Annotated in this window: 57 protein-coding genes and 1 riboswitch (1 of these 58 running past the window's edge); of the genes, 42 read left to right on the top strand and 15 right to left on the bottom strand. The window is 45.7% G+C overall.

The genetic code is table 11. The annotated features are described in order from the left end of the window. Positions 1–859: the 3' portion of a DctP family TRAP transporter solute-binding subunit gene (locus E4663_RS10965; protein ID WP_135327649.1), read on the top strand. It extends 227 nt beyond the left edge of the window; only the last 859 of its 1086 coding nucleotides appear in the window; the start codon falls outside the window, past its left edge; its stop codon occupies positions 857–859. Between the two features lie 59 nt (positions 860–918). On the opposite strand, the gene E4663_RS10960 is transcribed toward E4663_RS10965, so the two are convergent. Beyond that, the gene (locus E4663_RS10960) at positions 919–2112 is read right to left on the bottom strand and encodes an MFS transporter (protein WP_135327648.1); all 1194 of its coding nucleotides are present in this window, start codon (positions 2110–2112) and stop codon (positions 919–921) included. 77 nt (positions 2113–2189) lie between these two features. Then, the gene (locus tag E4663_RS10955) at positions 2190–3266 is read right to left on the bottom strand and encodes an AI-2E family transporter (RefSeq protein ID WP_338323629.1); all 1077 of its coding nucleotides are present in this window, start codon (positions 3264–3266) and stop codon (positions 2190–2192) included. Between the two features lie 122 nt (positions 3267–3388). Here E4663_RS10955 and pepT point away from each other — a divergent pair, with 122 nt between their 5' ends. The 7 genes from pepT to E4663_RS10925 all read left to right on the top strand — a co-directional run bounded on the left by pepT (position 3389) and on the right by E4663_RS10925 (position 7464). After that, entirely contained in the window at positions 3389–4615 is a 1227-nt protein-coding gene (pepT, locus tag E4663_RS10950) for a peptidase T (RefSeq protein ID WP_135327646.1), read from the top strand. After that, entirely contained in the window at positions 4596–4808 is a 213-nt protein-coding gene (locus E4663_RS20075; protein ID WP_206663484.1) for a YciI family protein, read from the top strand. Before pepT ends, E4663_RS20075 begins: the two co-directional genes overlap by 20 nt. After that, a complete protein-coding gene (locus tag E4663_RS19790) occupies positions 4786–4926 on the top strand; it encodes a YciI family protein (protein WP_206663483.1) in 141 nt (46 codons plus the stop codon). The genes E4663_RS20075 and E4663_RS19790 overlap by 23 nt, the downstream gene beginning before the upstream one ends. Before the next feature lie 270 nt (positions 4927–5196). Continuing rightward, positions 5197–5991, top strand: a complete 795-nt coding sequence (locus E4663_RS10940) for a TerC family protein (protein WP_135327644.1) — start codon at positions 5197–5199, stop codon at positions 5989–5991. Positions 5992–6212: 221 nt separating this feature from the next. Then, positions 6213–6404 carry an SE1561 family protein gene (locus E4663_RS10935; protein WP_079477868.1) on the top strand — a complete coding sequence of 64 codons (192 nt, stop codon included), beginning with the start codon at positions 6213–6215 and terminating at the stop codon, positions 6402–6404. Further along, positions 6401–7018 (top strand): hypothetical protein, encoded by a 618-nt coding sequence (locus tag E4663_RS10930; RefSeq protein WP_135327643.1) that lies wholly within the window; start codon positions 6401–6403, stop codon positions 7016–7018. Before E4663_RS10935 ends, E4663_RS10930 begins: the two co-directional genes overlap by 4 nt. 32 nt (positions 7019–7050) lie before the next feature. Further along, on the top strand, positions 7051–7464 hold the full coding sequence (locus E4663_RS10925; protein WP_241657194.1) for a GNAT family N-acetyltransferase: 414 nt from the start codon (positions 7051–7053) through the stop codon (positions 7462–7464). 11 nt (positions 7465–7475) lie between these two features. On the opposite strand, the gene E4663_RS10920 is transcribed toward E4663_RS10925, so the two are convergent. Beyond that, positions 7476–8381, bottom strand: a complete 906-nt coding sequence (locus tag E4663_RS10920; protein WP_135327641.1) for a hypothetical protein — start codon at positions 8379–8381, stop codon at positions 7476–7478. A 119-nt stretch (positions 8382–8500) separates the two neighbouring features. On the opposite strand from E4663_RS10920, the gene E4663_RS10915 reads away from it, so the two are divergent. Continuing rightward, positions 8501–8950 carry an OsmC family protein gene (locus E4663_RS10915; RefSeq protein ID WP_135327640.1) on the top strand — a complete coding sequence of 150 codons (450 nt, stop codon included), beginning with the start codon at positions 8501–8503 and terminating at the stop codon, positions 8948–8950. A gap of 164 nt (positions 8951–9114) precedes the next feature. Here the strand turns inward: E4663_RS10915 and E4663_RS10910 are convergent, their stop codons facing one another. After that, the gene (locus tag E4663_RS10910) at positions 9115–10776 is read right to left on the bottom strand and encodes a glycoside hydrolase family 13 protein (protein ID WP_135327639.1); all 1662 of its coding nucleotides are present in this window, start codon (positions 10774–10776) and stop codon (positions 9115–9117) included. Positions 10777–11339: 563 nt separating this feature from the next. Here E4663_RS10910 and E4663_RS10905 point away from each other — a divergent pair. The 9 genes from E4663_RS10905 (at position 11340) to E4663_RS10865 (ending at position 20723) form a co-directional block, all read left to right on the top strand. Then, entirely contained in the window at positions 11340–11591 is a 252-nt protein-coding gene (locus tag E4663_RS10905) for a hypothetical protein (RefSeq protein ID WP_079477873.1), read from the top strand. Between the two features lie 132 nt (positions 11592–11723). Further along, positions 11724–11875: riboswitch (FMN riboswitch) on the top strand. Between the two features lie 129 nt (positions 11876–12004). Beyond that, a complete protein-coding gene (ribD, locus tag E4663_RS10900) occupies positions 12005–13096 on the top strand; it encodes a bifunctional diaminohydroxyphosphoribosylaminopyrimidine deaminase/5-amino-6-(5-phosphoribosylamino)uracil reductase RibD (RefSeq protein ID WP_135327638.1) in 1092 nt (363 codons plus the stop codon). Positions 13097–13102: 6 nt separating this feature from the next. After that, entirely contained in the window at positions 13103–13753 is a 651-nt protein-coding gene (gene ribE, locus E4663_RS10895) for a riboflavin synthase (protein WP_135327637.1), read from the top strand. A 15-nt stretch (positions 13754–13768) separates the two neighbouring features. Further along, positions 13769–14962, top strand: a complete 1194-nt coding sequence (locus E4663_RS10890) for a bifunctional 3,4-dihydroxy-2-butanone-4-phosphate synthase/GTP cyclohydrolase II (protein WP_135327636.1) — start codon at positions 13769–13771, stop codon at positions 14960–14962. Positions 14963–14979: 17 nt separating this feature from the next. Beyond that, on the top strand, positions 14980–15447 hold the full coding sequence (gene ribH, locus E4663_RS10885; protein WP_135327635.1) for a 6,7-dimethyl-8-ribityllumazine synthase: 468 nt from the start codon (positions 14980–14982) through the stop codon (positions 15445–15447). A gap of 109 nt (positions 15448–15556) precedes the next feature. Beyond that, complete coding sequence (locus E4663_RS10880; RefSeq protein WP_135327634.1) at positions 15557–16984, top strand: cryptochrome/photolyase family protein; 1428 nt, start codon at positions 15557–15559, stop codon at positions 16982–16984. A gap of 58 nt (positions 16985–17042) precedes the next feature. After that, the gene (locus E4663_RS10875; RefSeq protein ID WP_135327633.1) at positions 17043–18293 is read left to right on the top strand and encodes an aminopeptidase; all 1251 of its coding nucleotides are present in this window, start codon (positions 17043–17045) and stop codon (positions 18291–18293) included. A 566-nt stretch (positions 18294–18859) separates the two neighbouring features. Beyond that, positions 18860–19873: an acyltransferase family protein gene (locus E4663_RS10870; protein ID WP_079477880.1), complete on the top strand. Its 1014-nt coding sequence runs from the start codon at positions 18860–18862 to the stop codon at positions 19871–19873. 190 nt (positions 19874–20063) lie between these two features. Beyond that, a complete protein-coding gene (locus E4663_RS10865; RefSeq protein WP_135327632.1) occupies positions 20064–20723 on the top strand; it encodes a type 1 glutamine amidotransferase domain-containing protein in 660 nt (219 codons plus the stop codon). A 39-nt stretch (positions 20724–20762) separates the two neighbouring features. On the opposite strand, the gene E4663_RS10860 is transcribed toward E4663_RS10865, so the two are convergent. Further along, positions 20763–22118, bottom strand: coding sequence for a YjiH family protein (locus E4663_RS10860; protein ID WP_135327631.1), 1356 nt, complete (start codon positions 22116–22118; stop codon positions 20763–20765). Positions 22119–22309: 191 nt separating this feature from the next. Between E4663_RS10860 and E4663_RS10855 the strand changes: the two genes are divergently transcribed. Then, positions 22310–23278: a YbgA family protein gene (locus tag E4663_RS10855; protein WP_135327630.1), complete on the top strand. Its 969-nt coding sequence runs from the start codon at positions 22310–22312 to the stop codon at positions 23276–23278. Here E4663_RS10855 and E4663_RS10850 read toward each other — a convergent pair. Next, positions 23275–24144, bottom strand: coding sequence for a fructosamine kinase family protein (locus E4663_RS10850; RefSeq protein WP_135327629.1), 870 nt, complete (start codon positions 24142–24144; stop codon positions 23275–23277). The genes E4663_RS10855 and E4663_RS10850 overlap by 4 nt on opposite strands. Positions 24145–24206: 62 nt before the next feature. Further along, on the bottom strand, positions 24207–25106 hold the full coding sequence (locus E4663_RS10845) for a GNAT family N-acetyltransferase (RefSeq protein ID WP_135327628.1): 900 nt from the start codon (positions 25104–25106) through the stop codon (positions 24207–24209). A 153-nt stretch (positions 25107–25259) separates the two neighbouring features. On the opposite strand from E4663_RS10845, the gene E4663_RS10840 reads away from it, so the two are divergent. Further along, the gene (locus E4663_RS10840) at positions 25260–26921 is read left to right on the top strand and encodes an ABC1 kinase family protein (protein ID WP_135327627.1); all 1662 of its coding nucleotides are present in this window, start codon (positions 25260–25262) and stop codon (positions 26919–26921) included. Next, positions 26921–27220, top strand: coding sequence for a phasin family protein (locus tag E4663_RS10835; RefSeq protein WP_079477887.1), 300 nt, complete (start codon positions 26921–26923; stop codon positions 27218–27220). Before E4663_RS10840 ends, E4663_RS10835 begins: the two co-directional genes overlap by 1 nt. A 425-nt stretch (positions 27221–27645) precedes the next feature. Here E4663_RS10835 and E4663_RS10830 read toward each other — a convergent pair whose 3' ends face one another. Then, complete coding sequence (locus E4663_RS10830) at positions 27646–29346, bottom strand: methyl-accepting chemotaxis protein (protein ID WP_135327626.1); 1701 nt, start codon at positions 29344–29346, stop codon at positions 27646–27648. Positions 29347–29753: 407 nt separating this feature from the next. Continuing rightward, complete coding sequence (locus E4663_RS10825) at positions 29754–30482, bottom strand: YwaF family protein (RefSeq protein ID WP_158290481.1); 729 nt, start codon at positions 30480–30482, stop codon at positions 29754–29756. Between the two features lie 388 nt (positions 30483–30870). Here E4663_RS10825 and E4663_RS10815 point away from each other — a divergent pair, with 388 nt between their 5' ends. The 3 genes from E4663_RS10815 to E4663_RS10805 all read left to right on the top strand — a co-directional run bounded on the left by E4663_RS10815 (position 30871) and on the right by E4663_RS10805 (position 33253). Then, entirely contained in the window at positions 30871–32229 is a 1359-nt protein-coding gene (locus E4663_RS10815; RefSeq protein WP_135327624.1) for a sodium-dependent transporter, read from the top strand. A 293-nt stretch (positions 32230–32522) separates the two neighbouring features. Beyond that, positions 32523–32873: a YwdI family protein gene (locus E4663_RS10810; protein WP_135327623.1), complete on the top strand. Its 351-nt coding sequence runs from the start codon at positions 32523–32525 to the stop codon at positions 32871–32873. Between the two features lie 11 nt (positions 32874–32884). Beyond that, a complete protein-coding gene (locus E4663_RS10805; RefSeq protein WP_079477893.1) occupies positions 32885–33253 on the top strand; it encodes a DUF423 domain-containing protein in 369 nt (122 codons plus the stop codon). Here E4663_RS10805 and E4663_RS10800 read toward each other — a convergent pair. The 3 genes from E4663_RS10800 to E4663_RS10790 form a co-directional block, all read right to left on the bottom strand. Continuing rightward, a complete protein-coding gene (locus tag E4663_RS10800) occupies positions 33250–33498 on the bottom strand; it encodes a hypothetical protein (protein WP_079477894.1) in 249 nt (82 codons plus the stop codon). The two genes, E4663_RS10805 and E4663_RS10800, sit on opposite strands and share 4 nt — an antisense overlap. A 248-nt stretch (positions 33499–33746) precedes the next feature. Continuing rightward, positions 33747–34229: a spore coat protein GerQ gene (gene gerQ / locus E4663_RS10795; RefSeq protein WP_421803758.1), complete on the bottom strand. Its 483-nt coding sequence runs from the start codon at positions 34227–34229 to the stop codon at positions 33747–33749. A gap of 42 nt (positions 34230–34271) precedes the next feature. Continuing rightward, complete coding sequence (locus E4663_RS10790; protein WP_079477895.1) at positions 34272–34694, bottom strand: cell wall hydrolase; 423 nt, start codon at positions 34692–34694, stop codon at positions 34272–34274. A gap of 135 nt (positions 34695–34829) precedes the next feature. Here E4663_RS10790 and E4663_RS10785 point away from each other — a divergent pair, with 135 nt between their 5' ends. The 6 genes from E4663_RS10785 (at position 34830) to E4663_RS19785 (ending at position 39520) form a co-directional block, all read left to right on the top strand. Further along, positions 34830–35498 carry a response regulator transcription factor gene (locus tag E4663_RS10785; protein ID WP_135327622.1) on the top strand — a complete coding sequence of 223 codons (669 nt, stop codon included), beginning with the start codon at positions 34830–34832 and terminating at the stop codon, positions 35496–35498. After that, complete coding sequence (locus E4663_RS10780; RefSeq protein WP_135327621.1) at positions 35495–36877, top strand: sensor histidine kinase; 1383 nt, start codon at positions 35495–35497, stop codon at positions 36875–36877. The genes E4663_RS10785 and E4663_RS10780 overlap by 4 nt, the downstream gene beginning before the upstream one ends. 103 nt (positions 36878–36980) lie before the next feature. Next, complete coding sequence (locus E4663_RS10775; RefSeq protein WP_135327620.1) at positions 36981–37913, top strand: ABC transporter ATP-binding protein; 933 nt, start codon at positions 36981–36983, stop codon at positions 37911–37913. Further along, entirely contained in the window at positions 37891–38595 is a 705-nt protein-coding gene (locus tag E4663_RS10770) for an ABC transporter permease (protein WP_135327619.1), read from the top strand. The genes E4663_RS10775 and E4663_RS10770 overlap by 23 nt, the downstream gene beginning before the upstream one ends. Beyond that, positions 38592–39314, top strand: coding sequence for an ABC transporter permease (locus tag E4663_RS10765; protein ID WP_135327618.1), 723 nt, complete (start codon positions 38592–38594; stop codon positions 39312–39314). Before E4663_RS10770 ends, E4663_RS10765 begins: the two co-directional genes overlap by 4 nt. 56 nt (positions 39315–39370) lie before the next feature. Next, a complete protein-coding gene (locus E4663_RS19785; RefSeq protein WP_158290480.1) occupies positions 39371–39520 on the top strand; it encodes a hypothetical protein in 150 nt (49 codons plus the stop codon). 82 nt (positions 39521–39602) lie between these two features. Here E4663_RS19785 and hemQ read toward each other — a convergent pair whose 3' ends face one another. Beyond that, a complete protein-coding gene (gene hemQ, locus E4663_RS10760) occupies positions 39603–40340 on the bottom strand; it encodes a hydrogen peroxide-dependent heme synthase (protein WP_079477900.1) in 738 nt (245 codons plus the stop codon). Positions 40341–40699: 359 nt separating this feature from the next. Here hemQ and pta point away from each other — a divergent pair, with 359 nt between their 5' ends. Then, on the top strand, positions 40700–41674 hold the full coding sequence (gene pta, locus E4663_RS10755; protein ID WP_135327617.1) for a phosphate acetyltransferase: 975 nt from the start codon (positions 40700–40702) through the stop codon (positions 41672–41674). Positions 41675–41741: 67 nt separating this feature from the next. On the opposite strand, the gene lipL is transcribed toward pta, so the two are convergent. Next, positions 41742–42584 carry an octanoyl-[GcvH]:protein N-octanoyltransferase gene (gene lipL, locus E4663_RS10750; RefSeq protein WP_135327616.1) on the bottom strand — a complete coding sequence of 281 codons (843 nt, stop codon included), beginning with the start codon at positions 42582–42584 and terminating at the stop codon, positions 41742–41744. 239 nt (positions 42585–42823) lie between these two features. On the opposite strand from lipL, the gene E4663_RS10745 reads away from it, so the two are divergent. The 6 genes from E4663_RS10745 to E4663_RS10720 all read left to right on the top strand — a co-directional run bounded on the left by E4663_RS10745 (position 42824) and on the right by E4663_RS10720 (position 50329). Then, positions 42824–44119: an HD domain-containing protein gene (locus E4663_RS10745; protein ID WP_079477903.1), complete on the top strand. Its 1296-nt coding sequence runs from the start codon at positions 42824–42826 to the stop codon at positions 44117–44119. Between the two features lie 12 nt (positions 44120–44131). Beyond that, positions 44132–44632 carry a YwgA family protein gene (locus E4663_RS10740; protein WP_135327615.1) on the top strand — a complete coding sequence of 167 codons (501 nt, stop codon included), beginning with the start codon at positions 44132–44134 and terminating at the stop codon, positions 44630–44632. 88 nt (positions 44633–44720) lie between these two features. Continuing rightward, positions 44721–46721, top strand: coding sequence for an ABC transporter permease subunit (locus E4663_RS10735; RefSeq protein ID WP_135327614.1), 2001 nt, complete (start codon positions 44721–44723; stop codon positions 46719–46721). Positions 46722–46736: 15 nt separating this feature from the next. Continuing rightward, complete coding sequence (locus E4663_RS10730) at positions 46737–48719, top strand: ABC transporter permease subunit (protein WP_135327613.1); 1983 nt, start codon at positions 46737–46739, stop codon at positions 48717–48719. A 251-nt stretch (positions 48720–48970) separates the two neighbouring features. Continuing rightward, on the top strand, positions 48971–49510 hold the full coding sequence (locus E4663_RS10725) for a YwhD family protein (protein WP_079477907.1): 540 nt from the start codon (positions 48971–48973) through the stop codon (positions 49508–49510). Between the two features lie 477 nt (positions 49511–49987). Then, positions 49988–50329 (top strand): YolD-like family protein, encoded by a 342-nt coding sequence (locus E4663_RS10720; RefSeq protein ID WP_079477908.1) that lies wholly within the window; start codon positions 49988–49990, stop codon positions 50327–50329. A 174-nt stretch (positions 50330–50503) separates the two neighbouring features. Here E4663_RS10720 and E4663_RS10715 read toward each other — a convergent pair whose 3' ends face one another. Then, the gene (locus E4663_RS10715; protein ID WP_135327612.1) at positions 50504–52564 is read right to left on the bottom strand and encodes a transglycosylase domain-containing protein; all 2061 of its coding nucleotides are present in this window, start codon (positions 52562–52564) and stop codon (positions 50504–50506) included. Between the two features lie 95 nt (positions 52565–52659). Between E4663_RS10715 and speE the strand changes: the two genes are divergently transcribed. The 5 genes from speE (at position 52660) to argS (ending at position 57279) form a co-directional block, all read left to right on the top strand. Continuing rightward, positions 52660–53490, top strand: coding sequence for a spermidine synthase (gene speE, locus E4663_RS10710; protein ID WP_079477910.1), 831 nt, complete (start codon positions 52660–52662; stop codon positions 53488–53490). Between the two features lie 5 nt (positions 53491–53495). Next, on the top strand, positions 53496–54368 hold the full coding sequence (gene speB / locus E4663_RS10705) for an agmatinase (RefSeq protein WP_079477912.1): 873 nt from the start codon (positions 53496–53498) through the stop codon (positions 54366–54368). A gap of 66 nt (positions 54369–54434) precedes the next feature. Continuing rightward, on the top strand, positions 54435–54878 hold the full coding sequence (locus E4663_RS10700; RefSeq protein WP_135327611.1) for a hypothetical protein: 444 nt from the start codon (positions 54435–54437) through the stop codon (positions 54876–54878). A gap of 295 nt (positions 54879–55173) precedes the next feature. Continuing rightward, positions 55174–55608 carry a YwiB family protein gene (locus tag E4663_RS10695; RefSeq protein ID WP_079477914.1) on the top strand — a complete coding sequence of 145 codons (435 nt, stop codon included), beginning with the start codon at positions 55174–55176 and terminating at the stop codon, positions 55606–55608. Positions 55609–55611: 3 nt separating this feature from the next. Continuing rightward, positions 55612–57279 carry an arginine--tRNA ligase gene (gene argS / locus E4663_RS10690; RefSeq protein WP_135327610.1) on the top strand — a complete coding sequence of 556 codons (1668 nt, stop codon included), beginning with the start codon at positions 55612–55614 and terminating at the stop codon, positions 57277–57279. Positions 57280–57671: the final 392 nt, after the last annotated feature.

The raw sequence follows: 57671 nt of genomic DNA, 5'->3' as shown, positions 1-57671 counted from the left end.
TGGAGCTGTAAACATCGATGTATATGAATTCGGTGGGCTTGGAAGTGAAACAGACCAAGTAGAGCAGCTTCAAAACGGAGCTGTTGAGTTAGCTGTAATGTCTCCTGGTTTTACTGGAAACATGGTTAAAGAAGGACAAATCTTTGCTTTGCATTTTCTATTCCCTGACGATGTAGAAAAGACGCAAGAAATTTTGAATACGAGTGAAGCACTGAATACAGATCTTCGTGAACGCTATGAGGAATATAGCATTTCTCCACTTTCTTACTGGACAGAAGGAGCGATGCAGTGGACTTCTTCAGGTACAGCATTGGAAGAGCCATCTGACTTCCAGAACTTCAAGATGCGTACGCAAACGTCACCACTGATCTTGGAATCTTATAAAGCGTACGATGCAGACCCGACACCAATGAGCTGGTCTGAACTATATACGGCGCTTGACCGTGGTACAGTAGAAGGTCAAGAGAACCCGATTTTCTTCATCGGAGATGCTTCGTTCTATGAAGTACAAGATTACATGACGGTCTCCAACCACAACAACTACGTTGCGATGACAACGGTAAATACGGAGTGGTATGAAGGCTTGAACGATGATATGAAAGCTATGGTAGATGAGACAGTAGAAGAAATGCAAGAATGGGTCTTCGAAGAACAGAAATCTCAGAACGAAGAATGGTTAGAGACAATCAAGAATGATGAAGAAAATCCGACAGAAGTCATTGAATTGACAAAGGAACAACGCGAAATGTTCAAAGACAAAGCAATGCCTGTACGTGATTTCTACCGTGAGAATGTATCAACAGTAGACGGAGAAATCCTGGATAAACTTCAAGAAGAAATCAGCTCAGCTGGTGAATAACGACAGAGAAAAGCCCGGAGCATTTGCTCCGGGCTTTTACTTATGAGGTGAATGCTTTTTTACTGGACTGATTGCCATGGTTCTACTTGTTTTCTCGAGTCTAAGAAAGTTAGGATCAATACGGCAATGAACAGGAAGCTGGATAGTTTGAACAGTGTAGCCGTCTCGACGAATTGATAGATGAATCCTAGGATAAGGGCGCTTGAACCGATACCCAAGTCAATCGAGGAATAATACATCCCGTTCGCAATACCACTACGCTCCGTTGTCGTTTTGGAAATCACCCATGCCTGTAGGGCAGGCATCATCGAACCGAATCCGATACCGAACAACGCACCTGCGATGATGAGGTGGAGGTTACTGCTGGCAAAGGATAGAACCCACATCGCAGCAAAGGAGATGACCGAGCAGATCATAATCAACTTCCAAGGTCCCTTTCTATCGAAATACCTCCCGGTGATCGGCCTTGTAACGGTCGCGAGTACGGCATTGAAGAAGTAGAATAAGAACGTTCCGGAAAGGCCTTGCTCGTTTCCGAAAATAACGATATAGGTCACGACAGAACCGTAACCGAATGTATTAAGCAGTGTCACTAAAGCCGGGTAGCGGCTGTTCTTTTCAATGAGCGATCCGAAGAAGGAGAACTTCTGAGGGTTCTTCTGATTTTCATACACGCTCTTTGGAGTGACGAAGCTTGTGACAGAGAAAAGGGCGACTGCGATGATTCCGAGTCCGACAGAAATCCAAACAAGTAAGTCGAACGTGTAATTCTGATACAAATAGATACCGAGGCTCGGGGCCATGATCATCCCGATCGTCACCGACAGTCCGAAATATCCCATTCCTTCGCCGACCCTTCTGCGTGGCACCAAGTCAACAGCTGCGGTACCGTTGACGGTCGTCGACCATCCCCAGGCAATTCCGTGGATGAAGCGGATCACGAGCAGAACGGTAACGATTTGAGTGATAGGGTAAAGTGCGGTCATAATTAGTAAAGCAATCGACCCGATCAGCACAAGAACCTTTCGTGGTCTGGTAGATAGAAGGTGACCGATAAATGGTCGGATCAGTATGGCTGCGAAAGCAAAGGTCGTTGTAATCAAGCCGATTTGAACATTGCTTCCTCCAATCGATTCTATGTAAGGAGGGAGGTTCGGCAAAAGCATTTGGAAACTCATGAATGTAAAAAGGTTCGCAAGTACAAGAAATATAAAAGGCCATGTCCAAAGCTTTGGGACAGATGATGAGGGCATGAGTTGTTCCTCCTTTTCGACAAAAATAAACCCGCTATGTGATTAAGCATAGCGGGTTTCTGTCGTATTCACAATGTTTATGTCTGTTCTCGCTGATCGATCCATTCTTGGTAGAAATGGCTGATTGTCGCTTTGATGACAGCATAGGCAGGAATAGCGAAAATTAAGCCGAGAAATCCTGCTAGACCACCCGCAGCCAATATAAGCGTAATGATTGTCAGTGGGTGGATGCTTAATGCTTTACCCATCACGTTCGGAGAAACGAAGTTCCCTTCAATTTGCTGAGCGACAATCATGATGACAGCTACCCAAACGACCAGGATCGGGTCTTGGAAGAACGCCACCAAGGCAGCTGGAATGACAGCAAGGAACGGACCGACAAATGGTATGACGTTCATAAGCATCGCAAATAACGCAAGAGTCAAGGAGTACGGTAGACCTATGATCAGGTAGCCGACAAGGAGCAGGAGTCCAACTACTACACTGACTGTCATTTGCCCGATAATGAAAGCTTGTAACGTCTGGTCTACAGAATGTGCCCACTTCCTAAAACTGTTTCCTGCTCGCTTGCTGAGAAACTGTGAAATGAAAGGCGTCAGTTTCTCCCCGTCCTTCAGCATGAAGAATAAGAAAAACGGGATCAATACAAGGGCGAAGACGAACCCGATCAGTTGACTGATGACGTTGATGACAATCTTTGAAGCGTCTTGAAGGTACGTTTGCAAGTTATTAATCACATTCTCGATTGTCCCATCAAACTCACTAGGGATGATTCCCTGGTTCTGCTGCCAGTACGTAATCGTCTCGCCCAGCATTTCAATCATGCGAGGCAAATTATTCGCAAGTCTTGTGAACTGCTCCTGTGCAATAGGAGCGATGAATTGTACAATCAAGAAACCGAGTAGGATATACAGAAGGAATATGATCACAATTGAACCGATTCTTGATATGCGGTACTTTTCTAGTAAGTGCAGCACCGGCCTTGATAGATAGAACAGGATTCCTCCTCCTATAAGTGGAACGGCGATTGCTCCGATATAGGTGACAAAGGGTTGAAAGAAGAAGGAAATTTTGTTCAAAAGCAAAATGAGTAAGGAGACCAATATTGCTGCAACGAGCGTTTGAAACCATCGTTTATGAATCAAGTTCGACACACCTTTATGTAATAGTATCTTTAATTAGTTCGTGGAGTAGGTCTATTTTTCCTTTGTTGTATAAAGACGTATAATGTAAGCATACCAAAATTTTGTTGGAAACAGTATAAGGAGCTGACGAAATGAAACAAGAACTACTAGATCGTTTTACATCCTACGTGAAAATCGATACGCAATCCGATGAATCAAGTACTTCCACCCCTTCAACGGAAAAACAATGGACACTAGCGAATCAGTTGGTAGAGGAACTGAAGGAGATCGGCATGAGTGATGTAGAAGTAGATGAGAACGCTTATGTTATGGCGACTCTTCCTTCTAATACAGACAAACAAGTGCCGGTTATTGGTTTCCTTGCCCATATTGATACTGCAACGGATTTTACCGGGAAAAATGTGCGCCCGCAGGTTATCGACCGTTACGACGGGCAGGATATTCAGTTGAATGAAGATACCGTTCTTTCTGTCAAAGACTTCCCTGAACTGTCTACATATGAGGGGCATACCCTTGTCACGACCGACGGAACCACGTTACTTGGGGCAGACAATAAAGCAGGGATCACGGAGATCATGACGGCGCTCCACTATTTAATCGATCATCAGGAAGTGAAACATGGAGATATCCGTGTAGCCTTCACACCAGATGAGGAAATCGGGCGAGGACCTCACAAATTTGATGTAGAGCGGTTCGGAGCCTCTTATGCTTATACGATAGATGGTGGCCCTCTCGGTGAGTTACAATATGAAAGCTTCAACGCGGCAATGGCAAAAGTTCATTTTTACGGAAACAGCGTTCATCCCGGAACAGCTAAAAATAAAATGGTGAATGCCGTGAAACTTGCGATTGAATTCCAAAATCAACTTCCGGAAGATGCACCTGAAAACACGGAAGAGTATGAAGGCTTTTACCACCTTAATTCCTTCCGAGGCGATGTGGAAGAGGCGAGCCTTGTTTACTTGATTCGTGATCACGATAAGGAGAAGTTCGCCCATAAGAAAGAAAATATGATGCGAATCGCCTCTCAGTTGAAAGAGAAATACGGGGAGGAGCGCATCTCGATTGAAGTGGAGGATCAGTATTACAACATGGGTGACAAGATCCGTCCGGTTAAACACATTGTGGACATAGCTTATGAAGCGATGGAAAACTTGGATATTGAACCACTAGTAAAACCGATCCGTGGAGGAACGGATGGTTCTCAACTATCCTATATGGGACTGCCGACGCCGAATATTTTCACAGGCGGGGAGAACTTCCATGGTAAATACGAATATATTTCTGTAGACAACATGGAAAAAGCTGCGAGAACGATTGTAGAGATTGCCCGCCTGTTTGAGGAAATGGAGAAATAAGGTGGATTTCCTATATAAATTGCAGCTGGTCGAACGTTTATGGAATGATGATAATTGGACCGAAGCAGATGAAAAGGTCGTAGGTACCCACTTCCAGCATTTGAAAAGATGGACGGAAGAAGGTAGGGTTCTGATGGCGGGCAGAACGACGAATGAAGCGGCGTCCTCTTTTGGTATCACTGATTCGTGCTGATGACGAAGTACAAGCGAAAGAGATGATGGAACAAGACCCAGCCATTAAAAACGGCATCATGAAAGGGGAAGTGTTCCCCTTTCACTTAGCGTTAAGCTCTGACAACAGGCCTGAATAATGTCGAGAAATTGCTTAATAATAAGGTTGTGAATTATGTTAGAAAGCAATCATTGACAAAATAGGGACCCATGCTATGATGGATATAGAATTTAGCAATTCCTAAAGGGGAGTAGCTGCTACAGTAAAGTCGTCACTTCGGGATAATACCCCGGCTTTACTGGCAACGTACGTTGTTAGCGAGACCTTTACCCTCAAGCGGTAAAGGTCTGTCTTATTGGTCCTTACCGTCTTGGTAGGGACCAATTTTTTTTATAAAGGAGAGTTACATTTGGATGCGCAATTATTAATCGAGTATGGTTGGGTATTAATTGTACTAGTTGGTTTGGAAGGGATTCTCGCTGCCGATAACGCTCTTGTCTTGGCCATCATGGTTAAACACCTGCCGCCGAAAAAACGTAAAAAGGCTCTATTTTATGGACTATTCGGTGCGTTTGTACTTAGATTCGGTTCTCTGTTCATCATCTCGTTCCTAGTGGACGTATGGCAAGTCCAAGCGATAGGTGCCGCCTATCTATTGTTCATCTCTATTAAGCATTTAGTCGATAAATGGAGGGAACGAGGCAAAGAAGAGGAAGAGGAAGAAGATGATGAGGAAGTACCGGAAGATGCAGAGTTTGAGCGTGGCAAAGGATTCTGGGCAACAGTTCTTAAGGTTGAACTAGCAGACCTTGCTTTTGCTGTAGATTCGATTCTTGCCGCAGTAGCCTTGGCTGTAGCATTGCCTGAAACACCACTTCCTGATGTAGGGAGCCTTGATGGTGGTCAATTCGCCGTCATTCTTGCCGGTGGTATGATCGGGATCATCATCATGCGATATGCAGCGACCGTTTTCGTCAACCTGTTGAAGTCCCGACCAGGGCTTGAAGTCGCAGCCTTCGTCATTGTGGGCTGGGTAGGTGTGAAGCTCGTCGTATCGACATTGGCACACCCGAACATCCAAGTTATTGATGAGCATTTCGCTCATTCCGCGTTGTGGAAAGTATTCTTCTATTCCGTGCTCGTTGTCATCGCCGCACTAGGATGGTTCTTATCTCCGAAGAAGGAAACAAAAGCTGCAGAATAACTCTGCAGCTTTTTTTGCTCTATTTAGGTTTAGATGTTTCACGCTTATTATGATAAAGATGTCGGAGAAAGAACGAAAGGGAGGGAGGAGGCTCGCGGGCCTGGGGCAAGAGAATCGTTTCTCCAACACCGCCTCACAATATATAAGTGAAACCAAAAGGCTTTTCTGTTTTTGGTTTTCATGAACAAGGGTAAAGTATAGAAAAAAGGAGGTCATGACACATGGGAAAAGCAGCACAAAATCCAAGTGATCAATTTCATTACATTAAGAACCGTATTCAAATGTTGAACCAGGTCGTCTCGACTATGGATGCAGACTCCGTTGATATGGAAGACTTCAACCGCGTGCTGGATATGATTCAACAGCTGCAAATGAAGATGGAGCGATTCCAGAAGGATTGGGACCAGTCATGACAAGTCGGCGGGCATTATTCTTTATATGCTGGGTTGCATTTATCATCTATGCTGTTTTCCTAGCTCCTGATGGAAATGAAGGGTATTTGCAGCAATTGATGACAATGGATGATCCTGACCCCTTGCTGCTTACGGTCTTCAGCCTATTGGGGATTTACCCAGCTGCCTTCGCCGTCGTTTTACTGAGTGAAGATGACAGTCGAGTTCCGGCCTGGCCGTTTGTTATAGGGTCATTCATGCTGGGAGCCTTTGCTCTGATTCCGTATTTCTTTATCTCTTCCGGAAATTCGGTGAGGAAGGTGCGAACTCCACGCGTGTTCCTGAAGTTTTTACAATCCATTGGTCTGAAGTCCCTTCTATTTGCTGGGACGATAGCGTTGATGATTTACGGCATGATCCAGGGGAGCGCCGCGCTATACACCCAAGCTTTCCAAGTGTCTCAATTCGTCCATATCATGACGGTTGATTTTGTCGTTCTGACCTTGCTATCCATATATGTGATATTCTGGAGAGAGAGCAAGCAAAACCGATCTAATAATCGTCATTGGCTCGGCCTGATTCCGGTTATTGGATTACTATCCTACATTCTAATGAAGAAGGAGGAAGCGGATTGAAGCTTCAGCCCATTACTCAAGAAGAAGCAGAAATGATCGCACAATGGTCTTACCCGGAGCCATACAGCTTTTATGATATAACGGCGGACGCAGAAGATTATGAAGAATTCATTTCAGAAGAAGACCGGAATCCTCATACATACAGCGTTTATCAAGAGGATGAGTTGATTGGGTTCTTCACTTTTACTCCTACTGGAGAGGGGATTGACGTCGGACTTGGTATGCACCCCGAATGGACTGGTAAAGGACGGGGGAGGGAGTTCATCGAACGAGGATTGCAGTTTGCTGAGAAGGAATATGCTCCGTCTATGTTCACGTTGTCCGTGGCCCAGTTTAATGAACGAGCGATAAAGGTTTACGAAAAAGTCGGATTTGTATATGTCGAAGAATTCATGCAGCCGACGAATGGAAGTATCTTTCCGTTTATCAGAATGAAAAAGTCGTGATGCCTTGGGCATCACGACTGGATTCGATGGAAGTTGCGTAAATACGTAAGAACTTCTAAGGTGAGAACGCCTTGCCATTCTTCTTTGGCCTTAGGCCAGGCATCTTCGTCTCTTTGCCATGTCCAAGGAGGCGTGATATGAGTTTCTTTCTCTAATGCATCAACAAAGTAATCGAGGTTCTGTTGCACATCTTGATCAGTAAGACCGACATCGAGGCTTTGTGGAGCCGGCTTGAACTTCAACGGAAAGGGCACGTAATTCTTCCACTGTTCCTCGTTGCGAACTATGACCTGTTCTACAGCGCGTTTCATTTGGTTTCGGCAAGGTTCTGAGTATAATTCCGGGTGCATCGTGAATAACCTGCGGTAGCAATACAGCTCATGTTCCGATTCAAAAGCTTCCAACGAAAGGAAGTGGCCAATTGCTTGATCAATCAGCTGGTCGACAGGAAGGGATTCCGTATAAGTACGGTACCGGAGTAAATACCCGATCAACTCCGCAGAGGGGTTACCCCAGTTTGCATCGATCCAGGACTGGCCGTTTTCATGGACAGACCACCAGAATGCATGTGGATAATCATTCACCTCGGGTGGAACAGCAAACCATCCTTGTCGCTGTTGGTCGAATGTTCTCTCAAGATACACGACGGCTTTTTGAATCATCGTATCTGCCTGGTCGTATGTATCGATCTCTTTCAAGTGTTGCAAGGCAACAGAAGTCGCTATAGCGGAAGAGTGGGGGAGTCTGATATCTGATTCAAGTCCGTTCCCGAATCCACCGTCCTCATTCTGATAGGGGGCAAGTGCTTGAATGATCCCATATGCATCTTCCGTGAGTACAGCTGCTTCTAAATCCCGCCCGTGGGATTGGATGAAACGTCTTGCTTCTTGATATCTCTCTCGTGACAATACCTTCATTACCTTCACTCCTTTTCCTCGTACTTATTCGTCTTCTTCCATCTAATCTCCTTTTTTCAGCAGAATACTTCCTTCTCTTCCTATGAGAGATTACAATGAAAAATAGAGGAGTGATAATCATGACTTTGCACCACTTTCATTTAAAAGCTGATTGGCCGGGCGGAAGAAATAACGTCGGCTATATCGAATCGGATAAACTTAAAACGAAGGTCTCCATTCCGAAAGAGATGGATGGGCCGGATGTCGGCACCAATCCAGACGAAATGCTTCTCGGAGCAGCGGCTACGTGTTACATCATCAGTCTTGCTGCTATGATTGAACGAGCGGATCTGCCGCTTCACGAGATGGATATGGACTCCGAAGGCGTTGTCGACGTGACGGATGGTGTCATCACTTATAAGAAGATCATTCACAAACCACGTGTCGTGCTGAAAGCAGGCGCAACAGAAAGACACCTTCGTCAGCTGAACCGTCTTGTTGAAAAAGCGGAAAAGAGCTGCATGATCTCAAGGGCTATAGAAGGAAACGTAGAATTAGAACTGCAGCCAGACACATCAGTTACATCCTAACGAAAAAAGCTCCCCACTTATGTGAGGAGCTTTTTATATAAGGTTGATTGTGTCCTGATGCCCGGCGAAAGTGCCGCAACTTGATTGGATAGTACCCTAACGTGACTGCAAAGTGTCCTAACTCCAATCGAAAGTGCCCTAACGCCTGAACAAAGTGCCCTAACCTACTTTTCTATCAAATAAACACGTGCTTCGAACGGCTTCAGTGGAAGAGAAGAAACAACATCATGCTCTTCCGCGGTATAGTTGCTCAAAATCAGTTGTTCACTCGAAAACATAAGCCCTGATTGGAAGTCAGCTTCTTCTCCTGTTAAGTTCGTCACTACAAGCGCGACTTGATCACCGAGGGTGCGCGTATAAGCGTAGATTTGCATGTCATCTTCTAACAACAAATCATAAGTGCCATAAGTGAAGATGTCGTTCTCTTTCTTCAAACGGATCATCTCACGATAAAAGCTGAGAATCGAGTCGTCTTCTTCCCATTGGTCGGCAACATTCACCTGAGGGAAATTCGGGTTCACTTTCATCCACGGAGAACCGGTCGTGAAGCCAGCATTCTCTTCACTGCTCCACTGCATCGGTGTGCGGCTGTTATCACGGGAAGTGTTCCAAAGGATCTCCATGATCTCATCATGTTCCATACCTTGTGCTTTTTTATTCTTATAAAGGTTTTTCGCCGCTACATCGTCATAATCTTCAATGGAAGGGAAGGCGACGTTTGTCATCCCGATTTCCTGGCCTTGATAAATGAATGGTGTACCTTGCATGAAGAAGTACATCGCACCAATCGCTTTGGCGCTTTCTTTCCAGTACTCCTCGTCATTGCCCCAAGTGGATACGACACGTGCTTTGTCGTGGTTCTCAACAAACAAGGCATTCCATCCATCACCTTCAAGAGCCTTCTGCCAACGCGTCAATGCTTGCTTCAAACCGACGATATCAAGCTGTTTATCGCCATCGTTATCCCAAAGGTCTAAGTGCTCGAATTGGAAGACCATGTCCATCTTTCCATTATCTCCGACCCAAAGGTCCGCTTCATCAGCGCTGACACCATTCGCTTCCCCGACCGTCATGACGTCGTAATTGCTGTACGTACGATCTTTGAATTCTTGCAAGAATTCATGAATGCCCTCCTGGTTCATGTGCATATCGAAAGAGGACACGTATTCCTCATTGTTCGGGTTAGGCATATCTGGTAAGTCGGGGCGTTTTTTGATGTGGCTGATCGCATCGATGCGGAAACCGTCAATCCCTTTATCGAGCCACCAATTCACCGTATCATACAGCACTTCGCGGACTTCAGGGTTCTCCCAGTTCAAGTCTGGCTGCTTCGTAGAGAACACGTGTAAGTAATATTGATCGGTTTTCTCATCATATTCCCACGCAGAACCTTCGAAAATACTTTCCCAGTTATTCGGCTCCTTGCCATCCTTCCCGTCACGCCAAATGTACCAGTCGCGCTTCGGGTTATCTTTGGACTGTCTGGATTCAATAAACCATGGGTGCTCATCACTCGTATGGTTCAGAACGAGATCGATGATCAGTTTCATATCACGCTTATGAACTTCTTCAAGCAAACGGTCGAAATCTTCCATCGTTCCGAATTCTTCTAAAATGTCTTGATAGTCCGATATGTCGTACCCGTTATCATCTTTAGGAGACTTATACATAGGGCAGATCCAAATGAAATCTATTCCTAAGTCTTTCAAGTAATCCAAGCGATCGATCATGCCTTGCAGGTCACCGATCCCATCTCCATTTGAATCTTGAAAACTACGAGGGTAGACTTGGTAGCCGACTGCTTCTTTCCACCAAACTCTCTCCATGCTCATTCCTACTTTCTATAGTGTAATTGTATTTATACATTTTTATATTGATGCAAACGGTTGCATAGTAAGTTAAAAGAAAAACCCCTTAAATAACTATTCGATAAAAGAGGTGAAAATCCTGTATTGTGCAAGCGTTTTCTTACAAGCATTTTAATACTAAACGATTTATGCCGTTTTGACAATAGGTGAGACGGGTTCTTTTCGAAAAGCAGCGAAGCTAATAGACAACCTGGGAAATAGGAGGGGGATGAACCGGACTAACAGGCTCCATTTAACAAGTACTTTCCCAAGTGATTAAATTTACTTTCGATCACTTAGCACTCATCCAGTATCCAAAAATGTCATCGAGAGCTCGGCGGAAAGCTTGTTGTGACAGTAGGAAGCTACTACTTACGTTTTCAAACACCCTGATTTTGTAAGACATAGTTTAATTGGGAAAAGGGCGACGTTCTGTCTTTATTTTTGAGAAAAGAGAGCAGTAGGACAAGTTGTATACTTGTACTAAACATGCTACTATTTTCCTTTAAAAGAAGATAAATCAATAAGGAGAGGTGTCCCTGTTGGAATTTCGAACGCTATTTCTCGATGACATTTCGATTGCGGTTAATGGGTATTACTCCGTACGGATCGATCGTTCGCTTGTGTTTCAGTTGAAAAGACAGTTGACGTCCAGTTTGATTGGTGAATTGAGAAACAGAAGTATTCAAGTTGTTGAAGTGCACTCTTCGTTCGAAAGAGAGAAGGTAGAACGATTCTTAGGACCGTTCCGTTTTACAGAGCAGTTCGGGGTTTTAGTTTTAGATAAATTGTAATCAATGAAAATTCTCCATGGAAGGAGTAGACGCGCTCGAGGGATCGACAGCATCATTCATTGGCAAGTTAAAAACGGATGAATTGCGAACTTTCCATATTTCATATATATTTAAAATACATCAACAGAATAAAGAGTCCTTCGGGGTCGGGTGAAAATCCCAGCCGGCGGTAATGAACAAATTGTTCCGAGCCCGCGACGGGGAAGCAGTGTGAAGCACGTTTCCCCCTGATTTGGTGCACATTCCAAAGCCGACAGTGAAAGTCTGGATGGGAGAAGGATAGCGAGACGCAGGAAAAGATACACAAATCGTGTGTCCTATTTTGCTATACGTAAAATTCGCTTGAGTTAACGACCCTGGAGAAGTATGTCTTCTTCAGGGTCTTTTATTTTGGATAAAAAGGAGGGGTGAAGATGAATCGAGAGGAACGTTATATGGCTTTGGCTATTCAAATGGCGAAGGAGACGGTAGGTCAGACTTCTCCGAATCCAGCCGTCGCTGCAATTGTTGTCCGCGATAATCAGATTGTCGGCATGGGAGTCCACCTGAAGGCCGGTGAACCGCACGCAGAAGTACATGCGCTCAGCATGGCAGGAGAAAAAGCAAAGGGTGCAGAGATTTACGTAACGCTTGAGCCGTGCAGTCATTACGGAAAAACACCGCCGTGCTCAAAAGCCGTGATCGATGCGGGCATTAAGCGGGTAATCATCGCTTCCCATGACCCGAACCCGAAAGTAGCCGGAAAAGGCGTTGAATGGATGAAGTCTGAGGGGCTTGAAGTTCAAGAAGGCGTTCTAAAGCAGGAAGCGGATGCTTTGAATGAGACTTTCTTCCACTATATAGAGAAGAAAGAGCCTTATGTAAGGCTGAAAACCGCTATGAGTCTTGACGGGAAAATTGCTACCGCATCTGGCGAAAGCCAATGGATTACCGGAGAAGCGGCGCGTTTAGACGGTCATGCATATCGCCATCAGTCAGACGCAATATTAGTTGGAATCAACACAGTTCTAGAAGATAATCCGTCGCTTACGACGAGAATAGTAGGTGGTGGCAATCATCCGGTGCGAGTCGTACTCGATACCCATCTTAAAACACCACCTTCTTCTAAACTTATACAACAACAGGAAGCCCCGACCTGGATTTTTGTTGGTTCAGAAGTAGAAGAGCATAAGAAAGAAGCTTTGTCAGCCTACCCACATGTATCGATTATCGAACAACCTGATTCACCTTTGGATGTCCAAGAAGTTCTTGCCTACTTAGGGCAGCAGAACATAACATCCTTACTTGTAGAAGGTGGCGGTACCGTGGCGGATGCATTCGTCCGGGCAGGTAAAGTAGATGAAGTGATCACCTATATGGCACCTAAACTGATTGGTGGAAAAGAAGCGCTGACCCCTGTTAGCGGCGAAGGCATTAGGAAGCTGTCTGAAGCTGCACAGTTCGAGTTCATTTCCACTGAACAAATGGGTGAGGACATTAAGATTGTTTCAAGAAAGAAAGGGTGAGGTTTTTTGTTTACTGGCATTGTAGAAGAGATAGGATCATTGAAATCGGTGAAAAATAAGACAGAGTCGCTTGAGCTTCAACTGAATGCAGAGAAAGTGCTTGAGGATGTTCAGCTCGGGGACAGTATTTCCGTAAACGGTGTATGTCTTACGGTGACCGACTACACGAAGAACACTGTAAGTTTCGACGTCATGCCGGAAACATACCGCGCGACCACGCTCAATGAATTAAGTCAGGGGAGTCCTGTGAACTTAGAACGGGCAATGTCTGCTGGCGGACGTTTCGGGGGGCACCTAGTTTCTGGACATATAGACGGAACCGGAAAAATCGTTTCAAAAAAACCAGAGTCGAACGCCATTTATTATGAGATCGAATTACCAGGTGATATCATACATTATTTTGTCTATAAGGGTTCGATTGCAGTGGATGGCACTTCCTTGACGGTGTACGGTGTAGAAGAAAACAAGGTGACGATTTCCCTGATTCCTCATACGGTCGAACATACTGTGCTTGGGGGAAAAGGTCCTGGCGATCACGTCAATATCGAGTGCGATATGATCGGCAAATATGTTGCCCACTTTCTACAAGGGCAACAATCAGAACAATCGAAGCCTGATGTGTCGATGGGTTTCTTGAAAGACAACGGCTTTGCATAAAGAGAGGTGGAGGACATGTTTGATTCAATCGAAAAAGCGGTAGACCGCTTAAAACAAGGGAAACTTGTCATCGTATGTGATGACGAAGATCGAGAAAATGAAGGAGATCTGATCGGTGTCGCGGAATATGCTGATTCTGAAATGATCAACTTCATGATCAAGTACGGTCGTGGGCTTGTCTGCGCACCCGTCACAGAAGAGCTAGCTGACGCTTTGGAACTGCATCCGATGGTCGACCATAACTCTGACCCGAACAAAACGGCGTTCACGGTAAGTATCGATCACAAAGATACGACGACAGGGATCTCGGCAGAGGAGCGTGCGCTTACCATTAAAGAGATGCTGAACCCGGAGGCGACGGCCAATGACTTCAACAAACCAGGCCACATCTTCCCACTTGTCGCAAGGGGAGGCGGCGTACTTCGTCGCGCTGGCCACACGGAAGCAGCTGTAGACTTGGCACGTTTAGCCGGTGCTCGTCCAGCAGGTGTCATCTGCGAAATCATCAAAGACGATGGCACGATGGCTCGCGTTCCAGACTTAAGAGAGATGGCGGATGAATTCGATATCCCAATGATTACGATTGCCGACCTCATTCAATATCGTCATAAAAACGAAAACCATGTGGAAAAGGAAGTAGAAGTGAGCATGCCGACAGCATTCGGTGATTTCAAGGCGATAGCCTACCGGAACGATATCGATCATAAGGATCACGTAGCCTTGGTAAAGGGAGACATCAACCCTGATGAACCAACGCTTGTACGTGTTCATTCCGAATGCTTGACAGGAGATGTCTTCGGTTCGTACCGCTGTGACTGCGGACCACAGCTTCACAATGCTCTGCGTCAAATCTCTGAACATGGCAGTGGCGTCCTTCTCTATATGCGACAAGAAGGACGCGGTATCGGGCTTGTTAACAAATTGAAAGCTTACAAACTTCAAGAAGAAGGCTATGATACCGTGGAAGCGAACGAAAAGCTCGGCTTCGGTGCAGACCTCAGAGATTACGGTGTAGGAGCTCAAATATTGAGAGATCTCGGTATCTCTAAAATAAAACTACTCACGAATAACCCAAAGAAAATCTCCGGACTGGGTGGTTACGACTTGGAAGTGGTCGAGCGGGTACCAATCGAAATGCCGACACGTAAAGAGAACGAAAATTATTTAAAAACAAAACAGTCCAAGATGGGGCACTTATTTCATTTTTAATAGAGGAGGAAGATAACATGGTCAAAGTATTAGAAGGAAATTTAGTAGGAACAGGTCTGAAGATCGGTATTGTCGTCGGACGATTCAATGATTTCATTACGAGTAAATTGTACGAAGGAGCGATCGATGCATTAAGACGCCACGGAGTCGACACGGATGAGGTGGAAGTAGCCTACGTACCAGGCGCTTTCGAAATTCCTTTGGTAGCGAATCAAATGGCAAAGACCGGTAAGTTCGATGCTGTCATCACTCTAGGTGCTGTCATTCGCGGCTCTACTCCTCACTTCGATTATGTATGTAGTGAAGCAGCGAAGGGTGTATCACAAGCTTCCCAACAGTCCGGTACGCCGGTCATCTTCGGTGTCATTACAACGGATACTATCGAGCAGGCGATTGAGCGTGCTGGAACGAAAGCTGGAAACAAAGGATGGGAAGCTGCTACAGGGGCAATCGAAATGGCGACCCTAATGAAGAACTTCCAATAATACGTTAAAGAAGACCGGCTGACCATTTGGGAGCCGGTCTTCTTTGCGTTTTTTAGCGTTTACAACAATGGAAAAGAAGGAATCATGCAGATAGAGGAAGGTGAACGCGATGACAACAAGAGCTGTTTGGTTTCGCAGAGATTTACGCTTGAACGACCATACTGCTTTAGCGAAGGCTATAGAAGATTCAGGGCAGGACGACGATATCCTGCTGCTTTTTCACATACATCCCGACCTGAACAAGTCCTTTCATGCAACGCACGATTACTTTTTCCAGACGTTGCAGAAGCTTGTGGAGGGGACAAAAGCTCCTTTTCATTTTATAGAAGGAAATCTGAAAGAGGCATTTGATGATCTATTCGAAAATGTAGACGTCGATTATGTCTATTTCAACATCGATGAATCCGGGTTTGGGAAAAAGCGTGATGATTCTTTCCTGGAGTACATGGAGGGGAAACAGGCGGAGGCTTGTTCCTTTATGGATCACCATATGCATGGTGCCAAGGAAGTGACGAAGAAAAGCGGAGGCTATTATAAAGTTTTCACACCGTATTATAAGCAGTGGAAACAGTATATGAAGCCACCCGTGCAAAAGGTCGATCATTCAAAACTAGAGGAACTCGCTGTCGACTACATGTCCTCTTTTCAAGATGGTAAGAAAGCCTATGAGGAGTTGATCGGCCGAACGGAACGCAGCTTTGATGGAGTCGGTGAAGAAGCGGCTTGGGAACGTTTTGAAACCTTTGTGGACGGACCTATCTATGATTACGATAAAGAGCGTGATTTCCCCGCTGTAGATGGTACGAGCTTAATGTCCAGATATCTCCGTACAGGAGCAGTCTCTGTTCGATCTCTTTATCATTACATGCAAGACGAAGTGGATTTTCGCAAGAATACGGAAGGTGTAGAAACGTACATTTCTGAGCTTGCTTGGCGCGACTTCTATAATATGATTTATCATTTCTATCCGGAGTCCAAAGACAAAGAAGTCGTAGAGAAATACCGAGGCTTGCCTTGGAATAATGACGAAGAGTTATTCGCTGCATGGAAAAAAGGGGAGACTGGTTTTCCAATTATCGATGCGGCAATGCGTCAATTGAACGAAACCGGATGGATGCACAACCGCCTGCGTATGGCGACAGCATCGTTCCTCACCAAGGATTTATTAATGGACTGGAGACAGGGGGAGCGCTATTTTGCGGAGAAGCTGATCGACTATGATCCAGCCTCTAACATCGGAGGGTGGCAGTGGGCTGCATCGACAGGGACGGACCCTGTACCATATTTCCGAGTTTTCAACCCGACAAGGCAATCGGAAAGGTTCGACCCGCACGGGCGTTTCATTAAAGAGTGGGTCCCAGAGCTTGTAGATGTTCCGAAGAAATATATTCATGACCCGAGCAAGATGCCGGAGAACGAACAAGAGAAAGCGAAATGCATCATCGGAGAAGACTATCCGAGTCCTGTCGTCGACCACAAAACGATGCGTGACCGGGCGATTGAAATGTTCAAGGACAAGAAGGATGGCTCCAACTAGGATTCGTCATGCAATTATGAAATAATAAAATAAATGACTCATGTAGGAGGTACTTGTTTTGACAAATTACCAAAAGCAACTTGAAAAATACGCAGAACTCGCCTTAGTAAAAGGTGTGAATATCCAGAAAGGACAAGGACTGATCATCAATGCTCCGATCGAAGCGGCAGATCTTGTCCGCACCATCTCTGCAAAAGCCTATGGAAAAGGGGCGAAGAATGTGCACGTGGAGTGGGGAGATGAAGTGCTTTCCTTCTTGAAAATGAAAAATGCACCAGAGAGCGTACTGGAGAATTTCCCGAAATGGAAAGCGGAAGGTCTTGAAGAAATGGTCGAGGATGGCTATTCCTTATTAACGGTTTACGGTCCGAATCCAGACTTGTTGAAAGATGTTGATTCAGAGCGCATCGCCAAAGCGACCAAAGCAAACGGTGAAGCATTGAAGAAGTATCGCGAATACCTCATGAATGATAAAACCACATGGTCGATTGTTGCCTATCCACAGCAAGCTTGGGCACAGAAGGTTTTCCCAGAGGCGAGCGCAGAAGAAGCTCAAGCGAAACTATGGGATCAAATCGCATCGATCACCCGCATCGATCAGGAAGATCCGTTGAAGGCTTGGGATGAGCATAACGAAACACTCCGTCAGGCAAGAGAATACCTTAACCAGAAGCAATACAAGAAACTGCATTATAAAGCTCCTGGTACGGACTTATCCATCGAATTAGTCCAGAACCATATTTGGCACGGTGGATCGACGACTTCCCAGCAAGGCACGGAATTCAACCCGAACATGCCGACAGAAGAGGTCTTCACAATGCCTCATAAGTATGGTGTCCAAGGGAAAGTGACGAGCACAAAACCATTAGCGTACGGAGGAAACCTGATTGAGAACTTCACTCTCACGTTTGAAAACGGCAAAGTGGTCGATTACTCCGCAGAAGCTGGAGAAGAGACGCTGAAGCACTTGCTTGAAAGTGATGATGGAGCTAAACGTCTTGGCGAAGTAGCACTTGTACCGAACGAGTCCCCGATCTCCCAATCAGGCAACATATTCTTCAATACGCTATATGACGAGAACGCTTCTTGTCACTTAGCGCTCGGGAAAGCATACCCGACAAATATTGAAGGTGGTTCTTCATTGAGTGAAGATCAAATGGACACACAAGGCGTAAACGACAGCCTCGTCCATGAAGATTTCATGATGGGTTCCGCTGAGCTTGATATTGACGGTGAAACAACAGATGGCGAATTCGAACCGATTTTCCGTAAAGGTTCATGGGCCATCGATTTCAATTCACAAAACTAAGAGTAATAAAATTTGTAATTACTGAAAAACCCGAACGAATGGTTCGGGTTTTCTTTATGCAAAAATACAGGTCTGCGTCGCTCCGGCATCATACTTCAATTTCCGCGGGCACGGCCTCAGCCTCCTCAGAATGCAAAGACCGCTTTCTTCCGGAGTTTTCACCTCGTGCTGTTCTGAGCATGTTGACTACACTTACTGCGCTGTATTCTACTTAATTGAATTTATTTGGAGAGATAATAATTTGTATCGAAAGGGGTTGGAGAAATGGGTAGACTCCTAAGGGACCATAGTGGAGGGAGAGACCCCACAGCGACCGAAGGGGAGAGAGGATATCACTTATGGAGGAACCGACAAACTTTCTAATCTTTTGATATATATCAACCTTTTAGGAGTTATTTTGACCCATAAATAGCATTGTCGACATGATAAAAAGATAACAAAATAAAGGCTTCCGTTACAGATCAGTTACAAGTTGTTTAAATCGGAAAAAAATATCGATAAACTTCCCTCATTTGTGGTAAATATAAGGTAGTAACATCTATTCCATAAAAAGGGTGAACGCAACGATGAAACGCGATGCTTTTTTTGACAATGCGAAATTCATTTTAATCTTTCTAGTTGTCTTCGGTCACTTGATCCAACCGTTTACAGATGGATCCCGTCCGATGTACACGTTATATATGTGGATTTATACATTTCATATGCCGGCATTCATTTTTCTTGCAGGGTTCTTCGCAAAGGGCTCGGGCAATAAGGATTACATCATTCAATTAGCAAAGAAACTGATCCTTCCTTACCTCATCTTCCAACTGATGTATAGTGGGTATTTCTTCTTCATCGGAAAAGATGGGTGGATGAGTGGACCGTTTTATCCGCACTGGTCCCTGTGGTTCTTGTTCAGTTTGTTCTGCTGGCATATTCTGTTGTTCTGGTTCAAGAAGATCCCACCAATCATCGGGATGGCTATCGCACTTGAAATTGGACTTGTCGTCGGATATTTCAGCGGAATTGGGCACAGTTTCAGTTTGTCCAGGACATTCGTATTCTTCCCGTTCTTCCTTGCGGGGTACTGGCTGACGAAAGAACATGTCCACAAGTGGCGCACCAAACGTGTCAGAGAGTGGAGTCTTGTTGTCATGGCGGTTGTCGCTGGTCTGATTGCCGTATTTCCTGAATTCAGTTCGGGGTGGCTACTCGGCTCGAAACCATATGAGGTCTTAGGAGTACCTGAATTCGGTGGCTTACTACGATTAGGTGTCTATGCCTTAGCTGGTATTATGACAGTCAGTGTGTTGGCATGGATCCCAGGTAAAGAGTTCCGGTTCACTCACCTTGGTAGTCAGACGCTGTATGTGTATCTGCTCCATGGGTTTTTCATTCAGTTCTTCCGAGAAGCTGATTGGTTCAAGGTAGATAATATTATAGATGTGTTAGGGCTTGCGATTGTCGCTTTACTGATTGTCTTCCTTCTATCATCAAGCTTCATCAGAACGATGACCCAGCCACTGATCGAAGGTCGCGCTCAGCTCGTCAAGCAGTGGTGGAATCACGCTACACGAAATAATCGTGAATACCGTTAAAGTACTGAAATTAAAGAACAGTTTTTACTACAAAACCCGGACGCGAATCGTCCGGGTTTTTCTTATAGTAGAAAAAGTACTATGGGCGTCCGCCGCGGAAAGGCAGCTACTTTCTAACGGCATGTTTTGGTTTGAACGAAGCAAAACAGTTCATACTAATCGGTAGATAAAAAAATAGGAAGGTGTTTGGATGAAAAAGATGTTGATGGTTGTTACGAATACAGACCAGCTAAAAGACCATAAGACAGGTCTGTGGTTATCGGAGTTTGTGGAACCTGCGACAGAATTCAAGGAAGCAGGGTATGAGGTCGTTGCAGCTAGTATGAAAGGAGGACGGGCTCCTATTGATCCGAATAGTTACAGCAATGAACTACCACGAGTGTGGGACGGGGTAATGGAGCCGATCCATGATACGACAAAGCTTTCGGAAATCAATCCAGGAGATTTTGATGGTATTTTCTTCTGTGGAGGGCACGGAACGATGGGGGATTTTCCGAACAATGAGACAATCAAGCAAGTGCTGAGGCATTTCATTTCTGAGAATAAAGTCATTGCATCCGTTTGCCATGGTCCATCGGCTTTTGTCGGAGTGACCGATCATAATGATACTCCTCTGGTGAAGGGAAGAACCATCACAGGGTTTACGGATGAAGAGGAGAAAGAGAGCGGACTGGATTCTTACATGCCGTTTATGTTAGAGGATCAACTTAGTGAGGAAGGTGCAGACTTCGTCGCAGAGGAAAGCTACAAAGACCATGTTGAAGTGGACGGAAATCTGATTACCGGTCAGAATCCTCAATCCAGTTTGAGTACGGCCCAAGCGATCATAAAACACTTCGATAAAGCATGAAAAAAACAGGCCAGGTGAATCTCACCTGGCCTGTCCTTATTAAAACAACATGTGTGCAACTAGAGTGATAATCGGTAATGTAATTAACGTACGTTCTAAGAAGATAATGAATAGGTCCTTTATATTCACGGGTACCTTAGATCCTAGTAACAGACCACCGACCTCAGACATGTAAATGAGCTGCGTGACGGATAGAGAAGCAATGATGAAACGTGTCATCTCACTTTCAATTCCTGCTCCGATTAGAGCTGGCAGGAACATATCAGCAAATCCGACAAGGATGGTCTCGGATGCCGCTTGTGCATAAGGTACTTGCATCAGCTCAAGAAGCGGAATAAATGGCGTTCCGATCCAAGCGAAGAACGGCGTGAATTCAGCAATGACTAGTGCAATGGTACCTAGAGCCATAACGATAGGGGCGACACCCATCCACATATCGAGGATGTTCTGGCCACCTTGCTTAAAGAATTCTTTCGGTCCAGAAGACTTACTGCCACGTTCGACTGCTTTGGTATAACCATACGTAAAGACATTGTGATGATCAGGAACTTCTTCTGACTGATCGTCAGCTTCTTCATTGATATACGTATTCTCTTTTCTTGAAAGAGGTGGAATACGTGGCATGATTAACGCTGCGATGAAACCAGCAAGGGCAACAGTCAGGTAGAACGGAATGAACATATCACCGAGTCCGACTTCTTGGATGACGACGATACTGAATGTGATCGAAACGATCGAAAAGGTCGTACCGATGACGGCTGCTTCTCGCTTCGTGTAATAACCCTCTTCATATTGCTTACTAGTCAGCAGTACTCCGATTGTTCCATCTCCAAGCCATGAAGCAAGAGAGTCGATGGACGAGCGGCCTGGTAGCTTGAATAGCGGGCGCATGATTTTCGTTAAAACGACTCCGAATAATTCTAGTAACCCGAAGTTTAGTAACAGGGGTAAAAACAGCCCTGCAAATAAGAAAACGGTGAATAATGTACTTAATAGACCATCCACACCGTTCAGCAAGCCGCCTGTTGCACCTGAGATAATCGGTTCTGGTCCTACTTGGAAGTACACCATGATGGCGAAGATCATACCTAGAACTCTTGTAACTACCCAAACAGTGGGTACATTAAATAAAGATTTGAAAAAAGGTGTACTATCGAGTTTGTCCGGACCGATCGCTTTCACGATCAGTGTCCCGATGGCAGTAATCGATATAATGATTGTCATAATCAGTGGTATTTGCTCAAGAATCGCGCCTTTAACCAGGTCTGCCAAAATAGCAACCGGTATAGTAATGGAGTCCCCTTGAGTAATGGGGAACATAAATAGGAATACACCGATTAATGATGGGATAATAAAACGCAAATGGGAAGATGCTTTAAAATCGCTCGCTTTCATCCAAAATCTCTCCTTGCTGTCTATAAGTTTTTTCTATAAATGCGAGAATAATTATGCAATGTCATTAATTTTAATACGTATCGACAAAAAAGCCAATAGGAAATTTGAAATCCCTCGAGAAATGTTTAATTTAAACAGAAATGAGGTAACCTTGCCTATACTATCCAAGAAAACGCCAGGGGGAATATCATGTGAGCCAGTTTCCTGTCCCAAGAGTCGTTGTCAGTAAGTGTTTAGAATTCGATGAAGTCCGCTATAACGGCGCAGTCATACCTGATAAAGCTGTCCAGCGTATGGAACCTTATGTCGAATTCATCCCTGTTTGTCCCGAAGTAGAAATCGGCTTAGGCGTACCACGTGATGTGATTCGCATCGTCGACCAAGAGAACGAACGCCTCGTCCAACCGAAAACCGGAGAAGATCTGACAGAATCCATGCAAGGGTTCGCCCGTAGCTTTATTCAAAGCTTGCCTGATGTAGATGGATTTCTCTTGAAAAACCGGTCTCCGACGTGTGGAGTGCAAGATGTGAAAGTGTACCATAGCGACGATCATCCTCAGGTGGTGGGCAAGACGACAGGCTTTTTCGCTAAAGAAATTCTGAGAGAACATGGCGGTCTAGCTATTGAAGAAGAGGGACGTCTCAAGAATTTCACATTGCGTCACCATTTCTTGACGAAACTTTTCACCCTTGCTGATTTCCGAAATGCAAAAGGGGAGGCTTCTACCAAGGCGCTGCAACAGTTCCAAGCGAAGAACAAGTATTTATTCATGGCTTACCACCCCGGAGTATCAAAGAATATGGGAAGGCTTGTGGCGAACCATGATCATCAACCGCTTGAGGACGTATTGCATCAATATGAACTAGAACTGCATAGACTGCTTGAATCCCCCGCAAAGCAAACAGCACACGTGAACGTATGTCAGCATATTTCCGGATACTTCAAGAAGCAATTGAGTAAAAGAGAGAAGGAAGAATTTCAATCTTTACTCGCTCAATTTAAAAACGAACAAATTCCTTTAAGCGCTGTCATTAGTGTGTTGCGGTCATGGGTGGCAAGATTCGAACAAACCTATTTAGAAAAGCAAACCTACTTTCAGCCATATCCTATCGACTTACTGGAAATATCTGATTCCGGTAAAGGGCGAGCCTACTCCTAGTTCGAGGTGTAGGCTTTAAGTATGCGATCGACGCTTGGGCCATAGCTTTCTCCGAACATATTCAAATGAACAAGTAGATAAAACAGCTGGTACAATGGTTTCTGTTGTTCATATTCATCTGGTAATGGAGAGACTTCCTGATAAGCTTCATAGAATCTAGATGAGAATCCACCGAAGAGTTCCGTGAAGGCGAGTTCAAATGCCCGGTCCCCATATAACACGGAAGGATCAATCAAATAAGGTTTGCCATCTGCTCCTGCCATCCAGTTACCACCCCAGAGGTCTCCGTGTAGCAAAGAGGCACCAGGGTTCTCCGGAATCCAGTTGTGCAATTGATCAAGTAGCATTTGCAGGCGGGATTCCCTATCCCCAGTAATCAGACCATTTTGTTTCCCGTACTCCAATTGAGCTTTCAATCTGTAATCCCGGTAATAAACGAGCCACGAATCTTTCTTGGAATTCGGTTGGTCCAATTCTCCGACAAAGGTCGGGGCATGAAAGCCATAACCGTCCTTTGTATGCTGGTGCATCAATGCAAGTTGATGACCTAGCTCTTCTGAAACATCTTTGGAACCTAAAGGGACCCAGTCCATGACAATTACGGCCTGCTCCTTTTTCTGTGGTTCGTCGTAGTGATATACATGGGGAACAGCAATCGAATCTGTTTGTTCTATTTGCTTCAACCCTTCTGCTTCCGCTTTGAAAAAGTGGGACGGGACATTTTCATTTCCTTTGATGAAGTACTCCTGCTGATCGGTTTTCACGTAGAAGGAGCGGTTGATATCGCCTCCTCCGACGGCCTTCCAGTCTTGGATGTTCGTTCTATCTCCGATAGTATGTAAAGCTTCCTGGATCTTGTCTCGCATTCTCTAGACCCTCCTTTTTTTCTACTTATACCCAAAAAAAGCTCAGGAAAATCCCTGAGCTATTAGTGAATCGTAGTCGAAATGGTCGGTACGGTCGTCATTCGCTTTTGATAGGCATAGATTGTATTGATTTCCCGGAATCCGAGGTATCGATACAGCTTTTCTGCCTCTTTGTTTTGTGTTCGGACGGAAATTGTCACTACATCGAGTGATAGGGCATGGAAAGCATAATGCAGGGCATACTCGATCAGGGAGGTCCCAATTCCTTCTCCTTGATCGGTTTCTTCCACATTGACGAAGCAAATCTCTCCTTCTTGCTCCTCAAGTATCGTTTCAAAGTACACATAGCCAGACATTCGCCCGTCTTTCTGGTATCCCCATAAATGGTTCTCCGGTTCCTTCGATAAACGAATCATCTCATCCGTCGTGTAGTAGGCGGCAGAAGGGTGGAGGTGGGCAATATCCTCAAGATCTTCTTCAATCACGTTGACGATATGACTGTGGTCTTTTGTCGTCGGCTCAAAGCTGTGCTTATGTAATGCGAGTGTTTTCTCTACGTTATAGAGGTCGAATTGATGACGGTCTGTGAAGGAGAGCAACTCTTTGTTCGCATCAAAGCAGGCGACTTTCGCCACGTCAAAGTGCAAGTGCACTGTCAAGGATGCTTTATCCCAAAGTCCTTCAATCACTTCACGCTCGTTCACCTCGGCAAATGGTCCGAGTAGGCGGCAAAGTTTCTGATCGAAAAAAGGGAGCAATCCGAGAAATCCGATGATTTCGTTTTCTTTCCATGCTACATAGGCTAGCGGGTCGGTAAACTGCGTCAGAGTCCAAATCTGCTCAAAGATTTCGTTCGGTTCAGAAGCCATCCACGCGACGTAGTGGTGGTCCTGTTCGTTCATGCGGTAGAGCCAATCAGCTACCTTATGTAAATCTTTCACCTCTAGTTCGCGAATATGCATCAAGATCACCTTCTTGTTTTAATTAAATGATTGCATAACGCAGTAGGATTGTGCAAGTGCGGGCTCATCCGACAAAATTCAAGATTGATTTATAGGAAACAGGGTAAAGTGAAATAAATATATAGAAGACGAGAGAAGGAAGCGGAAGGGGGAATGGAAGTGAAGGAACGATTGAAATACATACCGGTTTATCGCATTACCGTCATCGTTTTGATGGCTGCACGTTTTTTACTCCAAATCTTCTGGTTTCAGAAAACGCATCGTATTTGGACGGAAGAAACGGAACGAAAGTGGAATGTTCTGCTTCAGAAACAGGCGGATGTATACAGGCAAAAAGCCATTGAGCTTGGAGGATTATTAATCAAATTCGGTCAGTTCTTAAGTTCTAGGGGAGACTTACTTCCGCAATCCTTCATTAAAGAACTGGAAGGGCTGGTCGATCGGGTTAAGCCGGTTCCGTTTTCCAAATCGAGAGCGATTATAGAAGATGACTGGCAGGCGGATTTGCATGAATATATCGAATCGATTAATGAAGATGCTGTAGCTTCTGCTTCCATAGGAGAAGTATATAAAGCGGAACTGAAAGATGGGACTACGGCGGCAATTAAAGTGAGGCGATACCGGGTAGAAGAAATATTCGGAATGGATTTCAAGGCGTTACGAATCGTCTTTTGGATGATCAATCGTTTCACAAGATACGGGAAGAAGGCAGACCTTCCTGCTCTGTATCAAGAAGTTGTCCGAGTGATTAGTGATGAACTCGATTTCACGAAAGAACTGAGAAACGGAAACCAGTTCAAGAAACGATTCCATGATTTTCCGAATGTCTATATCCCTGAATACAATTCGAACCTATCCACGAAGCGTGTTCTGGTCATGGAATGGATCGAGGGTGCGAAGGTAACCGACCTTGCCTTTATCAGGAAGCATCAACTTGACCGCGAGCGTATTGCGAAAACGTTGTTCGACCTGTGTATCGAACAGTTCTTGTACAACGGAATGTTTCACTCCGATCCACACCCGGGAAATTTAATGTTAAAGCCAGATGGAACATTAGTGGTTATTGATTTCGGAATGGTAGGAGAAGTTCGTGACCAAGATGTCCGTTCGATTCGTGCCATCATCCAAGGCTTTATCCTTGAAGACTACGACATGGTAGTGAAGGCTCTGGAAGAAATGGGGTTCTTACTGCCGAATGCCGACTTTGAACAAGTGAAGAAAATCTTAAAACAATCCACCGACCTTTACTTAGAGGGGAACTTTGACAAGCTGGATGCGAATACGATGAATGAGACGCTGGAGGAAATTGAGGGATTTATCAAGAGACAGCCGATCCAGCTGCCAGCTGATTATGCATTCCTCGGTCGAGCTTCCAGTATTATTTTGGGTGTGCTTAGCACAGTGCACCCCCAAATCGATTTGATTGAGTGGGGGCGCCCTGTCATCAAGGAGTGGATTTCCGGTAAAGATGAGCAATCGAATCTTTCTCTTTATAAAGAAGTGGCGAAAGAGACCGCTCGTCCCTTACTATCTCTGCCCAGGGCGTTGGTCGAATATTTAGAAGACGGTGATAAGGAAAGAGCATGGAAAACAGAGCATCAGCAAAAGCAATTGTCTCATCAGTTCTACCTGTTTTATGCTCTAATGTCCTTCATTGTGGCGACAGCAGGTGTCTGGTTGATAACAGCTGAAGTGATGGCTCACGCTTGGATCAGTTTCACTGTATTCGGAATTGGGGCTGTATTATTTATACTTTGTTTAGTTAATCATTGGCTTATGATCCGTAAAATAACTTTTAACGGGAGGAACCAATAATGAATGACTTGTTAAAAAAAGGGTTTTATTTGGGGATTGGTGCAGCGGTCAGCGGCAAAGAGAAATTTGAAAAGATGATCAATGAAATGGTCAAAAAAGGCGAGATGAGTCCATCTCAAGCTAAGTCTGTTATGAGCGAATGGATGCATAAGGGAGAGAACGTAGATAAAGAGTGGAGCAGCCAAGCCAAAGCGAAAGTCCAAGATCGAATGAAAGATTTAGGCTTTGTGACAAGAGAAGAATATGAAGTCTTGGAAGCACGACTGCAAAGACTGGAAAAATTCCACCGCGAACAATAAAGAAAGCGCCCTATGCTAATCCTAGGGCGCTTTCTTAGTAATGAAAAAGTGTAAAGTACGGTTTTAACAAAACTTTTGCGCTAATGCATTAGTAGTGCCTCTGGTGTGGACTATTATGGCACGCTATTCATTGTCGTGAAGCACAAGAGGTTCAAGCGTAATTTGAAAAGGTGTTGGAGAAACAGGTAGACTCCTGCAAAGGTGCAGCATGAGAAATCTTCCTAGCACCTTTGCGCCGAGAAAGCCTACTACGAAGCGTTACGAGAAGACGCAGGCGCAGTCCTGAAAGTACAGCGTGAGACCCCACAGAGACCGGAGGGAACGAGGAGGCTCACCGGACGCCTGCGGAAAGCGGACTGTTTCTCCAACACCGTTGTACTTCATATGAAGAACCGAAGGGACTTTCTCGACACTCTGGAAGCGCCTTATTTCTCCAGCTTGAATTGCTGGATCAATTCATTCAATTGATTGGACATGTCGGCAAGTTCGCCTGAATGGTGGGAGACTTGTTCCATAGAACTGTTCGTCTGCTGAATAGAAGCCGTCGTTTGTTCGACACCTGCTGCAGATTCTTCAGAACTCGACGCAACGCTTTCAATCGAGCGGTTCATGACTTGGGTACTTTCTGTAATATCTTTTAAGTTAGTGGATATGGCTTGGACCCCGCTCGCCATCGTGTGGATCGATTGCTGAATATCCTCAAACGTTTTCCCTGTCTGTGTAATTTGTTTAGAGCCTTTTTCGACTTTCTCATATCCATTTTCAAGAGAGAGGGAGACGTTTTTTGATTCGGACTGTATTGTTCCAACCATCTGTGTAATTTCATCTACAGAGATTGATACTTGTTCGGCAAGTTTCCTTACTTCATCGGCAACTACTGCGAACCCTTTCCCGTGTTCACCAGCTCGAGCAGCCTCGATAGCTGCATTCAAGGCAAGCAGGTTCGTTTGTTCTGCAATGTCCTGAATGACTTGGATCAATTTGGATATTTCTCTAGATTGCATGTCGAGCTGATGTACTTTTGCAACAGCTTCCTTCATAACTTTATGAATATCATCCATTTGATCAACTGAATCATCCATCAATTGCTTACCTTCATTGCTCTGGGTAATGACAGATTGGGATTGCTCGGAAATAAGCGCACCAGTTTCGTTCGATGCAGCGATTTTTTGTGCAAGTTGCTCCATCAATTCCGATAGCGTAGAGGCGTCTCCAGCTTGTTGTTCCGACCCTGAAGAGAGCTCTTCCATTGTCGCTGCTACTTGTTGAGAAGCTTCTTGAACTTCACTTGAGGATTGTTGCAAGTCATTGCTCTGGTGCTTGACCTGATTGGACAGCACGCCCATTTCTTGAATCAATTGATGCAGTTGGGCTTTCATCTGGTTCATCGCAATGCTTAGCGTCCCGATTTCATCTTTGCTAGAATCATCAAGATCTACGTGGTAAAGCTCTCCCGATGATATTTGATCGGCCACGGAGACTAGATCGTTCATGCGACGTCTGATAGAGCGGTTGACGATCCAGATGAGCAGAGTTCCGATTAGGATAGCTAATGCCGCCGCAATCAACATCGTGGTGATGGTTCCCTGAATACTGCTTTTCGACTGAACGGTGGTAGTGTTCATCGCTTCTTGGACAGACTGTTGAACCACATTCAGTTCATCGACTAGTTGGGAACGCAGTCCTTGTGTTTTATTCCGAAGCTGATCGATCTCTCGTTCGTTGCTCAAGTTTCCGACCATTTGATCGAAAAATATGGTATTGATTTGTTCATCTAAAGAATGGATCTCGTCCATTGATTCTTCTAACGGACTGCCCTTGAATTTCTCTGTGTAAGTATCTTGAAGTTCCTGGAAGCGCTCGTTCCGATCTTCGAATTCATCAATATAAGATCCCCTTGGTTCTCGTATGTAATCAGCAATTCGAATATCCTTCGTGCGGGCAAGGGAGGCCATCTCTGCTACTTCAATAGCCGTAGTGCCGCGATCATCAAGCGTTATCATATTGTCCCGGGTCTGGTCTAAGTTTACATATACAATGCCGAAAGTTGAGACGAACAACAGTAAAGTGGCGCCAAATGCACTTGCATATTTGACACCGATACTTGCATTTCTCCAGAAACTCATGAGTAGTTTTCTCCTTCATCTTATGTATTTGCGGTAATCTTCTAACTATTATATCGGCTTAAATGTCTCTATTATTAGCGAAAAAATGACGAAAACCTCCCATATAAAAGGGAGGTTAAAGTGACGAGAAGGTAAGTCAATATTGGATCATATGTAGAGGGAATTCCATTCAGTAGTGCATGGTTTTGTTTGCAGGTACTATAGCAAAGTGGTCTGGAAAACAACGAGACTCCTGTGGGATGAACGGGGTAGTCGAGATCCCGCAGTGAGCAAAGCGAGCGAGGAAGCTCGACACTCGCCCACGGAAAGCGAGTTGTTTTCCAGACTACGATGCGCCATATTCTCTAACAAAACCAACCTCTGCATTTTTCAACAGCCTGCCATCCCCCCCTTAAAAAGGAAGGACTTCATGATTTGGAGGAGAATTTCTTTTTGAACGGACGATACAACAGCTTCATTAATACAAAGACACAAAGGGCTATGACACCTAAGTTTAAGTAATACCAAATGCCATCTCCGATATAGTCCAATGGGGTATTGGCCCCCGGTGGACGGTCTAAATACATGTAATTTGCATCAAGCGCCGTGTTGATCATTCCGACGATGACTCCATAAACGACAAGCCAAAGGTAGGCCTTAACAGTTGTCCTCCAAGTGATTCTCACGCCGGTTGTGACGACGAGGAATAGACTTGTCCAAATGATGGCCATATGGTGGAGGAAGAACTTCCAAAACCGGAAATGATGATAGTCATAGAGTAAGTCTGGTGTGATCAAAGCGATTAGGGCAGGAATAATGCCGATGAAATAATTCAGTTTTATCAATTTAGGATGGTAAGTGACTAATGTGATCATTCCGATGATAGAGGCAACACCACAGAGGTGGAAAGGTATATAAAGCGCCATGCTCCAGACACCATTCGTGACAGCCCATATTTGGTAACTGACTTCTGAGACGAGCAGACAGGTGAAAAGAAAGATACGCATATACAGAGACAGCTGTGGCTTTTTTGCCATTTGACCAGCAGAAATAAGAATGAATAGTATTCCTGCGAGAAAGAGGATTAGCACAGTCCAGTGGCTTAGCGTAAAGGGTTCGAATGGGTGGGAACTATAGGTTTCAAACCAATTATTCATTAGCATCACTTCCTAGTGAATGGGGTTTAACTGTGCTATGATTCTACCATAATTCAATTGTCAGAAAGAGGATTTACATGAAAAAAGTCAACTGTTTCAAGTGCAAACACTTCCACACAACATGGAATCCGAGTTTTCCCAGAGCATGCAAAGCCTACGGATTCAAAACAAAGGAGATGCCGTCTGCACTAGTATTGAAATCAACAGGAACAGAATGTCTCCAATTCGAGCCGAAACATCCCGACGAGACGAGAAAGCGCCACCAAACCTCCTCCAGAATTGATTTTCGCCTGTAAATAAAATGAAATGTCAGAAAACATATTTACACTCTCTTATTCTATGGTATGCTGATGAATATTTATGAATAGATGAGAGGAGTTGAAAGAGAATGGCAAGAGAAAAATGGGGGACAAAACTCGGCTTTATGCTGGCGGCAATGGGTTCGGCAGTAGGGCTCGGGAATATTTGGAGGTTCTCCTTCGTTGCTGGTAACAATGGTGGAGGAGCTTTCCTGCTCTTATATTTATGTTTCGTTATCTTGATTGGTGTTCCACTCTTGTTAGCAGAGGTTAGTATAGGTAGAAAAGCAGAGAGCGACGTGATTGGTTCTTTTCAGAAGCTTGCACCTAAGACACCTTGGTACTTGACCGGATTCTTCGGAATTGCAAGTGCCTTCCTTATATTGAGTTTTTATGCTGTTGTAGCTGGATGGGCGATTTATTATTTCTGGAATTATATTAATGGTTCTTTCTTCACATCGCCTGCAGCAGGATATGAAGGGGCATTCGGACAATTCATCAGTCACACGTGGCAGCCGATTGCGTGGACAGCTTTGTTTATGATTCTGACCATCGTCATCGTACTAAGTGGAGTGAAAAAGGGGATTGAAGCAGCAAACCGTATTTTCATGCCATTGTTGGCGGTTCTATTGATTGTACTCGCTATATTCAGTCTTTCCCTAGACGGAGCGTCGGAGGGGCTGAAATTCCTCTTCACACCAGATTGGTCTGCATTGAGCCAGCCGTCGATCTACATTGCTGCACTAGGGCAGGCGTTCTTCTCTCTTAGTCTCGGAATGGGGGCCATGCTCACTTACGGAAGTTATTTGAAGAAGGAAAACAAACTGCCAAGTGCGACACTTGGAATTGGACTAATGGATACGTTCTTCGCTGTTATTTCCGGTATCGTCATTTTTCCGGCAGTATTCGCTTTCGGAATCGATCCAAGCTCTGGACCACCACTCGTGTTCATCACGCTACCGAGTATTTTTGAGCAGATGCCGTTCGGAGGGTTTGTTGGATTGATCTTCTTCTTCGCCTTGGTATTGGCATCATTATCTTCTTCCGTATCTATCTTGGAAGTACCGACAGCTTATTTCATGCGTGCATTAGGATGGTCTAGGTTCAAAACGAGTGTTTTGATGGGCTCAATCATGTTCGTAATGGGAATAGCGGTATCGCTTGGATTCGGCGTATGGTCTGGCGTAACACCAATTGGAGACTTGGGTATCCTTGATTCGATGGACTACATCGCCTCGAATATTCTGCTTCCATTGGGAGGCCTATCGATGGCCCTCTTAGTCGGATGGTTCTTCACGAAGAGCCAAGCGCTCGAAGCGACCGATTTAACCGATTCTCCAGTCGCCGGATTCTGGCACTTTATCGTCAAATTCGTGGCACCGATTTTAATTGTAATCATTTTCTTGAATGCAACTGGCCTATTAAGTGCTATCTTCCCGTTCTTGTAATAGGGAAGAGCCCGGAGCAAATCGCTCCGGGCTTTTTTTGTTCGGTCCGTTGAATTAGCTCTCTTTGAGGTGTATTAATGGTAAGAAGAGGGGGAGGTTCAGGCATTTTATCGTAAAGGCGTTTCTCCAACACTGCTTCACCAAACCAAGAGAACCAACAGTCTATTCAAGCCATTTTCTCATGGAAACTGTTTTTTCATAGAATCGTCGTTTCTCTATAAGACAGATTCCGTTCGAACGTGTTAAACTACGACTAGCACAATTTTTACGTTGAAAAAAGGAGTTTGACGACGATGGCCATTTCGAATCAAACCGTCTTAAAGAAGATGTCGAATGAGATACAGGAAGCCATGCTTCAGCATGGAAACGAACAAAAAGTGAGAGAACATGTACGTTCTGTCCGTCTGCTTGCTGACTTACTGCTTGATCAAGACAGCTCCAAGCAGTCTGTCGTAGGTCCGACCAGTGAGGAAGTACGCGCAATGATGGGGCAAACGGAGAAACAATCAGCGAAACAAGAGCGTTCTTCCGAAGAACCGACTGCGGAAGAAATTCGAGTGATGATGGGTGGAGAGAAACCGAAATCATCGAAAAAAGAAGACAACGATGAGGATGCTAACGGGGCATCGATTTTTGATTTCTAGGAGGAATTAAGGTGAAAGTCTTTCTGATTTTAGCTGTATTGAATGGGTTTTTATCTGTCGCACTCGGAGCGTTCGGGGCGCATGGATTAGAGGGGAAAGTTTCCCAAAAAGGATTAGAGCAGTGGGGGAAAGCGGTCGACTATCAGATGTTCCACACAATGGCGCTGTTCGTCACGGCTTTGTTGATGGGCAAAATCCAGACCGGGTTGATGACAGGAGCCGGATGGTTTTTCTTCGTCGGCATCATTTTATTCTCCGGTAGCCTATATATCTATGCTCCGACAGGAATAAAGACCTTTGCCATGATTACACCATTAGGTGGATTATCCTTTTTAATCGGCTGGATCTTGCTTGGTTATGCCGTAATCAAGTATGTCTAAAAGAATAGAATCGTAGTGAACAGAAAAATGATAATCGCACGCAGCAGTTGGATGATCGCATAGATCCGCTGCTGCTTTTTTAATTCTATTAGCGCATCAAATACCAGGCTTCCTGCCAGTACATAAAACATGAGTAAGATGATCCATTGGTGTTCAAGTTGGAAGATAGCTACGACAGCGAGCACAAGCGCTAACAGAATGGTTCCAAGCTGAGCCCGTTGGTAATTTTCATAAGGATGTCGCATCAATTCACCCTTCTCTGTATCAAGTTGAAAGACTCTCTATTCCCAAGAGAGTCTGGCTATGTCTTAGACGTACCTGAAAAAAAGTTCAGTGAGCTCGAAAAAACAGATTCCGAGCTCACTTTGCCACGAGTGTCTGAACGTTAGGGTATTGTCATTGTTTTATATAGGAAAGCCGACCCGTTCCTTGATCTCTTGTTATTAAAAAAGTCAGATGCTTATTCAGCGCTCTGACTTTGAAGGAAGGTTGATTACCTTGGAGCGTATTGGGAAGCTCCGTTAAACGGATAGTTATATTCGATTTCTTCATCGAATGTAATGTAGTCAAGGTAGATCATGAGCAGTAGATATCTCATGCCGGTTTTCGGATCGCTCAAAATAATGTGGTCCCGACCAGCTGCTTCAATGATTCCTTTGAATACTTTAGCGTTCCATTGATCGTTATTTTCAAACGTCATGTACACCGTAGCGGGTTTGCCTGCATTTAGACGCAGGATGTTCTCAATATAGGACTCTTCTGAAGGCAGCATATTCGGTGGGTTGATTCCCTTCGACTTCCCAGGCTGCATTTGAAAGCCACCGGTTTGTTGTGGCAGATACGTTTGTGCCCCTGGGTAATAATACATATTAGGATTGCTAGGGTAATAAGGGGCTGAACTTTGACCATACATGGGCTGTCCCTGACCACCCATTGGCTGTCCTTGCCCACCCATTGGCTGTCCTTGCCCACCCATTGGTACTTGCTTATTTGCCAATTGAATCACTCCTTATCAAAATTAATACACACTCGGGCAATCCGAACGAGTCGGTGAGTAGAAGCAGTGTGACTTGTATCTACCAGTATTCCACTGACCATACCATTGAGGTGGACACTCTCCTTCCGGCTTGAAAAACCAGAGTGAGTTCGATGCTGGGTGATACCGTTTGCCATTAATGGTCTTCCTGGCCAATCTTTTATCCTTCTCGCGAGCGCGTTGGTAAAAGTAGCCCTTCTGGGTTGCTTCGAATCCACCAGGGTTCTGATAGACCATGTCACGGATCGACCCGATATCCGTGAAGTCAATGCAGTCCCCTCGTACTCTATTGACACCCGTGTTGCCGACCATTAACATCCCGAGTTTTCCATCCCCTTCAGCTTCCGCCCTCATCAGTCTGGCAAGCAGGCCGACATCCGCTTCGTTGTAGGCTATGACAGCCATGCGGTCACCTCGCTTTATAGCCGTGAATGGTTGTTCTTTATCACTTTATGCAAAGAGGTGGTCGAGTTATGAATGGAAAAGGGTACATTTTTAAATTCGGCTGGTGTAAGATGGAAGAAAAAGGAGGGGGAGCAGATGGACGTTTTATATGTGGAGGACGACCAAGAAATCGGTACTTGGGTGGAAAAGAAATTGAAGCAGGCAGGTTATCAGCCGCACTGGTTTATATCCGGGCAGAACTTGCCAGATGATTTGGAAGGCTTTGATGCTGTTGTGTTAGACGTTATGCTTCCAGGCTTGGACGGTTTCTCTTTAGGGCGGCGTATCAAACGCCAATATCCCAACCTGCCGATCATCATGCTCTCAGCTCGCACATCCATCGATGATAAATTGGAAGGGTTGGAATTCGCAGATGATTATATGACAAAGCCCTTTCACCCGGAAGAGCTGTTGAAACGTATCGAGATCCAATTGAGGAAGTACGAGCGGACGCCGGAGGAAACGATTCTCCTGCATCATTTGCGTATCCAGAAGAGCTGCCAAGTCATCACAGACGAGCGCACGAGCGAAGAGATCATCCTGACTGGGAAGCAATTTTACATATTCCATTATTTCTTACGTCATCTGAACCAAATACTTACGAAAGAACAGCTCTACGAAGGGGTCTGGGACGAACCGTACAGAGAAGGGGACAAAGCACTGATGGTTCACATTAGACACTTACGGGAGAAGATCGAACAGGATCCATCCCGACCTCAGATTATTGAGACGATCCGCGGAATCGGCTATCGGGTGAGAGCATGAAGGGGAAATGGCGTCAGTCCCTGCAAATCAAATATCTCCTGTTGATTGTCATCGCTCTACTCGTGTTTCCGGCGACACTTCCGTTCGTTTCGGCTCTCGTGTACGCTCCACCGATCATGATGCAAAAAATAAACGAGCCCGAGCCATATGGAAGTTACTCTACGATTGAGGACACGTGGCATGAAGAAGCAGAGGCGTTGTCTGGTGAGCAAGATGCCGACATCATCGAACGTCTAGGAGCTCTGCAAGAAAAATGGCCAGATTCCGGTGTTTTCTGGGTCGGGGAAGAAGGTAAGGTAATCTACCGGGAAAATGTGCAGACGGACATTCCGGAGCAATGGAGCCAAGCTTATACGGTACAGTTTATGAAGAAAAGCTACGACAGCGACCCGTTCACCGTAGTTGCCCCTATTGGAGAAGATGGGAATAGAGGGTCGATGGTCGTTCAATTGGACCGTGATCTTCTAGGTCCTCCGATTACAAGGCTCGATCGCAGTTATGATTTCTTATTGGTGATTGCCATCGCCATCCTCGCAATCGGATTCATTGTCCTATCCTGGTTCTTTTTCCGTAAGGTTCATGGGCGTCTTAAGCAATTGTCGGTCGCCATGGCCGAGCGTGGTCCGCACGGGCTTCCGGCACCAGTAAAGCGGACGGCGGACGATGAGATCGGTGAGCTTGAAATGAGCTTCAATCAGATGGTCAAAGAATTAGAAGAAAGCCGCGAACGGGAGAAACAGGAGGAAAGCATCCGACGTGAGTGGATCGCTAGTTTGTCGCATGATTTGAGAACGCCACTTACGACGATACGTGCTTCCCTTACGGAAGTGACTGACGAAGTGAAGAGCGAGAAAGGAACGCGTGCTCTTCGATCGGTGAACGATAAGATCGACTCCTTGAGTCATTTGATCGATAACTTGCTTTCTGTCACGCTGCTTACGAGTCACAAATATCCTTATGAGGAGAAGCAGGTGGAAATGAACCGCCTGCTCCGGCATAACGTCGCCCATTGGTATGCGATGTTCGAACAGAAGGATATTGAAGTAGAAGTAACGACAACGGAGGGACCGGTTTTATGGTCGGTCGACCCGAAATGGATAGAGCGGATTTTGGATAACCTTTTTCAAAACGTGATCCGACATGCTGCCGATGGGGGATATGTCGGCATCCATTTAGAAGAAGGGAAATTGGTAGTGGAAGACTTAGGACCGGGGATGTCGCGAGACTCCCATTCAAAAGGAGCCGGTGTAGGACTCACAATTGTCGATTTGATGGTTTCCTACATGGGGCTCGGTTGGAAAGCCGACTCCTCTCCTCAAGGAACAAAAATAACAATTGAAAACCCTGATTCTGAACAGGTGATCGGACGACTTGCATAGTGCAGTCGTCCGTTTTTTTTATATGATGCTTAAACAAAATTTAAACAAGGGAGAACCTCTGCCTTAAACCTGCGAGTCTATGATGAAAGTGGAGGTGGAGAGTATGAGTGAAATCATTTTGCAAACCAATCAATTAACGAAACAATTTAAAAAACAAACAGCCGTCCATCAAGTGGATCTGCGTGTTCAGAAGGGGGATATTTATGGGTTCCTGGGACCGAACGGAGCAGGGAAAACAACTACCATAAGGATGCTGCTCGGGTTGATGAAACCTTCGAATGGCGAGATTGAGATATTTGGTCAAACGTTTGATCAACACAAGCTAGAAGCACTAAGACGGATGGGTTCCCTCGTCGAAGCACCTTCTTATTATGAGCACCTGAGTGGCAGGGAGAACCTCGAAACGCTAAGGATCTTATTGAAAGCACCGAAATCAAGAATCGACGAGGTATTAGCAATTGTAAGGCTGACCAAAGACTCCGATCGCCCCGTTAAACAATACTCGCTCGGAATGAAACAGCGTCTTGGTATTGCGGCTTCCCTCTTAGGCGATCCTGAGTTATTGATTTTGGATGAGCCAACGAACGGACTGGACCCATCAGGAATACAAGAAATACGAGAGCTGATCAAGACCATGCCAGAAAAATACGGTATCACCGTCCTCATTTCGAGTCATCTATTAAGCGAAATGGAGCAGATGGCAACAAGAGTGGGAATCATTTCACGTGGGGAATTGATTTATCAAGGGGATATGGAGACACTGAAGGGCAAGGCGCTTCCTCAGGTGGCACTCCGCGTCAGCCAAGTGGAAAAGGCGAGGGGTATTCTTAAATCTTTAGGGTTGAACGCATGCAGCGAAGCAGGAAGTGTCTTGATCGAAAATGCATCGGACCAGGATGTAGCAGAATCCGTCGCCGCACTTGTTCATAAGCAAGTAGCTGTTTATCGCATTGAAGAACGCAGGCAGTCGCTCGAAGAGATCTTCCTCGACTTGACGAAAGGTGGGGAACTGAATGCTCCAGGCACTGCAAGCTGAAACATTAAAGCTGAAGCGTAAATGGTTTTGGTTCCTTGTCTTCCTTGGGCCGTTCGGCGTCATCGCTTTGCAGGTAGTGAACTACGGTGTCCGCTATGACTGGATTATGCGTACCTATCCGGATCAATGGGGCCGGCTTATATCGTTCACCAATCTTTTCGTCTCACCCGCATTACTGCTAGGGATGGCGATTCTTGCGTCCCAGCTCGCCACTCTCGAGCATAAACAGGGGTCCTGGAAGCAGATCCTTGCACTACCAGTGAGAAGGAGAGATGTCTTCGTCGCGAAGTTTCTAGTGATTGCTGGAATGATTTCTGTTTCTTCCTTCTTGTTATTCATCGGTACGATTCTCCTTGGTGCAGGGCTCGGTTTCGGATGGGACGCTCCTGTATTGGCTATTGCTGAGAACAGCTTCTATCCGATGCTCGCTGGACTGCCGATACTAGCGCTTCAAGTGTGGCTGTCGATTATAAAACAAAACCAATCCGGTCCACTATCAATTGGGATCTTCGGAGCTGTTTTTTCCATGTACAGTTACGAAGTGCCAAACTGGGTAATATGGAAATGGCCGCTCTTGTTTCCGGATAAGGATCCCTTTCCTTATGTAGCTATGGGGATCTTGGTCGGGGTGCTTGTCCTTGTGCTAGGCGTCATAGATTTTCAAAGGAGGGATATTGCATGATCGGATTGATGCAATCAGAATGGTTGAAACTCAAACATACGAAGGCGTGGTGGCTGTTATGGATCAGCCCGCTGCTTGCGGGCGTGTCAGCGAGCTTCGTCCCGATAGAAGGTGTGTTTCAATGGGAGAGGTTGCTGACGACGGGAGTATCTGTCCATGCGATATTGTTTCTGCCTTTGATGGTGGCTGTGTTCTCCGCCCTCGTGTGTCGGTATGAACATCAGCATAATAGCTGGAAACAATTATTCACGATGCCTGTGAAGAGAAAAAGTGTCTTTCTGGCGAAATACGTGATGGTGATGGGGATGGTCGCAATCAACCAATTCCTCTTTATGCTTGTCATTTTCGGAGTGGGGAAAGTAAGAGGAGTGGAAGGGATGATGCCTTGGGACCTTCTCGCGAGAAGTTTGGTCGGGGGATGGATGGCGACGCTGCCGCTCGCTGCTCTTACATTATGGGTTGCACTCGTCTTCTCCAGTTTCGCCGCCGCTATTACGGTGAACGTACTTTTCACCATGCCGAATATGTTTGTTCTGAATTCGGAGACGATCGCTCCGCTCTATCCATGGGCGCAGCCGTTCCTGATGATGCTTCCCCCGTCTGATAGTCTGTTTGGAGGGTTCTTTGTCTCATTAGAATCGTTATTGGTCGCTATCTTCGGTGGGGGGCTCGTTTTCTTTATAGGAGGACTCGTCAGCATCCAGCGAAAAGTTGTCTAGCGATGAAACCTCCTGTATTCCTTTGCGTATAGATAGGAAAGGAACGGAGGATGGGCATGAAAAGAAGAAAGCATTCCAGTCGATGGGAATGGGTGGTTGAAGTATTGCTATGGGTGCCGGAACTGCTCATTATGCCAGTTCGGATGTTGTACTGGTTGCTCCGGGGCATCGGGAAAGTAGTTATCAACTTGTTTGATGGAATCTAGGGAGGCTCTACTGAAGTCAGTGGGGTCTTTTTTATGCATAGAAAAAGACTCTGCTAGGACAGCAGAGTCTCTGTGTGTTTCTTTACACTTGTAGAAATTCCTCAATCGCTTCTGTTTTCAAGATGTTACCCACATAGAACTTACCGAATTCGCCGTAACGGGAAGTCACTTCGTCGAAGCGCATTTCATAAACAAGCTTCTTGAACTGAAGCGGATCGTGAGCAAATAACGTAACCGCCCATTCCCAGTCATCGAAACCGAAGGAACCGGTGATGATCTGACGGATTTTACCCGCATATTGACGACCTGTCATGCCGTGTTGATACATCAACTTGGCGCGGTCTTCTTTTTCTAGCACATACCAGTTATCGTTGCCTTGGCGGCGCTTGTCCATCGGATACACACAGATGTGGTTCCATTTCGGAAGCGTCGGCTTCAGGCGCGCCTGGATTTCAGGATCGTTCTCGTCTGCGTTGCCCATGTAGTTGGAGAGCTCGACGATCGATACATAAGAGTAAGCAGGCTTTGTGAACTCTGCCAACTTCGATTTATTAAAAGTGGTCTCGATTGCATTCAGCTCTTCCATCGTCGGACGCAGAATCATCATAAGAAAGTCTGCTTTTTGACCAACGATTGTATATAGTGCATGACTGCCTTCTTTGGCCTTCTCTGTTCCTTCCCAAGTTCCAACCATTTCTTTGAATTCATGGATTGCTTGTTCACGGTCTTCGTTACTTGCATACTTCCACGCCGTCCAGTCGATGGAACGGAAGTCGTGCAAGCAATACCAGCCATCCATTGTCGTTACTGCTTCTGGCATGGTGCGATCGCTCCTTTTTTTATAAAAAATTCTCCTGTTTCAATATAACACAGTTTAACGTAAGACTTCATTTTTCAGCTTTCGTTGGAAAGTGACTTATCCTCGGGGGAAAGTGACCTAACGTAAAGTCAAAGTGCCTTAGCGTAAATTAAAGTGACTTAACGCTAAACGAAAGTGCCCCAACGTCCAATCAAAGTGTCTTAACGCCTAAATCCCACTCTCTCACGAATGAGATCACCCGAAAGAGGGTAAAGTGAAATTGAAATCGCTTCCTTATAAAAATTCGAACCATACCACTTTCATTTGAACACAAAAGGTCTTATCATATATAACAGAAATGAAAAAATGGAGGGTTAAACATGAGTAACCTATTTGATACTTTGAAAGCAAAGATTGATGGAAAAGGCAAGAAAATCGTGTTTCCTGAAGCTTTGGACGAGCGTATCCTAACAGCTGCAAGCCAGCTTGGAGCCGACGGTCTAGTGAAACCTGTACTAGTCGGAAATAAAGAAAAAGTAGAACAGAAAGCAGCGGAAGTAGGCGTAGATGTTTCTGGAGCAGAAATTCTTGATCCAGCTAACTACGACGAATTCGACGAGATGGTAGCAAGCTTTGTTGAGCGTCGTAAAGGAAAAGCGACGGAAGAGAAAGCACGCGAAGTCCTTCAAGTGGCTAACTACTTCGGTACGATGCTTGTCTACATGGGCAAAGCAGACGGTCTTGTAAGTGGTGCTGCTCATTCAACAGCGGACACAGTTCGCCCAGCACTGCAAATCATCAAGACGAAGCCTGGAATCAAGAAGACTTCCGGTGTGTTCGTGATGGTTCGCGAAGAGGAGAAATATGTATTCGCTGACTGTGCGATCAACATCAACCCGGACAGCCAGGACCTAGCGGAAATCGCGCTAGCAAGTGCAGAGACAGCAGCTCTATTCGACATCGACCCGAAAGTTGCGATGTTGAGCTTCTCTACTAAAGGTTCCGCCCAGTCTCCGGAAACAGAAAAGGTTTCAGAAGCATTGAAGCTTGCGAAAGAACAGAATAATAATCTTGTCATCGATGGTGAGTTCCAGTTCGACGCAGCCTTCGTTCCTTCTGTCGCAGAGAAGAAAGCGCCAGACTCTCCATTGAAAGGCGAAGCGAATACCTTTATCTTCCCGAGTCTTGAAGCTGGAAACATCGGCTACAAAATTGCACAGCGTCTCGGTAACTTCGATGCAGTAGGTCCTGTCCTTCAAGGTCTTAACCAACCAGTAAACGACCTATCCCGCGGATGTAACGCAGATGATGTGTACAAGCTAGCCATCATCACAGCAGCTCAATCCGTTCAATAATAATTACTGAAAACCACGGCTTTACATGGCCGTGGTTTTTCTTTATTTAAAAAAAAGCGCTGGACCTCTATTTGAGGTTTTCCAGCGCTTTTGCATTCCGTTTGATCATCTGCTCAAACCGTTTCTCGAAATTCTCCATTTCTTTTCCTTCCAACGGGTCTGTTACGATATGACCGGATAAATCGTAGAGCTTTCGTAATACACGATCGCGTACGTCCGCGACTGTCATCGACGTGCCGAGCAGCTCGTTCATAGAGGCCATCACGCCCGGGTCGATATCCGGGTAGGTGAAGCGGGTCTCTTCTCCTTTTTTACTCACTTCATAAAAACTCTTCAGCAGCTGTGCCCGTTCCGCACCACTTCCCGTCACGTCCAAATAAATTTGCACGGCTGAGCCATTTTTGACACGACGCTGCGAGATTCCGGCGAATTTCTTTCCGTCTATGCTCAAGTCGTATGTCCCTGGGCAGTAAGAGCGGGTGATTTCATAGGCCTCGATATCGGTGGTTAAGTCTTCAAACAATAAATGAATGAACGAAACCATCGCATCGTAACCTTCGTGTATGTTTACGCCCTCTTGGTTCGGGAAGATGAGGGATAGGTTTAAGACGCCTTCATCCAGCACGACAGCTAGTCCACCTGAGTTACGGACGATGACTTTGTACCCTTCAGATTCGAGATACTCGACACCTTCCTCGATGTAAGGAAGTCTGGCGTCCGGAATTCCGAGTACGATCGTATCGTGGTGGACCCAGAGGCGAGCCGCTGTCGGGCTGGAACCTTCGCCGACAGAAATCGCCAGTGCATCATCGGTCGCAAACGACTGCAGTGCGTTGAAGTTCGGACCGAGGCTGCTCTGGTCGATGAAGCGGTAAGCGCCCGTTTGTAGTAATGTATGGGTTTGTTGCATATTGATAGCTCCTTCACGTTTACAATGTTGCTACGTTCCTAGTATATCAAAGAAACTACCGATTCATCGAAATATGGTCTACTCAACGGGAAAAGATTTTGATAAAATGTTGAACCTGTGACCCTCTTTAAGAGAGGGTCCGGTTATGGAAAATCCAATATATGTGAAAGTCAAGACGTTTTCTTGTCTTGTGAAAAGGTATATAATAGTAAAAAATGTCGAGTGGAAAGGAAAAGCTGATGGCTTATCGTGATGAGAAGTTAAGTGAAGAAAAGGTGTTTAAAGATCCCGTTCACCGCTACGTTCACGTACGGGACCGTGTGATCTGGGATTTGATCGGGACAGCTGAATTTCAAAGACTTCGCCGTATTAAACAGTTAGGGACATCCTATCTGACCTTTCACGGCGCAGAGCATAGCCGTTTCAATCACTCTTTAGGTGTGTATGAAATTGTGAGGCGCATTATCGAAAACTTCAAAGATCGGCCGAATTGGGATGATGAAGAACGCCTGCTTTGTTTAAGTGCGGCACTGCTTCATGATTTGGGTCACGGTCCTTTTTCCCATTCCTTTGAAAAAGTGTTCAAGCTCGATCATGAAGATTTCACGCAGGCGATCCTGCTCGGAGATACGGAAGTGAATCAGGTGCTCCGTAGAGTGGAGGAGGGCTTCCCTGAGAAGGTGGCAGACGTCATTAACAAGACGTATTCCAACAAGCTTGTCGTAAGCTTGATCTCGAGCCAGATCGATGCCGATCGTATGGATTACTTGCAGCGGGATGCGTATTTCACTGGTGTAAGCTATGGTCACTTCGATATGGAAAGGATTCTCAGGGTCATGCGGCCGATGGAGGATCAGGTCGTTGTGAAGGAAAGCGGGATGCACGCGGTGGAAGATTATATTATGAGTCGCTACCAGATGTATTGGCAAGTGTACTTCCATCCTGTCACACGCAGTGCAGAAGTCATCCTGACGAAAATTCTACACAGAGCGAAGGAGCTCTATGAGTCGGACTACACATTCAAACTAGAGCCAGTCCATTTCCTTTCCTTTTTTGAAGGGAAGCCGAACCTGTCTGAGTATTTGGCGCTTGATGAAGCCGTCACGCTTTATTACTTTCAGACGTGGATGCAGGAAGAGGATCCGGTGCTTAGTGACTTGTGCCACCGGTTTGTTAACCGGAAGTTGTTCAAATATATCGAGTTCAACCCGAACTCTCAGATGAATGAATGGATGGAGTTGTACAAGCTGTTCCAAAAAGCGGGGCTGAATCCGGATTATTATCTAGTCGTCGATTCAAGTTCTGACCTGCCGTATGATTTCTACCGGCCTGGTGAGGAAGGGGAGCGGCTACCAATTCACTTGCTGCAGCCGAATCAGGAACTCAAAGAACTTTCCAGACTATCAGACATCGTAGAATCGATCTCCGGAAAGAAACGGACGGATCATAAATTGTACATCCCTCTCGACCGCCTGCAGGAGATGTCCAATCGTAGTAAGACGAAGAAGCGGATTATGGAAATATTGTATGGATAGGAGTGAGCTTCCATGTTAGAGAATCACGCAAAGTTGATGCAGTTTTTCTCAAGCACGGATGAAGTTGTCGGGCGTAAGAAGCTTCAGAAGATGATTTACATACTGAAAAAGTGTGAGATCCCATTTGAAGAGCGCTACCAATTCCATTTTTACGGCCCGTACTCAGAAGAATTGACGTTACGGGTCGAAGAGATGTGCAACCTTGGATTTATCAGTGAGACGAAAGAAGAGAAGAAGAACTATTACCAGTACCGTTACAAGTTGACGGATAATGGGAAAGCTTTTCTCGAACACTATGAAAATAATATGCCGCCGCTTCATGAGCATATTGCAACGATGAACGAAAAGAGTTCCCGTTTTCTTGAGCTCGTCTCTACGATGTTGTTTTTCGAACACCTTCCGAAAGAAGAAGTGAAGGAAAAAGTTTACACCGTCAAGAGCACCCAGAATTATACAGATGAAGACTTGGAAAATGGATGGGAATTTATTGAAAAACTCCGGACCATCCATTAAGATATAGGATAGATATACTGGTACATTCAGTATATCTATTTTTTTATTAACTGATATCTGAAAAATATGAAAATAGGGGTCGAAGAAAATGAAAATAGTGAAGTTCTTCTTTTATTACATACTCGGGATCATTGGGATCCTACTGGTTAGTACGACACCTGCTTTGTTCAGGCAGGGATCCCTGTTCAATTTGTCAGCTTACTTTGCAGAGTTCAAAATGCTAGTGGCGAGTCTGTTTCAGCCCTCTGATTGGGTCTATCTCTTTAAAGGGAATCCAGTCCCGTTATTCGACTACCTATGGGAACCTTATCGATATTCGATGACGCTCTTTTTTGCTGGAATCATTTTAGCCTTTATTCTTGCCTTTCTATTTGCACTCGGAACGATGTTCTTGCCAAAGTGGGCGAAGTCGACAATTGAGCGCTTATTGAATCTGCTCGAGTCGATTCCGGATCTCTTGCTTGCATTCTCTCTTCAGCTTTTCATCGTCTGGCTGTTTAAACAAACAGATATCTTATTCATAGACTTCGCCTCCGTCGGAGAGGACAAAATTTATACCTTACCGATTCTTGCGATTTCAGTCCTGCCGATGATTATGATGTACAAGATCATCCTCATGTTGATGGACGAAGAGATGTCCAGGTCTTATGTCCAGATGGCGAGAAGTAAAGGGTTAGAAAAAGGTATGATATTGAATGTCCACGTCGTCCGCAACATCATGAAAAATATTTTCTATCATTCCAAGATCATGATTTGGGTATCGCTATCCAGTTTGTTCATATTTGAGTACATATTCAATATCAATGGCATTACGACAGCCTTCTTCCAGGATTTCAGGCCGATTGTCACGTCCGCAATCCTACTGATGCTGTTCACACCATTCTTCATCATTTACCAAGGGACAGAGCTGTTCATCTTTAAGGACCGCAGCGTTTCAAAAGAAATCAACTGGAATATGAATACCTTCGTGGGCAGTCCCAAGTTCAAGGGCGGAAGTGCTAAATGGTTTACACAGATGCTGAAGGAAGTGGGCGCCCATTTCAAAAATGGTAAATTCCTGATCGGTTTTCTCGTGATTACCTCGCTGCTTGTTTGGAGCATTGTCTACACGATGACCGCAGACCCTCTTGTAGACAAGTTCTACCATATTTATGAAAATGACAAGCTGGTCAGCGCCGCCCCGCATTCGCCGGAGTATGTATTTCTAGGAACCGACGAGTTAGGATTCAGCATTTTCGATCAGCTGGTTGTCGGAGCGAAATATACGATACTATTTGCGCTGGCTGTCGCATTCTTCAGAATGCTGATTGGCTTTATTCTCGCTATTCCGTTCGCCTTTTTCTTTCCGCCTAAACTGCAGCGGGTTTTCGAGAAATTGGTAGACGGTATGCATTTCTTACCGATGACCTTGATTGCTTACGTGTTGTTGATGCCTGTATTGAGGATGCCGATGGGAGGATTCACTACAACGGAATTCGAACGGATATTGTATCAGGGAATCATTATGACGATTCTAGTTGTACCACTCGTCATGACGCTATTCGGAAACGAGATGAAGCTTCTAATGAAAGAGGAGTTCGTGATGAGTACGAAGGTGATGGGAGGAAGCTCGGTCCACTTGTTGAGAAAACACCTCCTGCCACATCTAAGCAGCCGGATGGGAGTGGTATTCGGTCAACAGTTTATCCAGACGTTGCTGCTGTTGATCCACCTCGGCGTATTCAACCTGTATTTTGGAGGGACGAAGCTGACCTTCTCAAGGTATCAAAATGATCCACCACGGTCGATGACTAATGAATGGTCGGGACTGATAGGAGCATCCAAAGATTCATTGATGACCGGTCGCTGGTGGTATATCATTCCTGCACTTGTTTGCTTTGTCATCCTCATTTTCTCGATGCAACTGATTATCTCCGGCATCAAAGAGGTGCAACAAGTCAGGGTAGGGGTGCCGATTGAGCGTTCCAACTGGTTGCGCAAGGTATGGGGTAGGAGAAGATCGAAATCTCAACAAGAAAACACTGATCCAAAACCGGAGGATTTCGTGTTTACGGATGAAGTCTGGATAGAACGTCGGAAACAAGGTTAGAGAGGAGGATGTAACATGAGGGTGCTTTCGTTCTTGTTTTATTATGTATTAGGTATCGTAGGCATTGCTCTGATCAGTACGATGCCTGTTCTGTTTCAAGACGGGGCGTTTTTCAATATATCGCTTTATTTATCTGAGCTGAAAAGGTTATTCATCATGATGGTAACCCCTTCGGACTGGGTGTATTTCTATAAAGGGCATCCTGAGCCGATATTCGGGTTTCTGTGGAGGCTATATCGATATTCGATGACCTTGTTCTTGTCCGGAATTGTGCTCGGTTTGACGCTCGCATTCTTCTTAGCGCTTGGTACGATGTACATGCCGCGCTGGGTCAAAAGAATGATGGAGCGTGTGCTGCATCTGTTCGAAGCAATTCCTGATCTGTTGCTTGCCTTCGGTCTGCAAATACTGATCGTTTGGTTTTACAAACAATCCGGTATCATTGTTATGGACTTTGCGACAGTGGGACAGGACCGCATTTATGCTCTTCCGATCCTGACGATTGCTGTCCTCCCTACGGTGATGATGTATAAGGTCATCATGGCGTTGATGGAAGAAGAGATGACGAAGTCCTACGTTGATATGGCGAAAAGTAAGGGCCTTGTCAAAAGCAGGATTTTGAACATCCATATGATGCGGAATATCGTCAAAAGCATGTTTTATCATTCTAAAATCATTGTATGGGGGGCGCTCTCAAGCCTGTTCATCTTTGAATACATTTTTAATATAAATGGTATCACTTGGGCCTTTTTGAGTGATTTCCGTCCATTCGTGACCGCCGTTATCTTGATATTGTTGTTCACTCCGTTTTTCTTTCTTTATCAAGGGGTGGAAACGTTTGTCTTTCGCGATGATTCGATGATGAGCGTTCCGACTGTAAGAATGAATCATTTTCTCGGCAGCATTTCACTTAAAGGGCAAGGAAAGTCATTCAAACGGGTGATGAAGGAGTTTGCAGCCCACTTCAAAAATCCGAAATTCTTGGCAGGGTTTCTGATCATCGGGACAATGCTTACCGTCAGTTTCATCCACACGTTTACGGCCGACCCACTCATTGAGCAAACGATCCTTATATACGATGAAAATGGCAAACTGGTGAGTGCCAATCCGCACTCTCCGGAATTTGTATTTCTCGGTACTGATGAGCTGGGCTTCAGCATTGTCGACCAGCTGCTGGTAGGAGCTAAATACACGATTCTCTTTGCTCTGGTCGTCGCTTTCTTGCGTATGATAGTAGGATTTATATTGGCAATTCCCTTCGCCTTTTTCTTCCCGCCCAAGCTGCAGAGGGGAGTGGAAAAGTTAGTTGATGGCATGCACTTCCTGCCGCTCACGATCATTGCTTACATTGTGCTGAAGCCGGTCCTGGATTTCACTCCGGGAATGGATGATTCGACGCAGTGGGAGCGTATTTTATATGAAGGGACGATGCTGACGCTTCTCGTCGTGCCGCTTGTCATGATTCTATTCGGGAACGAAATGAAGCAATTCTTGAAAGAAGAGTTCGTCATCAGTACGAAAGTGATGGGAGGGAGTTCGGTCCATTTACTTTGGAAACACCTCTTGCCACACTTGAGTGCACGGATGGGAATCGTGTTCGGTCAGCAATTCATCCAGACGCTATTGCTTTTGATTCACCTTGGTGTGCTGGACGTCTTCTTCGGTGGAACGATTATCTATCCACCTGATCCCCCGCGCTCTTCCACGAATGAATGGTCCGGATTGATCGGAGCGGCGAAGAACTCGTTGATGACAGGTAACTGGTGGTACATCGTTCCGGCCCTTGTCTGCTTCATGGTTCTTATTATCGCTATGCAGCTGATCATTGCCGGGATCAAAGAGGTTCAACATATCAGGGTCGGAGTTCCGATCAAACGCACGTCCTGGTGGAAAGGTCTACTTACGAAGAGGAAAAAGGAAGAACAGACCCCCTCTTCTGTTCGGGAAGAAGAATTTGAATTTATCGAGGAGGAGCTAGCAAGGCGTAGGTCTGGTTGAGCTCTGTACAGATATAACAGAAAGCCCGCGATGGATAGTTCCACCGCGGGCTTTCTGCTGCCGTTATGTATGTGTATGGCTTGGGCCGAATGCCCCTTTTAGTGATAGATCTGTTCTCTACTTATTCCACACCTTTTCTGAAATCCCTTTTTTTCGACAAAAATTTTCTGTAAGGCCTTCTCCTAAAAAGTGACTTTAGAATATGTTAGAATAAGGACAAACTGTGAGTCTGAAGAGGAGGACCCGCTACGATGAAAGAGTTCGATCAATTTAAGAACAAAGACGGAAACGATAAAAAGAAAAATCAATTCACCATTCTAAAAGACGATTCGACGGATGGACACGGTGGTTACGGTGTCGGTTCAATCAGTCTTGAGAACATGACGCCTGTCATTGTCGACCCGAACGAAGGAGAAGCCTTCATCGATATGGGTGCCCTTCACGCCAGAAGTAAGGTGGAGAAGCGAATTAAATTTCTTCCGAACAAAGAAGAAGTCCCGAATGGCCTTCTGTACTGGATCGCCTGGATTACAGTCGATCACCGTGAAGGAGCAGGAGCAGGCTACTACGGTGTCGCAGCAAGTGAACTCCGTGTCGATCGTTCCATCAAGCGCGGCTACAAGCTGATGCCAGAGCACGTGAACCATATGGATAAGTCCTTGAAAGGTAAATTTGCCGTCGATCATATGGACGAAACGTCTAAGAAACTACTCGGTGAATTCCTCCGCGATTTCAAACCGGAACTATGGGAAAACACGAGTGAAGAACTGAAAGACGCCTTAGGCGTCTAATAAGTCACGAAAAACCACAGGGTCTCCTGTGGTTTTTTAGGTTGTCTGGGAAAGTACAGTCGGTATTTTTAAGTGCGGTCTGTTTCTCCAACCTCCATCATAAGAAGCCTGAACCTCTTTGCCTCACTAGGTTGGCTGTACCAAATGAAGGTTAATCCTGTGTATCGCTTGGTTCTGTTCCTACAAATTCTCGCATAGTGGGGTGGAAAACAGGGAGACTCCTGCGGGATGCACGGACAACGGCGAGACCCCACAGGGCTTTAAGTCCGAGGAGGCTCGGCGTCCGCCGCGGAACGCGACCTGTTTTCCACCCCACGGCCCACTTTTTTTTATAACAGAACCGTTCTTCCAACCTTTTTTATGCTCTAACGCGCTTGGCGTCAGACTTCGGCAAAACTTTCCGCGAAATACCAGTTTACGCTCGGCCCATTTATGATAGAATAAGAACAAATGTTCGTGTTACAAGGAGGAGCAGTAATGGGTCAGCAGAACCGCGATCGAGGATCAATCAAATGGACATCTCTCATGCTACCGGAGCACGTTGAGATGATCCGCAATTTGTGGAAAGAAGATGAGCGAGTAGAGAAGGGGATGTTGGATGAACAGAAGGCCGTCGAAATTGATTTCTTGTTGCAACGTGCTTTGAGTGATGATCTGACGGTGCGTGTCAAAGTCCATAACGGGTTCGATTACGATGAATTAAAGCTGAAAATGAAACAGGTGAACAAGCTCGAGCGCAAGGTTTATGGAGTGGACTGGGCGACGAAGGATCCGGTTGTTATTTCACTGGACCAAATCTCTGATATATCGATTGTGTAATCCGTTCACAAAATGTTCACAAAAAAACATCCAAAACTTAGAAGTCGAATCTTGACGGAGACAGATGCGGGTAATATATTAAGTAACACATGGGTTACACATGTATTACTAGGACAGAAAAAACGACCGGATGCTCACCGGTCGTTTTTTCTGTCTTTTTTTATTTAAGATTGATTAGAAGATCCAGTCCACTACATCTTTGAACCAAGGATCATCCTTGAATTCATCTTCGAGGTCGTCCTCGCTTCGAGTGTCATCACTTCCACAGACGTTTTTAGGAATGTCTTCTTTCTTCATATACATAAGCCGTTCTTGCGGGCAGTTCGGGCCGGAACGGTAGCCGGTTTCCGGATCGATGTAGACGCCCTTCACGCCAGGTGGTGGTGTGAAAGCAGCTGGCGGCATCGATTCGTGTATTGTCTCCATCGTGGAGGCCCAAATATTTTTGGCATAACGTTTTTCGTTAAAATCAGCAAGTGGTTTATTCCCGTCGTCATGACCGATCCATACGGCAGAGACAAGCTGCGGGCTGAAGCCGATCATCCAGCTGTCGTGATCGGTCGTTCCGGATTTACCGCCATACATACGTGTCAGTTTCCCTTGGATAGGGGACCCTGTAACAGGTGCATAATCAGCGCTTAAGGCAGAATCGAACATGCCTGTCATCATGTGAGTGACGGTAAAGGCCAGGTCTGGATCGATCGGGTCGTCTTCATCATAAACTGGCTTGTACTCATACAGCACATTGTCATGGCGGTCGGTGATTTTCTTGATCGTATGTCCTTTTAGTGATTCGGACCCTTTGACCATTTTTCCATACCCTTCGATCATTTCGTAAAGCGAGATGTTCGCCGCTCCAAGAGCAAGCGAAGGGATAGGTTTGGTGGAGGTGGAAATTCCAAATGTCTTCAGTGTATTGACCAGTTTGTCGGGACCAATATCCAAATGCGTTGTAACGGCGTAAATATTATCCGACACAGCCAGTGCCTGTGCCATCGTGATTGGCTTTTCAGCGTATTTATTGTTGTAGTTGGACGGTGTGTAGCCATCTTCTTTTCCTTGCCATTTGAAGGCCGTTTCCGTACTCTCTCTCATCGTGACAGGAGAATCGCCTTCTTTCAGCGCGGCGTAATAGAGAAACGGCTTGATCGTCGAGCCAACATGTCGTCTTGCTTGTGTCGCGCGGTTGTAAGAACTTTCACTGTAATCGCGTCCGCCTACTAGAGCAGTAATGCCCCCGGTCTCACTATCCATGACGGCAGCGGCCACTTGGGCATCTTCTTCCGCTGGCATGGCGGCATCCACTTTTTCCTCTAAAATCTTCTGGTGGTCTTCCACCAGTGTGGTGTAAATATGGTATCCGCCTGTTTGGACCGCTTCCCGTTCGATGTCTAAGATCCGTGCCGCTTCTGTCAGCACTTGGTCTTGAAAGTATGGTGCCACGTCTTTTTTCGTTTGGTCGGTTTGATCGGAATAGGTCAGGCTTGCAGTGATTGCTTCCGATTTCTCATCGCCAGTAATGAACCCGCTTTTCTCCATTTCGCGTAAAATCAGCTCTTGGCGTGATTTGGCGTTCTCTGCGTTTGCGAGGGGAGAGTAGTAACTCGGGCCTTTCGGGATGCCTGCGAGCATCGCTGATTCAGTAAGGGTCAAGTCTTCCGCCGATTTGTTGAAAAAGTAGCGGCTAGCGGCTTCGATTCCATACGAGCCGTGCCCGTAGTAGATCGTGTTCAAATAACCTTCTAGAATCTCATCTTTGTTGTAGAAGATTTCTAGACGAAGGGCATATAAAGCTTCTTGGATTTTCCGTTTCCACGTCTTGTCGTGCGATAGATACAAGTTCCGGGCATATTGCTGGGTGATCGTACTGGCCCCTTCGACCATCTGCATATGCTTAAGGTCAGTCAACGCAGCGGAAGCCATCCGTCGCAGGTCGAAACCGAAATGATCATAGAATCGCCTGTCCTCAATTGCAATCGTCGCCTGCTTGATCGAATCCGGCATATCATCAATGTTCATCCAATACCGTTCTTCCGCTCCGTGGTCCTCGCCGATGACGGTGTCCCCTTGGCTGTAATAAACGGTATTCTGCTCGGTCATTAAAGAGGGAGGTCCTTGGACGATGGCATAGCCGAACAAACCGACAACCCCGATAAGCGCAAGGAGCGCTGCGAAGAGCGTGAATTTCGCCCCGCGTTTGATCCATTTGAAAGTAAACCGAATAAAAAAGAGCATTCTTTTATACTCCTAACTGTTAAGAATGTATAAAGACTGCTATTATTATGTGAGAATATGTATATTTTTAAACCTATGAAAGAGGCGAAGCACACATGGCAACATGGTTTACAGAGAAACAGACGGAGAACTTCGGCATTACAGCTAAGGTGAACCGCTCTTTGCATAAAGAACAAACCGATTTTCAAGAATTAGAAATGTTAGAGACAAAAGAATGGGGCAACATGCTCGTACTTGATGACATGGTCATGACGACGGAAAGAGATGAGTTCGTGTATCACGAAATGGTGGCACACGTCCCGTTGTTCACCCACCCGAGTCCGAAGAACGTACTCGTAGTAGGCGGAGGAGACGGCGGAGTGATCCGTGAAGTCTTGAAGCACAAGAGTGTAGAAAAAGCGACACTTGTCGAAATCGACGGAAAAGTCATTGAATACTCTAAGCATTATCTGCCTTCCATTGCAGGAGCATTAGAAGATGAGCGCGTTGAAGTGAAAGTGGATGACGGGTTCATGCACATCGCAAAAAGTGAGCGCGAGTACGACGTCATCATGGTTGACTCTACAGAACCGGTCGGACCTGCTGTGAATCTATTTTCAAAAGGATTCTACGAGGGGATCTCGAAGGCGTTGAAAGAGGACGGAATCTTCGTTGCACAGACGGACAACCCTTGGTTCAAAGCTGACTTGATCCGCCAGGTGTATGGTGATGTCAAAGAAACCTTCCCGATCACCAAAGTGTACACAGCTAATATTCCGACCTATCCAAGTGGTCTGTGGACATTTACGATGGGAAGTAAAATCTATGATCCACTACAAGTAGCAGAGGAGCGCTTTGAGGAGCTCGATACGAAGTATTACACAGAAGAGATCCACAATGCCTGCTTTGCTTTACCGAAATTCGTAAAAGATTTAACGAAGGAGTGAGCACCATGTTGTTCGATGAAAGCTACTCTGGAAAAGTGTTCATCATGAGCCGTGCGACAGAAGAGGAAGCAGACACCGTCATCTACGGCATGCCGATGGACTGGACGGCGAGCTTCCGTCCAGGTTCCCGCTTCGGTCCAGGAAGAATCCGGGAAGCATCCATCGGGCTTGAGGAATACAGCCCGTACTTGGATCGTCACTTGGAAGAAATCGATTACCATGATGCAGGCGATATCATGCTGCCGTTCGGGAACGCCCAGCGAAGTATCGACATGATCGAATTGTATATCGACCGCCTATTGGATAAGAACAAGATGCCACTGGGTCTTGGTGGTGAGCACTTGGTGACATGGCCGGTTCTAAAAGCAATGTATCGCAAATATCCGGATCTAGCCGTGATCCACATCGACGCTCATGCAGACTTGCGCGAAGAGTACGAAGGAGAGCCATTATCCCACTCGACTCCGATCAGAAAAGCATGCGAGTTGATCGGTCCTGAAAACATCTACTCCTTCGGCATCCGTTCCGGCATGCGAGAGGAATTCTCCTATGCCAGAGAAAGTGGCATGCATATGTCCAAGTTCGAAGTACTCTCTCCGCTTGAGCAAGTACTCCCGTCACTCGCAGGTCGTCCGGTGTATGTGACCATCGACATCGATGTGCTCGACCCAGCTTTTGCCCCAGGCACAGGAACGGCGGAAGCGGGAGGCATTACGTCTAAAGAGCTGCTCGGAGCTATCCACGAAATCTCCGACAGCGAAGTCCAGGTTGTCGGCGCAGACTTGGTCGAAGTAGCACCAGCTTACGACCCGACCGAACAAACCCAGATTGCCGCAAGCAAATTCGTACGTGAAATGCTTTTGGGCTTTACGAAATAAATGATACGATAGAGACAAAGCCACCTTTAGGGTGGTTTTTCTATTTGGTAAAAAGGAGTCAGGAATATGGATAAAAAAACGATCGGTATTATCGTGGCTTATACAGTGATCATGGGAAGTCTATTGTTCGCCACATTCGGTCTAAATTGGAACCCGTCTGGCTATGACTATACTATCGACGGCGAAACGTTAACGATCGAGCGTGGCTTATTTTCCCCTGAAGTAGAAGAAAGTAATATCTCAGATAACCAGTCGGAAGCACTGTTGTTCTATTTGGAGTTGTCTAAAGAACGGAGTCAGTGGAAGGTGGACTTGACCGTCATCGGCTTGTTGCTGCCATTCTTACTGTTGATGTTCGTTCCGGCAAAGCGCCCATTCAAAGAGAAGGTGCCGAAAAATTGGTACCGTTTGATCGTGAGTGGTGCAGCGGTACTTTATATTGCTTATAGTGTAACGCAGCATGTGGAGATCATTGAGCAAATCAATGAGTATGCGAAGCCGCTGTTGTAGGCCGGGTTGAGTTACGTGGAGGTGGAAGACGCGCGCAAATCGAGAAAATCGCGCGCAAATCGGGAGAATCGCGCGGAAAAGCAGGAAGTCGCGCTGAAATCGAAAGAGTCGCGCAGAAAAGCAGGAAGACGCGCGCAAATCGGGATAATCGCGCGGAAAAGCAAAAAGTCGCGCCGAAAACACGAAACCAGCACCCGAACCAAGCAAGCACCACACCCCCTTGCGTTTTTTCTCTCGAATTCTTATAATAAATAAGTTATAGTGTACGAAAAATTTTTATGAAAGGCGGATGGACATGCCTAGTAACGCAAAAGACGTTCAGGTCAAGCTCGTAACGGAAATCCGAGATGAGGATGAAAGACAGACGATGGAAGTAACGGAATCAGGTCAGTTTTTCCAACGTGGTGATACACAGGTCTTGACTTTCACGGAGCACCCGGACGAAGGTGATGCGATCAAGACGATGGTCACGGTGAAACCGAACCATGTGAGCATCAAGCGGAGCGGTGGTGTCGAGATGCGCCAAGTTTTTCAAAAAGGACTCGAAACAGAGAACTTATACCACCATACGTATGGTGATTTTCATATGAGAACGTTCACGGAAGAGTTGGAGTTTCTGTCACTTGAGGAAGCTCCTGTCGGAAAATTATCGCTGAAGTATGAAATGACGTTAAACCATGAAGTGACGCAGGCGCACCGCTTGACGTTGACGTTTGAGGAGGAGAGCTGAATCATGAACATTGTGGAACAGATGGAACAGACGCTGAAGGATGAAGTCGTTCGTGCCGTCCTTGCAGCTGAGCTTGCGACCGAAGAGGAAATGCCGGACGTTGTTCTAGAGCAGCCGAAGGATAAGGCGCACGGAGATTACGCGACGAACATGGCGATGCAGCTTGCCCGCATTGCGAAGAAAAACCCACGCCAGATTGCAACAGAGCTTGTCGAGCAGTTCGATAAATCGAAAGCATCTATTGAGAAGATCGACATCGCTGGACCAGGGTTCATCAACTTTTACATGAACAACCAGTACTTGACGAAGCTTGTGCCGACGATCCTTGAAGCAGGGGAGGAGTACGGACGTACGAGCCACGGCAATGGTCACAAAATCCAGATCGAGTTCGTATCCGCTAACCCGACGGGAACGCTTCACTTGGGTCACGCACGCGGTGCGGCTGTCGGTGATTCTCTATGTAATGTGCTCGATGCAGCGGGTTACGATGTATCTCGTGAGTATTACATCAACGATGCTGGTAACCAGATGGCGAACCTGGCTCTTTCTGTGGAAGCCCGCTACATGCAGGCGCTCGGCAAAGAGTGGAACATGCCTGAGGATGGATACCACGGCGCGGACATTATCGGTCTTGGTCAAACGCTTGTTCAAGAAGAAGGGGACAAGTGGGTGGAAGCTTCTGAAGAAGAACGCCAGGAGTACTTCCGTCAGTACGGTCTTACATTCCTTTTAGATAAAATCAAGACAGACCTTGAGGAATTCCGAGTTCCATTCGATAATTGGTTCTCTGAAACGTCCCTATACCAAGGCGGCCAGATCCAGGAGGCGCTCGACGTCCTGAAAGAGAAGAACTATGTCTATGAGAAAGACGATGCTACATGGTTTGAAACGACGAAATTCAGTGACGACAAGGACCGCGTTCTTATTAAAAATGACGGCACTTATACGTACTTGACGCCGGATATCGCTTATCACAAGAATAAGCTCGACCGCGGATTCGATACGCTGATCAACATTTGGGGAGCAGACCACCACGGTTACATTCCACGAATGAAAGCAGCGATCCAAGCACTTGGCTATGAGGAAGATACACTTGAAGTGGAAATCATCCAAATGGTCAACCTGTTCCAAGACGGGGAAAAAGTGAAGATGAGTAAACGTACTGGTAAAGCCGTAACACTACGCGAGCTGATGGAAGAGGTCGGAATCGACGCGATGCGCTACTTCTTCTCCATGCGTTCTAGTGACTCACACCTTGACTTTGATATGGATCTTGCCCGTTCTGAGTCGAACGAAAACCCTGTCTTCTACGTACAATACGCGCACGCACGCATTTGTACAATGCTGAAACAAGCAGAAGAAAAAGGATTCACAGCAGACGACTTCGACGGAAGCTATCTGACGGCGGAAAAAGAAGAAGACCTTCTGAAACGTCTAGGTGAATTCCCGCAAGTTGTCTCCGATGCAGCAGACAAGCGTACGCCGCACCGCATCACACAATACGCATTCGATCTTGCATCCAACTTGCACAGCTTCTACAACGCTGAAAAAGTATTGGATGAGGATCACAAAGAGCGTACTGCAGCGCGCCTGGCACTGATGAAGGCCGTACGCACAACGCTTCAGAATGCATTGAAACTGATCGGTGTTTCTGCACCAGAACAAATGTAATAGAAAGCTGAAAAACGCAAGGTACCTGCGGATCCTTGCGTTTTTCTTTCTGTTAAGTCTTAGTTTGTTTTTATTGGTAATAATGGAAGCGTTATCTTGTGGTTTTTAATCAACAACGTAAGGCCTGGAGTTTTCTAGCTGTCTTTATCAGTGAAGAATGACCATGAAAGGGCAGATAGAACCGTTGTCTCTGCCCTTATAAAGGGGGAACTATCCTGAAAAGGCAGATAAAGCCGTTCTCTGTGCCCTTTTACAAGAAAAAGCAGATTAAGTCCTTATAATTGTGTAAAAAGAATAAGCCATCATCATTCCGACCACAATGTTTTTACCGCTAAAAACTTGTGCAGGAGGAATAATGATGACTCACTTTCAGTTTAACCTAAATATGGATG

It is taken from the genome of Halobacillus salinus (assembly GCF_004684905.1).
GTDB classification, from domain to species: Bacteria; Bacillota; Bacilli; order Bacillales; family Halobacillaceae; genus Halobacillus; species Halobacillus salinus.
The sequence above is the reverse complement of the archived record's forward strand: the minus strand, read 5'-3'. Positions and strand labels throughout refer to the sequence as shown.

Excerpts from the sequence above, each read along its gene's own strand:
- E4663_RS10960 (WP_135327648.1), bottom strand. The coding sequence starts at position 2,112 with ATGCCCTCATCATCTGTCCCAAAGCTTTGGACATGGCCTTTTATATTT.
- pepT (WP_135327646.1), top strand. The coding sequence starts at position 3,389 with ATGAAACAAGAACTACTAGATCGTTTTACATCCTACGTGAAAATCGAT.
- E4663_RS10935 (WP_079477868.1), top strand. The coding sequence starts at position 6,213 with ATGGGAAAAGCAGCACAAAATCCAAGTGATCAATTTCATTACATTAAG.
- E4663_RS10930 (WP_135327643.1), top strand. The coding sequence starts at position 6,401 with ATGACAAGTCGGCGGGCATTATTCTTTATATGCTGGGTTGCATTTATC.
- E4663_RS10925 (WP_241657194.1), top strand. The coding sequence starts at position 7,051 with ATGATCGCACAATGGTCTTACCCGGAGCCATACAGCTTTTATGATATA.
- E4663_RS10920 (WP_135327641.1), bottom strand. The coding sequence starts at position 8,381 with ATGAAGGTATTGTCACGAGAGAGATATCAAGAAGCAAGACGTTTCATC.
- E4663_RS10915 (WP_135327640.1), top strand. The coding sequence starts at position 8,501 with ATGACTTTGCACCACTTTCATTTAAAAGCTGATTGGCCGGGCGGAAGA.
- E4663_RS10910 (WP_135327639.1), bottom strand. The coding sequence starts at position 10,776 with ATGGAGAGAGTTTGGTGGAAAGAAGCAGTCGGCTACCAAGTCTACCCT.
- ribD (WP_135327638.1), top strand. The coding sequence starts at position 12,005 with ATGAATCGAGAGGAACGTTATATGGCTTTGGCTATTCAAATGGCGAAG.
- E4663_RS10890 (WP_135327636.1), top strand. The coding sequence starts at position 13,769 with ATGTTTGATTCAATCGAAAAAGCGGTAGACCGCTTAAAACAAGGGAAA.
- ribH (WP_135327635.1), top strand. The coding sequence starts at position 14,980 with ATGGTCAAAGTATTAGAAGGAAATTTAGTAGGAACAGGTCTGAAGATC.
- E4663_RS10880 (WP_135327634.1), top strand. The coding sequence starts at position 15,557 with ATGACAACAAGAGCTGTTTGGTTTCGCAGAGATTTACGCTTGAACGAC.
- E4663_RS10870 (WP_079477880.1), top strand. The coding sequence starts at position 18,860 with ATGAAACGCGATGCTTTTTTTGACAATGCGAAATTCATTTTAATCTTT.
- E4663_RS10865 (WP_135327632.1), top strand. The coding sequence starts at position 20,064 with ATGAAAAAGATGTTGATGGTTGTTACGAATACAGACCAGCTAAAAGAC.
- E4663_RS10860 (WP_135327631.1), bottom strand. The coding sequence starts at position 22,118 with ATGAAAGCGAGCGATTTTAAAGCATCTTCCCATTTGCGTTTTATTATC.
- E4663_RS10850 (WP_135327629.1), bottom strand. The coding sequence starts at position 24,144 with ATGCGAGACAAGATCCAGGAAGCTTTACATACTATCGGAGATAGAACG.
- E4663_RS10845 (WP_135327628.1), bottom strand. The coding sequence starts at position 25,106 with ATGCATATTCGCGAACTAGAGGTGAAAGATTTACATAAGGTAGCTGAT.
- E4663_RS10840 (WP_135327627.1), top strand. The coding sequence starts at position 25,260 with ATGGAAGTGAAGGAACGATTGAAATACATACCGGTTTATCGCATTACC.
- E4663_RS10835 (WP_079477887.1), top strand. The coding sequence starts at position 26,921 with ATGAATGACTTGTTAAAAAAAGGGTTTTATTTGGGGATTGGTGCAGCG.
- E4663_RS10830 (WP_135327626.1), bottom strand. The coding sequence starts at position 29,346 with ATGAGTTTCTGGAGAAATGCAAGTATCGGTGTCAAATATGCAAGTGCA.
- E4663_RS10825 (WP_158290481.1), bottom strand. The coding sequence starts at position 30,482 with ATGAATAATTGGTTTGAAACCTATAGTTCCCACCCATTCGAACCCTTT.
- E4663_RS10815 (WP_135327624.1), top strand. The coding sequence starts at position 30,871 with ATGGCAAGAGAAAAATGGGGGACAAAACTCGGCTTTATGCTGGCGGCA.
- E4663_RS10810 (WP_135327623.1), top strand. The coding sequence starts at position 32,523 with ATGGCCATTTCGAATCAAACCGTCTTAAAGAAGATGTCGAATGAGATA.
- E4663_RS10800 (WP_079477894.1), bottom strand. The coding sequence starts at position 33,498 with ATGCGACATCCTTATGAAAATTACCAACGGGCTCAGCTTGGAACCATT.
- gerQ (WP_421803758.1), bottom strand. The coding sequence starts at position 34,229 with ATGGGTGGGCAAGGACAGCCAATGGGTGGGCAAGGACAGCCAATGGGT.
- E4663_RS10790 (WP_079477895.1), bottom strand. The coding sequence starts at position 34,694 with ATGGCTGTCATAGCCTACAACGAAGCGGATGTCGGCCTGCTTGCCAGA.
- E4663_RS10785 (WP_135327622.1), top strand. The coding sequence starts at position 34,830 with ATGGACGTTTTATATGTGGAGGACGACCAAGAAATCGGTACTTGGGTG.
- E4663_RS10780 (WP_135327621.1), top strand. The coding sequence starts at position 35,495 with ATGAAGGGGAAATGGCGTCAGTCCCTGCAAATCAAATATCTCCTGTTG.
- E4663_RS10775 (WP_135327620.1), top strand. The coding sequence starts at position 36,981 with ATGAGTGAAATCATTTTGCAAACCAATCAATTAACGAAACAATTTAAA.
- E4663_RS10770 (WP_135327619.1), top strand. The coding sequence starts at position 37,891 with ATGCTCCAGGCACTGCAAGCTGAAACATTAAAGCTGAAGCGTAAATGG.
- E4663_RS10765 (WP_135327618.1), top strand. The coding sequence starts at position 38,592 with ATGATCGGATTGATGCAATCAGAATGGTTGAAACTCAAACATACGAAG.
- E4663_RS19785 (WP_158290480.1), top strand. The coding sequence starts at position 39,371 with ATGAAAAGAAGAAAGCATTCCAGTCGATGGGAATGGGTGGTTGAAGTA.
- hemQ (WP_079477900.1), bottom strand. The coding sequence starts at position 40,340 with ATGCCAGAAGCAGTAACGACAATGGATGGCTGGTATTGCTTGCACGAC.
- pta (WP_135327617.1), top strand. The coding sequence starts at position 40,700 with ATGAGTAACCTATTTGATACTTTGAAAGCAAAGATTGATGGAAAAGGC.
- lipL (WP_135327616.1), bottom strand. The coding sequence starts at position 42,584 with ATGCAACAAACCCATACATTACTACAAACGGGCGCTTACCGCTTCATC.
- E4663_RS10745 (WP_079477903.1), top strand. The coding sequence starts at position 42,824 with ATGGCTTATCGTGATGAGAAGTTAAGTGAAGAAAAGGTGTTTAAAGAT.
- E4663_RS10740 (WP_135327615.1), top strand. The coding sequence starts at position 44,132 with ATGTTAGAGAATCACGCAAAGTTGATGCAGTTTTTCTCAAGCACGGAT.
- E4663_RS10735 (WP_135327614.1), top strand. The coding sequence starts at position 44,721 with ATGAAAATAGTGAAGTTCTTCTTTTATTACATACTCGGGATCATTGGG.
- E4663_RS10730 (WP_135327613.1), top strand. The coding sequence starts at position 46,737 with ATGAGGGTGCTTTCGTTCTTGTTTTATTATGTATTAGGTATCGTAGGC.
- E4663_RS10725 (WP_079477907.1), top strand. The coding sequence starts at position 48,971 with ATGAAAGAGTTCGATCAATTTAAGAACAAAGACGGAAACGATAAAAAG.
- E4663_RS10720 (WP_079477908.1), top strand. The coding sequence starts at position 49,988 with ATGGGTCAGCAGAACCGCGATCGAGGATCAATCAAATGGACATCTCTC.
- E4663_RS10715 (WP_135327612.1), bottom strand. The coding sequence starts at position 52,564 with ATGCTCTTTTTTATTCGGTTTACTTTCAAATGGATCAAACGCGGGGCG.
- speE (WP_079477910.1), top strand. The coding sequence starts at position 52,660 with ATGGCAACATGGTTTACAGAGAAACAGACGGAGAACTTCGGCATTACA.
- speB (WP_079477912.1), top strand. The coding sequence starts at position 53,496 with ATGTTGTTCGATGAAAGCTACTCTGGAAAAGTGTTCATCATGAGCCGT.
- E4663_RS10700 (WP_135327611.1), top strand. The coding sequence starts at position 54,435 with ATGGATAAAAAAACGATCGGTATTATCGTGGCTTATACAGTGATCATG.
- E4663_RS10695 (WP_079477914.1), top strand. The coding sequence starts at position 55,174 with ATGCCTAGTAACGCAAAAGACGTTCAGGTCAAGCTCGTAACGGAAATC.
- argS (WP_135327610.1), top strand. The coding sequence starts at position 55,612 with ATGAACATTGTGGAACAGATGGAACAGACGCTGAAGGATGAAGTCGTT.